This is a genomic window from Agromyces albus (genome assembly GCF_030815405.1).
Taxonomy (GTDB): Bacteria; Actinomycetota; Actinomycetes; order Actinomycetales; family Microbacteriaceae; genus Agromyces; species Agromyces albus_A.
This window is the reverse complement of the sequence record NZ_JAUSWX010000001.1, coordinates 517,338-571,651: the sequence shown is the minus strand read 5'-3', so window position 1 is coordinate 571,651 and position 54,314 is coordinate 517,338. Positions and strand designations below refer to the sequence as shown.

60 protein-coding genes and 1 pseudogene (1 of these 61 only partly in view) are annotated in these 54,314 nt (G+C 68.4%); 24 read left to right on the top strand and 37 right to left on the bottom strand.

Annotated elements, in window-relative coordinates:
* Positions 1–31: 31 nt before the first annotated feature.
* From QFZ29_RS02605 to QFZ29_RS02595, 3 genes are all read right to left on the bottom strand, one after another.
* Positions 32–2,101: a VWA domain-containing protein gene (locus tag QFZ29_RS02605; RefSeq protein ID WP_306892692.1), complete on the bottom strand. Its 2,070-nt coding sequence runs from the start codon at positions 2,099–2,101 to the stop codon at positions 32–34.
* Positions 2,102–2,304: 203 nt separating this feature from the next.
* Entirely contained in the window at positions 2,305–2,688 is a 384-nt protein-coding gene (locus QFZ29_RS02600) for a type II toxin-antitoxin system death-on-curing family toxin (RefSeq protein ID WP_306892690.1), read from the bottom strand.
* On the bottom strand, positions 2,685–2,888 hold the full coding sequence (locus tag QFZ29_RS02595; protein WP_306892689.1) for a ribbon-helix-helix protein, CopG family: 204 nt from the start codon (positions 2,886–2,888) through the stop codon (positions 2,685–2,687). Before QFZ29_RS02595 ends, QFZ29_RS02600 begins: the two co-directional genes overlap by 4 nt.
* Before the next feature lie 365 nt (positions 2,889–3,253).
* Here QFZ29_RS02595 and QFZ29_RS02590 point away from each other — a divergent pair, with 365 nt between their 5' ends.
* Both QFZ29_RS02590 and QFZ29_RS02585 read left to right on the top strand, forming a co-directional pair.
* Positions 3,254–4,495: a serine hydrolase domain-containing protein gene (locus tag QFZ29_RS02590; RefSeq protein ID WP_306892688.1), complete on the top strand. Its 1,242-nt coding sequence runs from the start codon at positions 3,254–3,256 to the stop codon at positions 4,493–4,495.
* Positions 4,496–4,674: 179 nt separating this feature from the next.
* Complete coding sequence (locus tag QFZ29_RS02585) at positions 4,675–6,120, top strand: HNH endonuclease signature motif containing protein (RefSeq protein WP_306892687.1); 1,446 nt, start codon at positions 4,675–4,677, stop codon at positions 6,118–6,120.
* 77 nt (positions 6,121–6,197) lie between these two features.
* Here QFZ29_RS02585 and QFZ29_RS02580 read toward each other — a convergent pair whose 3' ends face one another.
* Positions 6,198–7,103 carry an oxidoreductase gene (locus tag QFZ29_RS02580; RefSeq protein ID WP_306892686.1) on the bottom strand — a complete coding sequence of 302 codons (906 nt, stop codon included), beginning with the start codon at positions 7,101–7,103 and terminating at the stop codon, positions 6,198–6,200.
* Positions 7,100–7,762: a DUF4386 domain-containing protein gene (locus QFZ29_RS02575; RefSeq protein ID WP_306892685.1), complete on the bottom strand. Its 663-nt coding sequence runs from the start codon at positions 7,760–7,762 to the stop codon at positions 7,100–7,102. Before QFZ29_RS02575 ends, QFZ29_RS02580 begins: the two co-directional genes overlap by 4 nt.
* Before the next feature lie 174 nt (positions 7,763–7,936).
* On the opposite strand from QFZ29_RS02575, the gene QFZ29_RS02570 reads away from it, so the two are divergent.
* Entirely contained in the window at positions 7,937–8,590 is a 654-nt protein-coding gene (locus QFZ29_RS02570) for a TetR/AcrR family transcriptional regulator (protein WP_306892684.1), read from the top strand.
* A 98-nt stretch (positions 8,591–8,688) separates the two neighbouring features.
* On the opposite strand, the gene QFZ29_RS02565 is transcribed toward QFZ29_RS02570, so the two are convergent.
* Positions 8,689–9,306, bottom strand: coding sequence for a MarR family winged helix-turn-helix transcriptional regulator (locus QFZ29_RS02565; protein ID WP_306892682.1), 618 nt, complete (start codon positions 9,304–9,306; stop codon positions 8,689–8,691).
* Here QFZ29_RS02565 and QFZ29_RS02560 point away from each other — a divergent pair.
* Positions 9,229–10,086 (top strand): haloalkane dehalogenase, encoded by an 858-nt coding sequence (locus tag QFZ29_RS02560; protein ID WP_306892681.1) that lies wholly within the window; start codon positions 9,229–9,231, stop codon positions 10,084–10,086. The two genes, QFZ29_RS02565 and QFZ29_RS02560, sit on opposite strands and share 78 nt — an antisense overlap.
* A gap of 78 nt (positions 10,087–10,164) precedes the next feature.
* Here the strand turns inward: QFZ29_RS02560 and QFZ29_RS02555 are convergent, their stop codons facing one another.
* The 9 genes from QFZ29_RS02555 to QFZ29_RS02515 all read right to left on the bottom strand — a co-directional run bounded on the left by QFZ29_RS02555 (position 10,165) and on the right by QFZ29_RS02515 (position 19,632).
* A complete protein-coding gene (locus QFZ29_RS02555; protein WP_306892680.1) occupies positions 10,165–11,640 on the bottom strand; it encodes a glycoside hydrolase family 32 protein in 1,476 nt (491 codons plus the stop codon).
* Between the two features lie 8 nt (positions 11,641–11,648).
* On the bottom strand, positions 11,649–12,668 hold the full coding sequence (locus QFZ29_RS02550) for a LacI family DNA-binding transcriptional regulator (RefSeq protein ID WP_306892679.1): 1,020 nt from the start codon (positions 12,666–12,668) through the stop codon (positions 11,649–11,651).
* Complete coding sequence (locus QFZ29_RS02545) at positions 12,665–13,594, bottom strand: carbohydrate ABC transporter permease (RefSeq protein ID WP_373426174.1); 930 nt, start codon at positions 13,592–13,594, stop codon at positions 12,665–12,667. Before QFZ29_RS02545 ends, QFZ29_RS02550 begins: the two co-directional genes overlap by 4 nt.
* A complete protein-coding gene (locus QFZ29_RS02540) occupies positions 13,591–14,472 on the bottom strand; it encodes a carbohydrate ABC transporter permease (RefSeq protein WP_306896577.1) in 882 nt (293 codons plus the stop codon). The genes QFZ29_RS02545 and QFZ29_RS02540 overlap by 4 nt, the downstream gene beginning before the upstream one ends.
* 76 nt (positions 14,473–14,548) lie before the next feature.
* The gene (locus tag QFZ29_RS02535; RefSeq protein WP_306892678.1) at positions 14,549–15,895 is read right to left on the bottom strand and encodes an ABC transporter substrate-binding protein; all 1,347 of its coding nucleotides are present in this window, start codon (positions 15,893–15,895) and stop codon (positions 14,549–14,551) included.
* A 51-nt stretch (positions 15,896–15,946) separates the two neighbouring features.
* Entirely contained in the window at positions 15,947–17,419 is a 1,473-nt protein-coding gene (locus QFZ29_RS02530; RefSeq protein ID WP_306896576.1) for a GH32 C-terminal domain-containing protein, read from the bottom strand.
* A gap of 114 nt (positions 17,420–17,533) precedes the next feature.
* Positions 17,534–17,884: a metallopeptidase family protein gene (locus QFZ29_RS02525; protein WP_306892677.1), complete on the bottom strand. Its 351-nt coding sequence runs from the start codon at positions 17,882–17,884 to the stop codon at positions 17,534–17,536.
* A 49-nt stretch (positions 17,885–17,933) separates the two neighbouring features.
* Entirely contained in the window at positions 17,934–18,728 is a 795-nt protein-coding gene (locus QFZ29_RS02520; RefSeq protein WP_306892675.1) for a bestrophin-like domain, read from the bottom strand.
* A 109-nt stretch (positions 18,729–18,837) separates the two neighbouring features.
* Positions 18,838–19,632 carry an SDR family NAD(P)-dependent oxidoreductase gene (locus QFZ29_RS02515; protein ID WP_306892674.1) on the bottom strand — a complete coding sequence of 265 codons (795 nt, stop codon included), beginning with the start codon at positions 19,630–19,632 and terminating at the stop codon, positions 18,838–18,840.
* A gap of 153 nt (positions 19,633–19,785) precedes the next feature.
* Here QFZ29_RS02515 and QFZ29_RS02510 point away from each other — a divergent pair, with 153 nt between their 5' ends.
* From QFZ29_RS02510 to QFZ29_RS02485, 6 genes are all read left to right on the top strand, one after another.
* A complete protein-coding gene (locus QFZ29_RS02510; RefSeq protein WP_306892673.1) occupies positions 19,786–21,138 on the top strand; it encodes a low temperature requirement protein A in 1,353 nt (450 codons plus the stop codon).
* Positions 21,139–21,284: 146 nt separating this feature from the next.
* On the top strand, positions 21,285–21,890 hold the full coding sequence (locus tag QFZ29_RS02505; RefSeq protein ID WP_306892672.1) for a dihydrofolate reductase family protein: 606 nt from the start codon (positions 21,285–21,287) through the stop codon (positions 21,888–21,890).
* A gap of 50 nt (positions 21,891–21,940) precedes the next feature.
* Positions 21,941–22,270, top strand: a complete 330-nt coding sequence (locus QFZ29_RS02500) for a YciI family protein (RefSeq protein ID WP_306892671.1) — start codon at positions 21,941–21,943, stop codon at positions 22,268–22,270.
* On the top strand, positions 22,267–23,499 hold the full coding sequence (locus QFZ29_RS02495; RefSeq protein ID WP_306892670.1) for an RNA polymerase sigma factor: 1,233 nt from the start codon (positions 22,267–22,269) through the stop codon (positions 23,497–23,499). Before QFZ29_RS02500 ends, QFZ29_RS02495 begins: the two co-directional genes overlap by 4 nt.
* 83 nt (positions 23,500–23,582) lie before the next feature.
* Entirely contained in the window at positions 23,583–23,765 is a 183-nt protein-coding gene (locus QFZ29_RS02490) for a hypothetical protein (protein WP_306892669.1), read from the top strand.
* Positions 23,766–23,824: 59 nt separating this feature from the next.
* Positions 23,825–24,412 carry a hypothetical protein gene (locus QFZ29_RS02485; protein ID WP_306892668.1) on the top strand — a complete coding sequence of 196 codons (588 nt, stop codon included), beginning with the start codon at positions 23,825–23,827 and terminating at the stop codon, positions 24,410–24,412.
* A gap of 45 nt (positions 24,413–24,457) precedes the next feature.
* Here the strand turns inward: QFZ29_RS02485 and QFZ29_RS02480 are convergent, their stop codons facing one another.
* The 5 genes from QFZ29_RS02480 to QFZ29_RS02460 all read right to left on the bottom strand — a co-directional run bounded on the left by QFZ29_RS02480 (position 24,458) and on the right by QFZ29_RS02460 (position 27,073).
* Entirely contained in the window at positions 24,458–24,793 is a 336-nt protein-coding gene (locus QFZ29_RS02480) for a type II toxin-antitoxin system PemK/MazF family toxin (RefSeq protein WP_306892667.1), read from the bottom strand.
* Positions 24,787–25,026, bottom strand: coding sequence for a hypothetical protein (locus tag QFZ29_RS02475; protein WP_306892666.1), 240 nt, complete (start codon positions 25,024–25,026; stop codon positions 24,787–24,789). The genes QFZ29_RS02480 and QFZ29_RS02475 overlap by 7 nt, the downstream gene beginning before the upstream one ends.
* A gap of 70 nt (positions 25,027–25,096) precedes the next feature.
* Entirely contained in the window at positions 25,097–25,636 is a 540-nt protein-coding gene (locus QFZ29_RS02470) for a dihydrofolate reductase family protein (RefSeq protein WP_306892665.1), read from the bottom strand.
* A gap of 54 nt (positions 25,637–25,690) precedes the next feature.
* Positions 25,691–26,560: an alpha/beta fold hydrolase gene (locus QFZ29_RS02465; protein ID WP_306892664.1), complete on the bottom strand. Its 870-nt coding sequence runs from the start codon at positions 26,558–26,560 to the stop codon at positions 25,691–25,693.
* 30 nt (positions 26,561–26,590) lie between these two features.
* On the bottom strand, positions 26,591–27,073 hold the full coding sequence (locus QFZ29_RS02460; RefSeq protein WP_306892663.1) for a recombinase family protein: 483 nt from the start codon (positions 27,071–27,073) through the stop codon (positions 26,591–26,593).
* 101 nt (positions 27,074–27,174) lie between these two features.
* Here QFZ29_RS02460 and QFZ29_RS02455 point away from each other — a divergent pair, with 101 nt between their 5' ends.
* Positions 27,175–27,660, top strand: a complete 486-nt coding sequence (locus tag QFZ29_RS02455; protein ID WP_306892662.1) for an SRPBCC domain-containing protein — start codon at positions 27,175–27,177, stop codon at positions 27,658–27,660.
* A 63-nt stretch (positions 27,661–27,723) separates the two neighbouring features.
* Here QFZ29_RS02455 and QFZ29_RS02450 read toward each other — a convergent pair whose 3' ends face one another.
* Both QFZ29_RS02450 and QFZ29_RS02445 read right to left on the bottom strand, forming a co-directional pair.
* On the bottom strand, positions 27,724–28,203 hold the full coding sequence (locus tag QFZ29_RS02450; RefSeq protein ID WP_306892661.1) for a cupin domain-containing protein: 480 nt from the start codon (positions 28,201–28,203) through the stop codon (positions 27,724–27,726).
* A gap of 93 nt (positions 28,204–28,296) precedes the next feature.
* Positions 28,297–28,944: a LysE family translocator gene (locus QFZ29_RS02445; RefSeq protein WP_306892660.1), complete on the bottom strand. Its 648-nt coding sequence runs from the start codon at positions 28,942–28,944 to the stop codon at positions 28,297–28,299.
* Between the two features lie 109 nt (positions 28,945–29,053).
* On the opposite strand from QFZ29_RS02445, the gene QFZ29_RS02440 reads away from it, so the two are divergent.
* Entirely contained in the window at positions 29,054–29,506 is a 453-nt protein-coding gene (locus tag QFZ29_RS02440) for an Lrp/AsnC family transcriptional regulator (protein WP_306892659.1), read from the top strand.
* Between the two features lie 138 nt (positions 29,507–29,644).
* Positions 29,645–29,947: a hypothetical protein gene (locus QFZ29_RS02435; RefSeq protein ID WP_306892657.1), complete on the top strand. Its 303-nt coding sequence runs from the start codon at positions 29,645–29,647 to the stop codon at positions 29,945–29,947.
* A gap of 86 nt (positions 29,948–30,033) precedes the next feature.
* On the opposite strand, the gene QFZ29_RS02430 is transcribed toward QFZ29_RS02435, so the two are convergent.
* The 5 genes and pseudogenes from QFZ29_RS02430 to QFZ29_RS20350 all read right to left on the bottom strand — a co-directional run.
* On the bottom strand, positions 30,034–30,351 hold the full coding sequence (locus QFZ29_RS02430) for an ArsR/SmtB family transcription factor (RefSeq protein WP_306892655.1): 318 nt from the start codon (positions 30,349–30,351) through the stop codon (positions 30,034–30,036).
* The gene (locus QFZ29_RS02425) at positions 30,348–30,821 is read right to left on the bottom strand and encodes an SRPBCC family protein (RefSeq protein ID WP_306896574.1); all 474 of its coding nucleotides are present in this window, start codon (positions 30,819–30,821) and stop codon (positions 30,348–30,350) included. The genes QFZ29_RS02430 and QFZ29_RS02425 overlap by 4 nt, the downstream gene beginning before the upstream one ends.
* Before the next feature lie 47 nt (positions 30,822–30,868).
* The gene (locus QFZ29_RS02420; protein WP_306892654.1) at positions 30,869–32,071 is read right to left on the bottom strand and encodes an MFS transporter; all 1,203 of its coding nucleotides are present in this window, start codon (positions 32,069–32,071) and stop codon (positions 30,869–30,871) included.
* Between the two features lie 88 nt (positions 32,072–32,159).
* Positions 32,160–32,381: a hypothetical protein gene (locus QFZ29_RS02415; RefSeq protein WP_306892653.1), complete on the bottom strand. Its 222-nt coding sequence runs from the start codon at positions 32,379–32,381 to the stop codon at positions 32,160–32,162.
* 52 nt (positions 32,382–32,433) lie between these two features.
* Positions 32,434–32,946 (bottom strand): annotated as a pseudogene (locus QFZ29_RS20350) (SDR family NAD(P)-dependent oxidoreductase); the annotation flags it as partial.
* A 137-nt stretch (positions 32,947–33,083) separates the two neighbouring features.
* Between QFZ29_RS20350 and QFZ29_RS02405 the strand changes: the two are divergent.
* The 5 genes from QFZ29_RS02405 to QFZ29_RS02385 all read left to right on the top strand — a co-directional run bounded on the left by QFZ29_RS02405 (position 33,084) and on the right by QFZ29_RS02385 (position 37,116).
* The gene (locus QFZ29_RS02405; protein WP_306892651.1) at positions 33,084–34,082 is read left to right on the top strand and encodes a sigma-70 family RNA polymerase sigma factor; all 999 of its coding nucleotides are present in this window, start codon (positions 33,084–33,086) and stop codon (positions 34,080–34,082) included.
* A gap of 131 nt (positions 34,083–34,213) precedes the next feature.
* On the top strand, positions 34,214–35,092 hold the full coding sequence (locus QFZ29_RS02400; RefSeq protein WP_306892649.1) for an RNA polymerase sigma-70 factor: 879 nt from the start codon (positions 34,214–34,216) through the stop codon (positions 35,090–35,092).
* On the top strand, positions 35,082–35,453 hold the full coding sequence (locus QFZ29_RS02395; RefSeq protein WP_306892648.1) for a hypothetical protein: 372 nt from the start codon (positions 35,082–35,084) through the stop codon (positions 35,451–35,453). The genes QFZ29_RS02400 and QFZ29_RS02395 overlap by 11 nt, the downstream gene beginning before the upstream one ends.
* A 100-nt stretch (positions 35,454–35,553) precedes the next feature.
* Positions 35,554–36,306, top strand: a complete 753-nt coding sequence (locus QFZ29_RS02390) for an SDR family oxidoreductase (protein WP_306892647.1) — start codon at positions 35,554–35,556, stop codon at positions 36,304–36,306.
* A gap of 9 nt (positions 36,307–36,315) precedes the next feature.
* Positions 36,316–37,116 (top strand): SDR family oxidoreductase, encoded by an 801-nt coding sequence (locus QFZ29_RS02385; protein WP_306892646.1) that lies wholly within the window; start codon positions 36,316–36,318, stop codon positions 37,114–37,116.
* Positions 37,117–37,175: 59 nt separating this feature from the next.
* Here QFZ29_RS02385 and QFZ29_RS02380 read toward each other — a convergent pair whose 3' ends face one another.
* The 9 genes from QFZ29_RS02380 to QFZ29_RS02340 form a co-directional block, all read right to left on the bottom strand.
* A complete protein-coding gene (locus QFZ29_RS02380) occupies positions 37,176–38,315 on the bottom strand; it encodes an ROK family protein (protein WP_306892645.1) in 1,140 nt (379 codons plus the stop codon).
* A gap of 23 nt (positions 38,316–38,338) precedes the next feature.
* Positions 38,339–40,396 carry an alpha-galactosidase gene (locus tag QFZ29_RS02375; protein WP_444876250.1) on the bottom strand — a complete coding sequence of 686 codons (2,058 nt, stop codon included), beginning with the start codon at positions 40,394–40,396 and terminating at the stop codon, positions 38,339–38,341.
* Between the two features lie 133 nt (positions 40,397–40,529).
* A complete protein-coding gene (locus QFZ29_RS02370) occupies positions 40,530–41,867 on the bottom strand; it encodes an ABC transporter substrate-binding protein (RefSeq protein ID WP_306892643.1) in 1,338 nt (445 codons plus the stop codon).
* Between the two features lie 95 nt (positions 41,868–41,962).
* Positions 41,963–42,985 carry a carbohydrate ABC transporter permease gene (locus QFZ29_RS02365; protein ID WP_306892642.1) on the bottom strand — a complete coding sequence of 341 codons (1,023 nt, stop codon included), beginning with the start codon at positions 42,983–42,985 and terminating at the stop codon, positions 41,963–41,965.
* A 2-nt stretch (positions 42,986–42,987) separates the two neighbouring features.
* The gene (locus tag QFZ29_RS02360) at positions 42,988–43,899 is read right to left on the bottom strand and encodes a carbohydrate ABC transporter permease (RefSeq protein ID WP_373426258.1); all 912 of its coding nucleotides are present in this window, start codon (positions 43,897–43,899) and stop codon (positions 42,988–42,990) included.
* 254 nt (positions 43,900–44,153) lie between these two features.
* On the bottom strand, positions 44,154–44,411 hold the full coding sequence (locus tag QFZ29_RS02355; RefSeq protein ID WP_306892640.1) for a helix-turn-helix domain-containing protein: 258 nt from the start codon (positions 44,409–44,411) through the stop codon (positions 44,154–44,156).
* A complete protein-coding gene (locus QFZ29_RS02350) occupies positions 44,411–44,908 on the bottom strand; it encodes a DUF2975 domain-containing protein (RefSeq protein WP_306892638.1) in 498 nt (165 codons plus the stop codon). Before QFZ29_RS02350 ends, QFZ29_RS02355 begins: the two co-directional genes overlap by 1 nt.
* Before the next feature lie 200 nt (positions 44,909–45,108).
* Positions 45,109–45,639 (bottom strand): hypothetical protein, encoded by a 531-nt coding sequence (locus tag QFZ29_RS02345; protein ID WP_306892637.1) that lies wholly within the window; start codon positions 45,637–45,639, stop codon positions 45,109–45,111.
* Positions 45,640–45,734: 95 nt separating this feature from the next.
* The gene (locus QFZ29_RS02340; protein WP_306892636.1) at positions 45,735–47,444 is read right to left on the bottom strand and encodes an FAD-binding protein; all 1,710 of its coding nucleotides are present in this window, start codon (positions 47,442–47,444) and stop codon (positions 45,735–45,737) included.
* A gap of 137 nt (positions 47,445–47,581) precedes the next feature.
* Between QFZ29_RS02340 and QFZ29_RS02335 the strand changes: the two genes are divergently transcribed.
* Together QFZ29_RS02335 and QFZ29_RS02330 are read left to right on the top strand one after the other, a co-directional pair.
* Positions 47,582–48,712 (top strand): helix-turn-helix transcriptional regulator, encoded by a 1,131-nt coding sequence (locus QFZ29_RS02335; RefSeq protein WP_306892635.1) that lies wholly within the window; start codon positions 47,582–47,584, stop codon positions 48,710–48,712.
* 71 nt (positions 48,713–48,783) lie between these two features.
* Positions 48,784–49,251: a VOC family protein gene (locus QFZ29_RS02330; RefSeq protein ID WP_306892634.1), complete on the top strand. Its 468-nt coding sequence runs from the start codon at positions 48,784–48,786 to the stop codon at positions 49,249–49,251.
* Between the two features lie 28 nt (positions 49,252–49,279).
* Here the strand turns inward: QFZ29_RS02330 and QFZ29_RS02325 are convergent, their stop codons facing one another.
* Positions 49,280–49,642, bottom strand: a complete 363-nt coding sequence (locus QFZ29_RS02325) for a MarR family winged helix-turn-helix transcriptional regulator (RefSeq protein WP_306892633.1) — start codon at positions 49,640–49,642, stop codon at positions 49,280–49,282.
* A 199-nt stretch (positions 49,643–49,841) separates the two neighbouring features.
* On the opposite strand from QFZ29_RS02325, the gene QFZ29_RS02320 reads away from it, so the two are divergent.
* From QFZ29_RS02320 to QFZ29_RS02305, 4 genes are all read left to right on the top strand, one after another.
* Positions 49,842–50,495: an FMN-dependent NADH-azoreductase gene (locus tag QFZ29_RS02320; protein WP_306892632.1), complete on the top strand. Its 654-nt coding sequence runs from the start codon at positions 49,842–49,844 to the stop codon at positions 50,493–50,495.
* 303 nt (positions 50,496–50,798) lie between these two features.
* Complete coding sequence (locus tag QFZ29_RS02315) at positions 50,799–51,902, top strand: glycosyltransferase (protein ID WP_306892631.1); 1,104 nt, start codon at positions 50,799–50,801, stop codon at positions 51,900–51,902.
* Between the two features lie 49 nt (positions 51,903–51,951).
* Positions 51,952–52,851, top strand: coding sequence for an aminoglycoside phosphotransferase family protein (locus QFZ29_RS02310; RefSeq protein WP_306892630.1), 900 nt, complete (start codon positions 51,952–51,954; stop codon positions 52,849–52,851).
* A gap of 89 nt (positions 52,852–52,940) precedes the next feature.
* Positions 52,941–54,314 carry the 5' portion of an acyl-CoA dehydrogenase family protein gene (locus QFZ29_RS02305; protein ID WP_306892629.1) on the top strand. The gene runs 588 nt beyond the window's last position, so 1,374 of the gene's 1,962 nt are visible here — the first part of the coding sequence; its start codon is at positions 52,941–52,943; the stop codon falls past the right edge of the window.

Below are 54,314 nucleotides of genomic sequence, written 5' to 3'. Positions count from 1 at the left end.
CGATCACGACGTTGCGATCACGTCCCGATCATCAGGCAGAGCGGATGTCGCGACGCAGCGACGCCTTCTTCTCCTTCGACCCGCGGCGCTTCGGCTCGCGGTACTCGGGCTCGCGATCGTCCTCCTGCTCGGGCTCGACGATCTTCTCCTCGCCCACCATGACGGTGAGCGTGAAGCGCCGCTCGAACGCCGGAATCGGCGCGGTCGGCTCGGCGTCGCCGGGCTCGCGCTTCTCGCCGGCCTCCGGGTAGAAGACGGACGAGCCGTCGCTCGTCACCGTGACCTGGAATCGGTACGCGCCTTCGGCGTCGTGCGTCTCGTCGAAGACCGCCGAGTAGGTGCCGTCCTTCGCGACCGCGTCACCCGTGAGCGGGTCGCCGTCGTCGCCGAACTGCACGGGTGCGGTCGATCCGTCCGGCAGGATCGCCGCCGCGCTGACCTGCACACCGCCGACCGGCTGGTCGAAGTAGGTCTGCAGGTAGAGCCGGATCGGATCGCCCGGTGCGACTCGCGCATCCGGGGTGAAGAGTCCGCCGTCGATGTGCGTGTTCTGGCTGAACACGTACAGCTGCCCGCGCGAGACCTGCCCGCGCTCGGGCCGCATGCGCACGAGCCATTCTCCCGGGACGGGCTTCTCGACCTGGAAGCCGGTGTATGGCCGGCCGGTGTCGATCGGGCGCGCCTCGGGCGGCACAGCACCCAGGTTGATCACCGTGCCATCCGGCGCCTCGAGTTCGAGGTCGATCGCCCGCGGGTCGCCGTCCCACGTCACGGCGAACGTCGCCAGCTCGCTGCCCTCCTCGATGAGCACGCGCCGCTCGACGACCTTCTCCTCGCCGAGCTTCTCGGGCCGCGTGGTCACGACGCCGCCGTTGTCGCGGGCGACGCCGGAGATCTCCTGCAGTACCGTGCGGATGCGGAACTCCTGGTCTGCCGACGACAGCGACGGGTCGATGCGGTAGAAGGTGCCGCCGGTCGAGCTCGCGATCGACTGCAGCAAGGGGCTGTCGATGGAGGGGCCGACGCCGATGGTGTAAACGCGCACGCCGTTCGCCGAGAGGTCCGGGAGTACCGCGTTCGGGTCCTCGCCACTGTTGTGCAGTCCATCGGTGAGGAGCACGGCGACCTGCGTCGCCGCCCGCTGGCCCGCGGCGAGGATCTCGTCGAGCGCCTGACGGAGACCGTCGCCGATCGCGGTCTGGCCGCCCGCGGCGATCGTGCCGATCGCGTTCTGGACGGAGTCGCGGTCAGGGTCGCCTGAGATCGTCGTCAGCCCGATGTCGGTGCGGGCCGAGTTCGCGAACGACACCACCCCGAGCCGGTCATTCAGCTGGGCATTGTCGGCCCACCAGTCACTGCCGATCCGCGCCTGACGGATCTTGTCGCCCTGCATGCTGCCCGACCGGTCGATGACCAGCACGTACCGCTGCTCGGGTGCCAGGATGACCCAGTTGATCGCTCCTGCGCCGCCGGGCACCGCCGTGGTCGGCGTGCCCGCGGGGATCGTCATGCCCGGGTAGTTCGCGACGATCGTCTGCCAGCACGAGACGCCGTGGATCTCGTCCTGGTACCCGTCGCTGTCGGGATCGTGGTTGCCGGCGACGCAGAACTCGCTCACTCGCCCGGTGACGAGCGTGCCGCCGGTGCCGGAGTTGCCGAAGCGGTCGCCCGAGCCCCAGCCTGCCTCCATGATGCAGGCGTCCGAGGTGGTGCCGCCGATGCACTCGGCGTCGCCGGCCGACCCGGCGTACTCGTCGTACACCCCGTACCCGTAGTGCCCGTACTCGTGCACGACGATGAACGGCTTGAAGCGCTCATCCCCGTAGAGGGTCATGTGCGCGGTCTCGTTGCCGAGCGCGTCGACCGCGGATGAGGACCGACCCTCGGGTTCGAGCAGCCATGCGTCCGCGTTGCGTCCGCCGGTCGAGTTGTTGCACACGTAGATCGTGCCGAACCGGTGCTGTCCGTCGGTGGCGTCCCACAGCAGACGCGACGCCTGCGCGAACGACTCCTCCCATTCGTCGACGCGCGCCTGGGCGGCATTATGCCGGATCGACACGATCAGGTCGAAGTGGTCTCCGACCAGTCTTCCGATGCCCATTTCGCTTCCCCTTCTCTCGTGACGGCGGACCGTCATCGCACCGCGCCGGGGGAAGCAGCACGCGCTGGAAGCGGCGCATCCACATCGTAGGGACCGACACGGATGGCGGGCAGTTCCATTCGGAGCCGAAGGGTCAGGGCGACCACTGACTCGTGACGCCGCGCCGAATGCGCTGCCCGCGCGCCGAGTGCGTGAGGCGGACGTCACGCCAATGGACGGAGGTGACCGGCGATCCATTCCGCGAGCGCGTCGAGCTCGACTTCGCCAGCGGCGACCGCTCGCAGGAAGAGGTCGGTCGCTGCGACATCCGTCACCACCAGGTCATGGCCGTTGAGCTCGAGGAAGGCGACGGTGACGAACCACGCGAGGCGCTTGTTGCCGTCGGCGAGGGCGTGGTTGCGATTCGCCGCCAGGAGGAAGGCGGCGGACTTCTCCTCGATCGACGGATGGACGTCCTCGCCGAAGACGGGCATCGGCGCGGCGAGCGCGGTGAGGAGCAGATTCCGGCCGCGGGTACCGTCCTTGTAGTGGAAGCCCTCCTCATCGAGCAGGGCTTCCACATCGGACGGTTCGAGGTACTCCGTCACCGGGCGAGGCGCTCGAGCAGGCCGGCGTCCCGCTCCCGGACGCGCGCGAACGCCGCGCGCGTGCGAGCCGACTTGTCTTCGCGCCCGGCGAGCTCGTCGAGCGCGATCTCGACCACCTCGGTCTTGGAGCGCCCGAAGCGCTTGGCGAGCGCTTCGAGGAGTTCATCATGCTGCTCGTCGAGGCGCAGGGTCATCGCCATAGCGGACTCCTCTCGTCGAATGCTCTATCCTAGCATCGAGGTATCAAGGTGATACCACAGCCGTACCTGCACGGCGTCCAGATCGACGGTAGTTGACAGTGCGCTGGCGGGCGTCAGCGGCGGTCCGCAGCATGCACACATGGAAGCCGAGCGTTGGCTCGGTGCATCCCCCGGACCGGGGCCACGCGTTTCGACGGACCGGCGCACCGTTTCCGACGGACCGGCGCACGCCGCGGTAGCATCCACCATGCGCCAGCCACACGGCACGCGATGATGACGGTGTCGGGCGCGACGTGACGCCCACCCGTGCAGCGGCTGCAGAACCCGAGGGAGCGCGCCCAGGCGGCAGGAAGCCGATTCGCCGTGTGGTCCTCTGGACGGCGGCCGTCGTCGCCGTCGCGGCGATCGGGGTGATCGCCGCAACGTTCTGGGGCACATCCGGCGGGCCTGCCCCCGGTGGTGCACAGCCCGCGGCATCCGCCATCGAGACGCCCACTCCGAACGGCGGCGCGTTCGACCCCGAATTGGTCGCGCAGCTGGAAGCGGCACTCGACGAGGGGTTCGCGGCATCCGGGATACCGGGAGTCATCGTCGGGGTGTGGATCCCCGGCGAGGGCGAGTGGGTGTCGGAGCGGGGCCTGGCCGATGTCGAGACCGGCGAGCCGATCGGCCGCGACCACCAGCAGAAGATCGGCAGCATCACCAAGACGATCGTCGGCACGGTCATGCTGCAGGTGATCGGCGAGCCCGAATTCGACGTCAGCCTCGACGACACGCTCGACCGGTGGTATCCCGAGTTCCCCGAGGCACCTAACATCACAGTGCGGATGCTGCTGAACCACTCGAGCGGCATCGGTGAATCCGGCCAGCCGCAGGTCGACCGCATCTGCAGCGACCCGTACGCCATCCCAACGCCCGACGAACTCATCGCCACCGGCGCGGCGACCCCGCGCGCGGACTTCGCACCGGGCGAGGGATTCGAGTACGCCAACACGAACTACTTCCTGCTCGGCGGCATCCTCGAGCAGGTCACCGGTGCCGATCTCGCGACGCTCATCCGCGACCGCATCACCGAGCCGTTCGGCATGGACCGCAGCAGGTTCGCCCCCGACGGACAGGTCACCGCACCGTTGACCCACGGGTATTCGCTCTTCTGCCCCGCACTCGGCGAGCCCGTCGACACCGTCGACTGGTCGAACGGCGAGAGCTGGGCGGGCGGCGGCATGGTGTCGACCCTCGACGACCTGCATGCGTGGGGCGAGGCCATCGGCGAGGGCGCAGGCGTGACCCCCGAGCTCCAAGTTGCACGATATGCGGATGTCGCGCCGGTTTCGGGACAGACCGGAGCAGGGTACGGCCTCGGTGCGGGTGTCGAGGTCGACGTCGCAACCGGCTGCGTCACGAGCGTCTCCCACGCCGGCGCCGAACCCGGGTACGGCACGAACGTCGCGTACTACCCGTTGACCGGGGCGGTCTTCGCGATGCTCGGGAACGGCGACGGCGGCACGGGCACTGCAGTATTGGAGATCCCGAAGGCACTGGCGCCGTTGCTCCGCTCGGCGCTCAGCGGGTCGCCCACCGAACCGTGCGCCGCGCCGTGGGGATGACGGAGACCATGCCTGAGCTGTCCAAGCGCGCGAGCTTCTTGGCTTCTGAGAACGGATGCCTCGGGCTGCGACTTGTCCTCCACAGGGCACGACTCCTGCGATTCATCCAGGCATAATTCCTGATCATCGGCGGTTTCTGCGCGCGATCGAATGTCGGTGGGTAGGTGCAGGATCGAAGCATGGAACAGCCCCCGCAATTCGCGCATCCGGCGCAGCCGGCGCAGCCGGCGCAGCCGGCGCCGCGTGCGCTGGCTGCGCTCGAGCGCGATGTGGCAGCGCTTCGTGAGGCGTGGGCGGGTGCGATGCCGGCCTGGGGCGCGGTCGGCGAGACCGCGCAGGCCGAAGTGCAACAGATGAGCGACGCCCGACTCGTGCAGGTCACGGATGCGCTCGCGAAGGTCCGGCGCGATGTCGACGCCGCGCTCGCCATGGTCGCCGCAGAGGTGACGAAACGGTCCGGCCCGGAATTCGGCGAGACCGGGCTCGCGAAGGCGCAGGGATTCCACAATCCGACCCGGCTGATCGCCGCGTCCACCGGAGCATCGCGCGCCGACGCGGTGCGGCTGATCGCCGTCGGCATCGCCACCGCCGAGCGGCAGGCCTTCAGTGGCGAGCGAATGCCCGCGCGGCATCCGCACGTCGCTGCTGCCCTCGAGGCGGCGACGATCGGCATCGAGGCGGCATCAGCGATCACCTCGATGCTCGACCGCGCGTCGGCGAGAGCCGAGACGTCCCGGGTCGACGTCGTCGAAGCAGCCCTCGTCGATCTGGCAGCGCGGGTGCCGCTCGAGATCCTCACGCGCGGAGTGCGGGAGGCGGAGGCGCGCCTCGACCCCGACGGCGTCGAGCCCCGCGAAGAGGAGCTCCGCATGGAGCGGTCGCTGACGATGCGCGAAGACGGCCGCGGCATCGTGCACCTGCACGCGCGCCTCGATCCAGAGAGCGCCGCTCCGCTGAAGGCGGCAATCGAGGCCCTTGTGAGCGACGTGCTACGCCGGCGCGAGCCCGGCGACGGCGATCACGCTCCCGTCGTGGACGACCGACGGTCGATCCCGCAGATCCAGGCCGACGCGCTCGCCGCGCTCGCCCGCCACACGCTCGGCTGCACCCAGACCCTCACCCCGCTCGCGAAGACCACGGTCGTCGTCCGCGTCGACCTCGAGACGCTCGTCAGCGAGCTCGGGCACGCACGCATCGACGGTCTCGACCAGCCCATCTCAGCCGCCACGGCCCGCCGCATGGCCGCCGACGCCGAACTCGTGCCCGCGGTGCTCGGCGGCGACAGCCTCCCGCTCGACCTCGGACGCGCGGCCCGCCTGTTCACGAAAGCGCAACGGCTCGCACTCAGCGAGCGCGACGGCGGCTGCGCCTCATGCGGCCAGAACATCACCTACGTCGAAGCCCACCACATCGCGTGGTGGGAACGAGATACCGGCCCGACCGACCTCTCGAACGGAGTCATGCTCTGCAGCTTCTGCCACCACATGATCCACCGCGACGGCTGGCAGATACACCCGAGTACGAGCGAGGTGTGGTTCATCCCGCCACCGCACATCGACCCGGCACAGGTACCACGACTCGGCGGCCGGGCGCGATTCCAACTGCGCGAAGACCGGGCGGCGTGAGTCCGCTCGGCTGCGTACGCCCAAACGCTGACGGTGGCTGTGGGCGGTCGGCGCGGTCGTGAATGAGTGGTGCCGTGCTACAGGGGATAGCCGATGCCGGTGAGCTCTTCGGATGCGGCCCAGAGTCGTGTGGCGGTCGCGGCATCCGCGGCCTCGTCGGAGCGGCCGACGAGCACCGGCGGCCCGGTCATCTCTCGCCGGCCCCCGGGGCCTGCGTAGCCGGCGCCGGGCATCGGCTCGGTCGCCGCGTAGAGCGTGGGGGCGGCTCCGCTCGTGGCGTCTTGCGCGAACAGGCGCACGGCGATCTTCGCCACCGCGTTCAGTATCAGGTTCTTCTTCGAGCTCGACCCCAGGTTGGTGGCGGCCATGCCGGGATGCGCAGCCGTCGCCAAGACGTGCGACCCCGAGGCATCCAGCCGTCGTTGCAGTTCGAGCGTGAAGAGCAGGTTCGCGAGCTTCGATTGCCCGTAGGCGGCCGAGCCCCAGCCGTATCGCCGGGTCGTGAAGTTCAGGTCGTCGAAGTCGATCGTGCCCGCTCGGTGCTCGCCGCTGGCGACAGTCACGACGCGGCCCGTGATGCGCGGGAGGAGGAGGTTGGTCAGCGCGAAGTGGCCGAGGTGGTTGATGCCGAAGTGCAGCTCGAAGCCGTCGGTCGTGAGGCCGAATGGCGGCATCAGCACGCCCGCATTGTTGACGAGGATGTCGATGTCGCCGGTCCAGTCGGCCGCGAACCGCCGCACCGACGCGAGGTCGGCCAGGTCGAGCCGGCGAACCTCAGTGGATCCCTCGATGGTCGCCGCGGCATCCCGGCCCCGCTGCTCGTCGCGAACGGCGAGCACGACGTGTGCTCCGTGTCGGGCGAAGGCGCGCACGGCCTCGAGGCCGATGCCGCTGTTCGCGCCGGTGACGATGATCGTCGCGCCGTCGAGTCGCGGCATCCGCTCGGCCGTCCAAGCCGGCCCGGTCGCCGTCGTGGCGGTCATGATTGCGTCGCGAACGTGCGGAGGGCGACGGGCGTGATCGGTGCCGTGATCGCCACGGGGTTGAAGCCCTTGACGATGAGCCAGACCGCGAAGAACACCTCGAAGAGCCCGCCGGGGATGGTCGACACGAGGCCGGCGCCGGCCAACCCCAGGAGTTCGAGTACGCAACCGAGCGCGAACGACGCGTAGCCGACGAAGCCCCACACGGCGAGGAAGCGCGGAACGAGGCGCGACCGGAACAGCGCGACGCAGAAGAAGAGGCTGCCGGTGCCGAGCCCGGCCATGGCGATGTTGTAGGCGAGGAAATCGCCCGCGACGGCACCCGCTGACAGCGTGAGCAGGCTGATGACGCCGATGGCGAGCACCACGCCCTCGAAGATGCGGGTGGCGAGGTATCCGACCGCGATGATCGGGGTGCGCGGCCGAAGGATCGGCAGCATGAGCACGCCGATGGCGATGACGGCGGCCGAGTTGAGCAGCATCATCACCGCGCCGGTGGCCAAGAGGGGGTCTCCGCCGGCGGAGTCGGGAGCGGCAGCAACGGCAGCGGCGGCACTCGTCGCGAGCATGCTCCCGATGCCGTAGAGGAGGAAGGCGCTCAACATGAGCACCCCCACCCAGCGTGCTGCGAGCCGTTCCGGGTTTCGCGTGGTGTTCATGCTGTGACCTATCTCAAAAAGTGACGAATCATACACCGTATGGTCATTTGATTGAACGCTACCATACGGTGTATGGTTTCGTCGACGGGATGATCACGGATGGCCGATAGGCCGAAGACCGGAGGCGAAGTGTCAGGCGCGCAAAGTGAAACGGCGGCAGCGACCAGGGAACCCGTGACGCGCGAGCGAGCAGTGCGGCGAGCGGTCGAACTCGCCGATGCGGGCGGAATCGAGTCCGTCAGCATGCGCAAGCTCGCGACCGAGCTGAGCATCACGCCGATGTCGCTGTACTACCACATGAAGGGGAAGAACGACATCCTCGACGGGATGCTCGACGTCGTGTACTCGGAAATGGCCGTGCCCCGGCCCGGCGTCGGATGGAGGACGGCCATGCTCGAGCGCGCCGAGTCGGCGCGCGCGGTGCTGGCGCGGCATCCGTGGGCCATCAACCTCGACGCACGCACGTCGCCCGGCCCGGCGACCCTCGGGCATCTCGACGCGACCATCGGTGTGCTTCGCGCTGCCGGATTCTCGATGCCCCTCGTCGGCCACGCGATGTCGTTGCTCGACAGCTACGTGCAGGGGTTCGCCATGCAGGAGGCGACCCTGCCGCTCGACGCGTCGGGCGACATCGGCGCCGCCACCGAAGACATCATGGCGCAGCAGGAGATGATGTCGAACGCGTTCCCGAACCTGGCGGAGATGGCGGTGACGCTCATTCTCCAGCCCGGCTACGCCTACGGCAACGAGTTCGGGTTCGGGCTCGAGCTGATCCTCGACGGCATCGAGAAGGTGCATCGCCAGGAGGTCAAGGCAGCCGACGCGTGAGCAAGCCAGAGCACGTGACATCCGCTGCCGCCTCGGCTCAGTTTCATGACCCACTCCCGCACCGGAGCCCCGCGGAGCTGGCTCGCCGGCGAGCGCCGTCAATCTGGATCGTACGCCTCTGCCAACACCTCCAGACACTCGAGGAGTCGCTCGCGTTGGGCGTCGCTCAAGGGCGCCAGCAGGGCAGTCTCAGCCCGGTCGATCGCTGAATCCAGGTAGTCGAGGGTGCGAGTGCCGGCTGGGGTGATCGCGATCACCATACGGCGTCGGTCTTCGCTGCTCGGTCGCCGGGTGAGGTCTCCAGCCGCCTCGAGATCGCGAACAGTCTGGGTCACGTCACTCGGATCAAGGCCGGTATGCCGGCCGATCGCCGCCTGATGGAGTTCACCGAAATGGGCGAGCGCAGCGAGCACACGATAGTCGTAGCCGCGCCGGCCGCGCTCTGCGAACGCGCCCGCGAGCAACTGGTGCGAACGCTGCGCGACCGTAGAGAGCCTCCACGTGGCCCTCAGCGCGAAACGAGGAGCGAGTTCTTCGGCCATCGAGCCAGCATACCAATTCATTGACACGGCCAACGTTTTTCGCATACCGTTGGCGTGGCCAACATTACTGATGTAGATAAGCAGAAAGCGACGAGCATGCCCTCCATCCCGATACTCGACTCCACCATGCATTTCGAAGAGCACGGCGAGGGTGCGACATTCGTGTTCCTTCACGGCAACCCCGGATCCTCACACCAGTGGCGCAACGTCATCGATCGCTTCGGAGACGGGCACGTGCTCGCGCCCGACCTCATCGGCATGGGCCGATCCGGCAAGCCCGATCTCGCGTACCTCTTCGCCGACCACGCGCGGTACCTCGACGAATGGTTCGACGCCGTCGGCGTAGGACAGGCCGTGCTCGTGGGCCACGACTGGGGCGGTGCGCTCGGGTTCGACTGGGCCACGCGGCATCCGGACCGTGTACTCGGCGTTGCTTTCTTCGAAAGCATCGTGAAACCGATGGAGTGGAGCGACCTGTCACCGCAGGCGCAAGCCCGCTCCGAGTCGGTGCGCACACCGGGCCTGGGCGAGGAACGCGTGCTCACCACGGACGCATTCATCCGTCAAGCATTCGCCGGCGGCGTGCTGACGCCGGTCGTCGGCGCCGAGCTCGACGCGTACCTTGCGCCGTTCCCCACCCCCGAAAGTCGCGCACCCGTGCTCGCGTGGGCGCGGCAGATGCCGCTCGGCGGCGAACCAGCAGGTCTCGTCGAACGCATCGAGGCCTACGATCGATGGCTTGCGACGAGCGCCTCGGTGCCGAAGCTGCTGCTGAAGTTCTCGGGCTCGCCGACCCTGCTCATCGATGACGCAATGACGGAATGGTGTGCCGCCTCGATCGCCTCGCTCGAGATCACCGACGGCGGACTCGCCGGTCATCACGCGCAGGAGGATCGGCCGGACGCAATCGCCGCCGCAATCGGGCGCTGGGCAGATCGGCACCGGTTGCGCTGAGGTGGTCATTCCTTTCCTGTCTCGCGGGCGCGACGGTGCGCCCGCCGAGGTCGAGCGGCGGTGGTTGGATGCCGGAGATCAGCCGAGTGCGCCGGCGAGTGACGCGAGTGCACGTCCTTCCGCGGCGCGTACGTCGGCGACGGTCACCGAGATCGGACCGTCACGCTCGGTGTCGAGAATCGCCTCGACGGGGCCGGCGCCGAGCACCACGAGGTTCGAAGCCGTCGCTTCGCCGTCGTTGGCGAACACCTCGAGCAGTGGGCCGTCGAGGCTCAGCAGCAGTCGCACCGAGCGGTCACCGTCACCCCCGAGTTCGACGGTGCTCGTCGACGAGAAGTCGGGGTGCACGGCCTCCATGGCACGGCCGCCCCGCGTGATACGCAGCACGTTCGAGAGCGAGTCGTGCTCGAGCTCGACGAGCGCATCGGCGTCGCCCCGCAGCTGCAGCCGAAGCGTTCCGGTGGACTCGGGCTCCCATTCCAGCTCGATCAGCAAGTGGCCGCTCAACGTGAAGTCGAACGGCCGGGCTGCGCCGAAGACGGTCGAGGATGCCGCGGCCGCAAGGTGCTCGTCAACGAAGCTCGGCGGCTGCTGCACGAGGCGGGGTGCTCCCCCGACGGTGCGCAGCGACAACCGCCGCGGCAGCGACATCGCACCCCGCCACGGAGCCGAGGGGAACACCCCGGCATAGCGCCAGTTGCTCAGCCAGCCGAGCATGACCGCTTCGCCGTCGGGCGCACTGTCGAAGGTGACGCCGGCGTAGAAATCGCGTCCGTGATCGAGTCGCACCAGCTCCGCGGCATCCGCTGTGAAGGTGACGCCGTCGAACTGCCCGACGACGTAACTCATCGACGAGCCGTCGGGGTTCGCGTCGTCGCCGACGGGGTTCGCACTGAGCAGCAGCACCCACCGAAGCCGATTCGGGTCACCGTCGATCGCGAGCGAGACGAGGTCGGGGCATTCCCACACGACGCCCGTGTCGCCGAGTGGACCGAACGAGCTCAGATACTCCCAAGTGCGAAGGTCGCGCGACGAGTAGAACAGCACCTGGCGGTCGTCGGCCTCGACGGCGAGCAGGATCCAACGGGAGCCGCCTGTGCCATCGCTGTACCTGATGATCTTCGGGTCGCGGAAGGCGCTCGTGCCGCGGTCGAGCACCGGGTTTCCGGCGTCGGGCTCCCACGTGTAGCCGCCGTCGCGGCTGGTCGCCATCGACTGCGCCTGATGGTCGTCGTCGTAGGCGCTCGTGTAGTACGCGGTCAGCAGCGTCTCGTCGGCGGCCGGCGAGGCGACGATGGAGCCCGAGAAGATCTGCTCGCCATCGCGATACGGCAGCGCCACGGGATGCTCGGTCCAGTGCTGTAGATCGGCGCTGGTCGCGTGGCCCCAGCTCATGTTGCCCCACTCCGCACTCTCGGGGTTGTACTGGAAGTAGAGGTGCCAGAGGCCGCGGTCGTAGACGAGCCCGTTGGGGTCGTTCATCCAGTTGCGCTGCGGCGTGAAGTGGAATGCAGGTCTCGGCACTCGGCCGGTCATGGCGTGCATGTCGTGCATCTCGTGTCCTAGATCGAGTGCCGTCTGATGGGCGGGCAGGCGACCAGCTGCGGACCGGCACTGGGGCCGGGTTCGAGGCCGAGCAGCAGCCGCACGCCCGCGACCCCGAGCTCGTAGTGGGGCAGCGCGACCGTCGAGAGCGGCGGGCGCAAGTGGGCGGCGATGACGTCCTGGTTGTCGAATCCCATCACGGCGATATCGTCGGGAATGCGCAACCCGTGCTCGCGCAGCCCGTCGTAGAGGCCCATCGCCACGCGATCGTTGTGGCAGAACACCGCCGTCGCCTTCGATTCGAGGATGTCGGCGGTCGCCGCGTAGCCACCCTCCTGCTCGGGCGTCGCGGGGAAGACGAGCGACTCGTCGTAGGCGACATCCGCCGCCTCGAGCGCAGCGCGATACCCGGCCAGTCGTCCGCTCTGCGCCGGCGACGGCGTCGTCGTATTGATGAACGCGATCCTGCGATGGCCCGCAGCGAGCAACTCCTCGGTCGCGGTGCGGCCGCCCTGCTCCTCGTCGGGCACGACCGCGGGCAGCCCGCTGCCCTCGGCGAAGCAGTCGACGAGCACCGTGTCGGTCTGGTGCAGCGCCTCGGGCACCTGGATCTCCCGGTGGAACCAGGTCGAGTAGAGGATGCCGTGCACCTGGTGTTCGAGCATCATCGCGATCGCCTCGTTCTCGGCCGCCAGGTTGCCGTCGGTGTTGGCGACGAGCAGTACGTAGCCGTGCTTCCACGCCTCGTCCTGTGCACCATGGATGATCTGGCCGGCGAACGGGGTCGTGGCGATCGCATCCGCGACGAGACCGATGAAGCGCGACGTGCCCTGCGAGAGCGTCTTCGCGAGCGCGTTCGGCCGGTAGCCGAGTTCGATCACCGCCTCTTGCACCCTGCGCCTGGCGTCGTCGCCGATGCGGGCACCCGGCTTGTCGTTCACGACGTGCGAAACCGTGGCCACCGACACACCGGCGACCTTGGCGACGTCGCGCATCGTGACGGCCGGGCCGTGTCTGCCGTGCTCCGAGGTGCTCATCCCTTGGTTGCTCCACTCTCGAGTCCGCTGATCATCGCCTTGTTCAAGACGAGGAAGACCAGGAGCAGCGGCGTCACCGTCACGCAGACGGCTGCGAACGTCGCTGTCCAGTCGGTGTTGCCCATCGCTCCGATGTAGTTTTGCAGGCCGAGCGGGATCGTCTTGAGCCCATCCGAGAGCACGAAGGTGTTCGCGAAGATGAAATCGTTCCAGATGAAGATGCTGTTCACGAGCACGACCGTGATGATCGTATTGGCCGACAGCGGGAATGTGATCTGGCCGAAGATCCGGTACGGGCCGGCACCGTCGATCGACGCGGCCTCGTACATCTCACGCGGGATGTATTCATAGAACGACGAGAACAGGTAGATCGCCATCGGCAGTGCGAACGCGGCGAGCGGAATGATCATCGACAGGTGCGTGTCGAGCAGCCCGATCTGCGAGTAGTCGATGAAGAGCGGCACGAGCGCGATCTGCACCGGCACGATGATGCCGAGCAGGAACAGCGCCTTCACGAGGCCGCTGAACCGGAACCCGAGCACCCGCAACGCGTAGGCGGCCATCATGCCCGCGAGCACGATGAACACGCTCGAGCCGAGCGTGACGACGAGGCTGTTGACGATGTTCAGCCCGAGGTTGCCCGTGTCGAACGCACGCGCGTAGTTGTCGAGCGTCCACTCGGAGGGCAGCGCGAACGGGTTTCCGCCGGCGAAATCGGCTGCCGTGCGGAAGCTCGTGAGGAAGAGCCACGCGAGCGGATACACCTGCACGATCACGATGAGCACGATCGTCACGGTCAGGAGCGAGCGCTGCATGCGGAGTCGGGGCGAGAGCGAAGGCGTCCGGCGCCGGGCTGGCCGAGCCGGGTGAGGTGGCTGCGGCTCCGACTGCCGCGGCGCGGCCGGAGTGAGCACGGGGGCGGTCATGAGTCATCCCTTCGACGAAGGAGCAGGAAGATGAGGCCGACCGCGACGAGACACTCGACCACGATGAAGACGGAGATCGCACTGGCGTAGCCGTAGTCGGTGTGCACGAACGCCGTCTTGTACATGTAGGTCGTGAGCAGCTCAGAGGCCTGCCCTGGCCCGCCATTGGTGAGCAGGTACGGAATGTCGAAGCCGCGCAGGGCGAACGTCGTCGCCATGATCGTGGTCGTGATCCACACCGGCCGGATGTAGGGGAAGCGGATGCGCCAGAACACCTGCCACCACGAAGCACCGTCCAGTCGCGCCGCCTCTTCGAGCTCGCGCGGCACGGCGATGAGGGCGGCATAGATGATGAGCATGTAGAGCCCGGTGAAGCGCCATCCCTCGGGGATCGACACTGCGGTGAGCACGGTCTGCACATCGGAGAGCCACGCGTTCTGCAGGCCTTCCAACCCGACCCACGCGAGGACCTGGTTCAGCAGGCCGACGGGTTCGAGCGAGTAGATCCGCTGGAACAGGATGGCGATCGCGACGGTCGAGATGACGGCCGGGAGCAGGTAGATCGTCTTCACGAGCTCGCGAGCCCTGGGGAGCGCCGTGAGCAGGCTCGCGACGACCAGCGCACCGCCGAGCTGGAGCACGAGGCAGATCGCGAGATAGGCGAGCGCGTTGCCGAACGCCGTCCAGAAGACGTCGTCGCGCGTGAGCATCTTGACGTAGTTGTCGATTCCGACGAAGGCCATGTCGGTGATGCCGTCCCAGCGGAACAGGCTCAGGAACAACGACTGCACGATGGGCAGCAGCACCGCCACGCCGTAGAGCAGCAGCGGAGGAAGGAGGAACACCGCCACCGACAGGCGTGAGCGACGCGGAAGCATCGACGTCGACATCGGCCTCGGCCTCGGCGGCCGGAGCGGGCGCGGCGTCGCCGCACCCACTCCGATTGGTACCGACTCAGCCATGGCTGTTCTCCGCAAGGGCGGCATCCATCGTCTCGATGAACTCGTCGGGCGTGATGTCGCCCTGCACCAGCAGGGTCAGCTCCTGCTGGAGTCGCGTGTTCGTCGCCGGGTCGAGCTGCGTGTCCCACGGCATCGCGATCTTGTCGCCGACCTCGTTCGCCTGCTCGACGGCGCGAGAGTACAGCTCGGTCGCGTTGTCGGGGATGGTGGTCTCGACGTTCGTCGTCGGCGAGAGCGCTCCGGTGGCCGCGTAGACCTCGGGGTAGCGCTCGAGCGCGAATGCGAGGAAGTCGCGCACGAGCGGGTCGTAGGTGCGCGCGTTCACCGCCATGCCGATGCCGGACGGCGTGACGAACTCGTTGTCCTCGGTCACCGCACCGTCGATGGTCGGCAGCGTGAAATAGTCGACCGAGTCGCGCACGCTGGGATCGAGCGCGTCCGTGGCGAGGTTATTGAGCTCCCACGTGCCGATGTTGTAGACGGCGGCGTTGCCCGAGGTGAAGAGCGCCTGGGCATCTGCGTAGCCCGTCGAGGAGAAGCCCTCTTGGAAGCATCTTGCCTGTCCGAGTTCATACAGCCACTCGGCGGCCGCCTTGCCCGCGGGGTCGGCGAATGCGGCGTCACCGTTCTTGAGGTCCTGGACGTACTCGGGCCCGGCCATCCGGAACGGGTAGTACGCCATGTACCGCTCGAGCGGCCACTGATCCTGCCCGTCGAGGGCGATGGGGGTGATGCCCTTGGCGCGGAGTGCCTCGCACATCGCCGGGAAGTCGTCGAGCGTCACCGGGACCTCCACGCCGGCGTCAGCGAAGAGCGCCGAGTTGTACCAGAAGAACTCGAGCTGGAACTCGAACGGCACCATGTACAGCGAACCGTCGTCGAAGCGCTGGTAGTTCAGCGCGGCATCCCGATACTCGTCTGCGAGCCCGAGGTCGTCGAGCAGCACCTCGACATCGACCATGCGATTGTGCCCGGCGAGCTTCTGCGCGAAGGGCGTGGCATCTGTGTCGAAGAGTTCGGGCAGCTTGTTCGCGGCCGCGAGCGTCTCGTACTTCTGGATGTACGACGGCCGGTCGGGCGTGGTGATGAGGTTCAGCGAGAAGCCGGGGTGCTCGTCTGCGTACTCCTCGGCAATCTGCTCCATGGCCGTGATCACTCCACCGTCGGCCGGCCGTGAGAGCAGCCAGGAGATCTCGCGGGGCACGATCTCGCCGTCGGGGTCGACATCGGTCGGGTCGGCGCTGCTCGATGCGCCGGCACAGCCCGTGAGCAGGAGGGCTGCGGCGGCTGCGGTGGCGGCAGCGGCGAGGAACGCTCGTCTGCGCTTCGTGGTGGACATCGGAATCTCCTTTGATTGATCTTCGGGCTGGATTGCGGGTGGAGTGGAGTGCTAGGTCGCGGCGACGAGGTCGTCGGCCGCATCGAGCGGGGTGACCTCGACCTCGTCGCGAGCGAAGACGGAGAACTCCGTGACGGTGACGGTGCCCTCACCGACGAAGACGCCGAGCCGGCCGCTCTGGCGGTCGTAGAGCCGAGTGCTCAAGACGGTCGCGTTGTCGACCGTGGCAACGCACAGATCGCCGTCGACGATGACCTCGAGCTCGTGCTCGCCGGCGTCGAGCCGACAGGGTCGTTCGAGTTCGACGGCGAAGGGCACGTCGCCCGAGATCTGCCATTGCTCGCTGCCCGTCGACTGGCGCGGCCACCGGTCGAAGACCAGACGCCCGCGCTTCGGCTCGAGCCGCAACACGTAGCCCTCATCGCCATCGGCGCTCGCTCGCAGGAGCACCCCGCATTCGCTCGTGCCCTCGTCGATCTCGAGACGGGCGCGGAGCCGGAACGATGACGGGGCATCCTGGAGCGTCAGCACATCGCGGTGTCCGTCGGGGGCGTGCAGCGTGGTGCCGCTCGCGATCGCCTCGCCGGGCCGTGAGAACGTGTCGCGGAGCTCGTCGGCTGGGTGGAAGGCCAAGGTGCCGTCGTGGCGCTGTTCGGCCTCGAGCACGGACATCGTGCCGGCCCACTGCCAGGCGCCGGCGTCGTGAGCGCCCTCGCGCGACGCGATCCATCCGAAGAACAGCCGCCGCCCATCGCGGGCAGCCGACTTCGCCGCGTAGAAGGCGCGTCCGTCGATCGTGTCGTACTCCGGCACGATCCATGGCCCGTGCAGGCTGCGAGACATCCGGTATCGCGTCGTGAAGGCGTCGCTGAACTCGGAGAAGACGAGATACCACCACTCGCCCCACTTGAACACCTCGGGGCATTCGTGCGCGAGGTAGCGACGCGGGTCCCAGAACGGCGGAGCCGGCTCCCAGCGCTTGAGGTCGCGCGAAGTGCACTGCGCGATGACTCCCCTGCGTCGAGCGGGGCCGTCAGCGTGACGCGCCGTGATGAGCATCCGCCAGATCTGCGCGTCTTCGTCCCAGAAGACGAACGGGTCGCGCCAGTCAGCGCTCTCGTAGCCGGCGGTCGCTCCGAAGGTGTACGACGGATGCCGCTGCCAAGAACGCATTCCGTCATCGCTCGTCGCGTGCATGACCACCTGCAGCGGCAGTCCGTCGTCACCGGTCTTCACCGGGTTCTGTCCGGTGTAGAAGGCGTGGTGCGTGCCATCGCCCGCGAGCACGATGCTGCCGGTGTAGACGTTGAAGTCAGCGGCCGACGGCCCTCCCGAAGAGATGGCCTCGCCTGTCTCGCGGAAGTCGACGAGGTTCTCGGTCATGACGCGCCGCCACGGCATCCCATCCTTCGGCATTTGGCGTGTCTCGTGCAGGTAGAAGAGGTGGAACACCCCGTCCTCCTGCCACGGGATCACGTCTCCGACCCACGCGCCGTTCGGCTGGTAAAACCCTCGCTGGTCCATCATCACCTTCATTGGTTAATCGGTTACGCAGACGATATACGCACCTTGAGGGGTTGGTCAAGCGGTTAATCAACTTGCGGTCACTCGCAGTGCCGCGTCGAGGTGGGTCGGCGCCTAAGCCCAGCCGAGCTCGTGGAGCCGAGCATCGTCGAGCCCGAAGTAGTGACCGATCTCGTGCACGAGCGTGATGCGGACCCGCGCACGCAGCGCGTCGAGATCGGCACTGTGCTCCTGCAGGTTGTTCTTGTACAGCGTGATCCGATCGGGAAGCTCCCCGAAGCCGTAGACCCCGCGCGTGGTCAGCGGATGCCCGCGGTACTGCCCGAACAGCCGCGGCCGCTCCCCCAGCGGCTGATTCGCGACCATGATGCCGACATTCTCGACCCCACGGACCATGTCGTCGGGGAGCGCGTCGAACACCTCGGCGACCAGGCGCTCGAAGTCGTCATCGGAGATCTCGACCATGTCCCAATTGTGCCCGCTCGCCGAGCACGCACAGGCACAGGCGGTTGCGCTACTCCCGCGCGTCGATGATCTGTTCGAGCACCCGCTCGTACGCCCCCGGGCCGATCGAGATCTCCCCGGCGTAGGGGTGGTCCATGTCGGCCGTGACGAAGATGACGAGGCCGATGAACAGCGCGAGCAGGCCCGCCATGAGGATGTGCAGGCGCGGGTTCGTCACGTGAATGAACGCGATCAGCACCGCATTGACGGCGGCTCCGACCCAGATGACGAGCCAGAAGAGCGGCGGCAGGGCGAGGGCGGTGGCGTCGATCCTCGCTCGCCGAGATTCGATGAAGTCATCGAATGTGGCGAGCGCCTGCTCGAATTGCGCCTGATCACTACGGGTTTCGGCCTCGACGGTGTGCAGGAGCCGCTCGAACTCGTCGACCTGGGCGTCGCTGGCTCCGGGGAGGATCCCCGACGCCTGGGCGGGGAAGTCGACCTCGATGACCGAGTGCATGTACTCGTCGAGTACCTGCCGCATCCGGTCGCCGAGCTCGTCGGGCAAGCCGGTGGTCGCGCGATAGAGCGCGCCGACCCGACCCGCCTCCTCGATCGTGACCTGGCGTGTGTAGGCGAAGTTCTCGTAGACCGACACCGCGACGAGGGCGAGCAGGATGCCGAAGAACACGCCGAAGGTGCCGATCGCGTGGCCGAGGGCGCGGTCCCACTCCTTCGTATCGGTGACGAGCCGCAGCACGACCCGACGCAGCGCGACCACGATCAGGCAGGAGACCACCACGAACCCGCCCACGAACAACGGCAGCGTGATCAGGATGCTCGTGTCGTAGAACCAGTCCAGCATGGTCGCTCCCCCACCCCGGCGAAGGACGCAGCTTCGTGCCCATGGGTGCGTTCAGCCTACGGATGCCGCCCCGTCGCGCACCATCCCCCAGCTGGGGTCGCCTCGGCGCTCAGTCGACGAGCGCCCCCGCCGAAAGGTTCGCGATCGCCCCGGTCATCGAGCGTGCACGATCGGATGCCGCGAACGCGAGGTACTCCGCGACCTCGTCGAGCACCGGAAGCCGGCCGAGCAGTGTCATGCCCACCAAGCCGGTGAGCCACTCATCCCGGGGGGTCCCGCTGGCGTCGGCGATGCGGCCGAACATCTCGCCCGTGTACGAGGTCGCGAGGGCATCCGACATCGCGTGCGGGCGCACGCAGACCACCCGTACCCCATCGGGCCCGAGCTCGCCGGCGAGCGCTCGCGAGAATCCCTCGAGCGCAGCCGACTGGGCCGCGTTGCCGATGAGCCCGCGACCGGTGAGTCGCGCACCGGGCGTCGAGATCGTGAGGATCACGCCACTCCCCTGCGCGATCATGTGCCGCGACGCGGCCTTCGCGGTCACGAAGTTCGTCTGCAGGTACCCGACCACGGGGTGCAGGTAGTCCTCGAGCGACGTCTCGGCGATCGGCAGGCCCTGCACGTGGTCGAATCCCACCGTGTTCAGGGCGATGTCGATGCGGCCGGCGGCATCCGCCACCTCATCGACGTGCCGGTCGACCGCAGCTTGGTCCATCGCGTCGACGACGGCGATCGAGACATCCGCCCTCTCGGCTCTGGCGACGGATGCCGCAGCCTCGAGCCGCGGCAGGCTCCTCCCCGCGAGGAAGAGCCGTGCCCCTTCGCGGGCGAACACGCGCGCCGCCGCGGCTCCGATCGAACCGCCACCGCCGTGGATCACGGCCACCTTGTTCTCCAGCAGCATCACGCCGCCTCCATTCCCGTCATCGACCAGTGCAATCTTATGGTTGCAGATCGAGGTACCGAGTGCAACCGATAGGTTGCAATTCCTTGCTGCTCTGAGGCGAGAGTCACGGCGGACGCTGACAGCAGGCGATGTGCGGCGCATGATAATCCCATGACGACGACGGACTTGGCATCGCGGTTGAGGGACGACCTCTGGCATCGGCTGCGGCCGATGACTGGCCGGGATCCCGACGAACGCGACCGCGGCGTCACGCCGCTCGAGCTGCTCTACGACCTCGTGTACGTCATCGCGTTCGCGTTTGCGGCCGATGAGCTCGCGCGCGCCATCATCGCGGGCGAGGTAGGCGCGGGGCTGGGTGCGTACACCTTCGCGATCTTCGCCGTCACCTGGGCGTGGCTGAACTTCACATGGTTCTCCTCCGCGTATGGGAACGACGATGCGCTATTCCGCGTCGCGACCGTCGTGCAGATGGTCGGCGTCGTCATCCTCACGTTCGGGTTGCCGGTGAGCTTCGAGGATGCCGCGCACGGGCAGAGCCCCAACAACGGGCTGCTCGTCGTGGGCTACATCATCATGCGCGTGCCGCTCGTGGTGCTGTGGCTTCGGGCCGCACGGGAGGATCCGGGCCGTCGGCGCACCTCGATCGCGTACGCCGTGGTGATCGCGATCGCGCAGGTCGGGTGGGCCCTGTCCGTGCTTCCCGGCCTGTCCTTCGGGGCCACCGTCGCGTTCCTCGTCGTGCTCGCCGCGGCCGAGCTGATCGCGCCCATCGTCATCGAGCGCCGATTCGGGCGCGCCCCGTGGAATGCCGGGCACATCGCCGAGCGGTTCGGCCTGCTCACGCTCATCACCGTGGGCGAAGTGGTCGCCGCGACGGTGGCCGCCGTCGGCGTGCTCGTGAGCGAGCAGGGATGGTCGGTCGGCGCGGTCGTGATCGCCGCGGCCGGGCTCGTCATCGCGGCAGGGCTCTGGTGGGCGTACTACCTCATTCCCACGCGCACGATCCTGACGCAGTGGCCGGAGCGCACCTTCCCGTGGCGCTACGCCCACCTGCCGCTCTTCGGTGCGATCGCTGCGGTCGGCGCCGGCCTCCGCGTCGCCGCAGAAGGGGTCGAGCACCAGGAACTGTCACTACTGCAGATCACGCTCGCGCTCGCCGTGCCGGTCGGATGCGTCGTCATCCTCGTCTTCCTGATCTGGAGCGTGCTGCTCCGCTCCTTCGATCTCACGCACCTCCCCCTTTTCGCGAGCACGCTGGTTCCGCTCGCGGCCGCGATCGTCGTCGCCGTCGTGATCGATCCGAGTACGCCCATCGACCTCGAGGAAGACGCCCACCTCGCCGCACTCGTCACGGTGATCGCGCTCGTGTCGCTCTCGTGCGTCGTCGAAGTGGTGGGGCACGAGATCGTCGGCTACTCGCACACCCTTCGCGCTGTGGAGCGAAACCTGCAGCGCCGCCCGAGCGGCGACGGCGCCGACGGCGCCGACGGCGCCGACATGTGATGTCGAGGGACGTTGTTTCGGTGACACGTCGTCGAGCTGCGGAGATCGAGGGGATTTTTCGCCCGTGCTGTCGGATCGCGGCAACGCCGTTCGTAGCAAGGGTGAGAGGTTGCCCGCGAGGGGCACCCTGAGAAGGGACCACGATCATGAAGCTGATCACCAACACCCAGATCACGGTCGACGGCGTGATGCAGGCGAACGGTGGGAACAATCCGGAGTTCGACCCCGGATTCGACCGAGGCGGGTGGGCGCTGCCGCTCGGCGACGAGGAGTCGACCGGCTACATCGGCGAGTTCTACCAGCGCGCCGACGCGTTCCTGTTCGGGCGGCGCACGTATGAGCTCTTCGCCGGTTACTGGGGCGGGGTGCGCAAAGACGACGTCGACGATCCGTTCGTGAGCTCCCTGAACTCGCGCCCGAAGTTCGTCGCATCGAACACGATCACCGACCCGCAGTGGGCCGACACGACCGTGCTCTCCGGAGACGTCGAGTCGGCCATCCGCGAGCTGAAGGGCAAGCCGGGCGGCGAGCTGCAGGTGCATGGAAGCGGCCAGCTCATCCGCTGGCTGCTCGAACGCGAACTCGTCGACGAGATGACGCTGATCGTCTTCCCCGTAGTCGTCGGCGGGGGCAAGCGGCTGTTCCCCGACGCGGGCAGGGACGTCGCCCTCGAACTGGTGGAATCGCGCACGTTCCCGACGGGCATCACGGTGCAGACCTACCGGCCGGGTGGGCGCCCGCAGTATGCGTAGCAGGCAGCACTCGTGCAGTATGTCCGTGAACCACATCCTGGAGGTGTGAGATGCAGTACCTCGTTTCCGTGATCCACGACAAGTCCAACTCCGGCACCGCGGAAGAGGCGCGGGCGATCGACGAGTTCAACGACCGGCTCCGCGCGGGTGGCCACTGGGTGTTCGCGGCCGGCCTCGCCGACCCCAGCACGTCGACGGTCATCGACAGCCGAGGCGAGGAGCCGGTGTTCACCGACGGGCCCTTCATCGAGTCGAAGGAGCACATGGCCGGCTTCTGGATCATCGACGCTCCCGACCTCGACGTCGCGCTCGAGCTCATGGCCGATGGGTCGAAGGCCTGCAACCGTCGGCTCGAGGTGCGACCGATCCTGGTCAAGTGAGCCCGATCGACGCGCACGCGGCGATCACCCGTGCCCACCATGAGGAGTGGGCCCGGGTGGTCGCCTCACTCGCCAAACGCTTCGGCGACCTCGACATCGCCGAGGAGGCGGCAGCCGAGGCATTCGCGACCGCGGTCGAGCGGTGGCCGGCCGACGGCGTGCCGCCCAACCCCGGCGCGTGGCTCACCACGACCGCCAATCGCAAGGCGATCGACCGGATCCGGCGCGAGAACAAGCGGACTGACAAGCACCGGGAGGCTCTGATGCTGACGGATGACGCCCCGCCCGAGCCGCTCGGCGCCATCGACGACGACCGACTTCGGCTCATCTTCACCTGCTGTCACCCCGCTTTGGCGATGGAGGCACGGATGGCGCTGACGCTGCGCCTCGTCGGAGGCCTGACCGTGCCCGAGATCGCGCGCGGCTTCCTCGTCCAGGAGAGCGCAATCGGGCAGCGGATCACCCGCGCGAAGGGCAAGATCGCGGCCGCCGGCATCCCCTATCGAGTGCCGTCGACGTCGGATCTGCCGGCGCGCATCACGGGCGTGCTCGCCGTGCTGTTCCTCGTCTTCAACGAGGGCTACCTCGCGACCGGCCCCGACACCGATCCCGTGCGTGCCGACCTGACCGCCGAGGCGATCCGGCTGACGCGTCTGATCCGTGAGCTGCTCCCCGACGACGGTGAGGTGGCCGGTCTGCTGGCGCTGATGCTGCTCACCGAGGCGCGTCGCCCGGCCCGCGTCTCAGCGGAGGGCGAGCTCGTCCCCCTCGCCGAGCAGGACCGCGGCGCCTGGGATGCTGCGCTGATCGAGGAGGGGCATCGGCTGGTGCGCGAGCGCCTGGATTCCGGCGCCGCTCCCGGTCGCTACCAGCTGCTTGCCGCGATCAACGCCGTGCACACCGACGCGCGAGACGCCCGCGACACCGACTGGTCGCAGGTCGTCGCCCTCTACGACCAGCTGGTGCGCCTCGACCCCTCGCCGATCGTCGCCCTCAACCGCGCCATCGCGGTCGCAGAACTCGATGGTGCGGATGTCGCGTTGGCGATCATCGATCGCTTCGGTGACGCGCTGCACGGGTATCACGCCTTCCACGCCACTCGCGCCGAGCTGCTGCGCAGGCTGGAGCGCCGCGAGGAGTCGCACGCGGCTTACGACAGGGCCATCGCTCTCGCGGGCAACACCGCCGAGACCGCCTACCTTTCACGCCGTCGCGACGAACTCGGCTGAGCGCCGACCGCAGCGAGGGTTTCGCAGTACCAGTCTGGTCATAGTGCACCCTGAACGTCCCGAGACGGGGATACCGTCGAGGAATGGTCAACTACAACCTCGAACTCGACGGCGTCGTCGTCGAGGTCACCGAAGCCGACCTCGCCTACATTCGGAACGCCGTCGCTACCGCCAGCCCAGGCGGCTGGATCGAGATCGGCAACGGCCTCCGTGTCGGCCCGGGCAATTGGGAGCAGGTCGCGATCACCGAGATCCCCGACGAGTAGCCACAAGCCTCCTCGAGGTCCGCTGCGGAGGAGGTGGCGCCGACTCGTAGGGTGGAACCGTGCCCCGACTTCACGCAGAGCCCGATCGATCCAAGTGGGTGCCCGTTACGGATTCCCTCGGATTCCGCGGTCGCCGCCACCGCAAGGCGGCGATCGGAATGCTGCTGTCGCAGGCGAAGGGCCCCGACGCGGCGCCGTCGAGCGGGCGCGGTTTCGCCGCTTGGGCGTTGAGTCAGGCTGTTCCGCTCCTGATGCGCAAAGCGGCGGGCCGGGTACTCGTCTGGGTCTGGAAGGCGGAGCCTGATCTGCTCACGGTGATGGCCCAGGTGCAGGCCGCGACACCGGAATTGCGGATCGCCCGAGCATCGATGCCGATCGAGTACAACGACAGCGAGGAGTTCCGCGGCACTTACCTCGGCGTCGGTGAGAAGCTCGCCATGCCGCTTCCGCCGGGCGGTCGCCCGCCGTTCGCCACGTACACCTGGGATCTCGGCTCGCACTTCGTGAGTGTGACGGCCGTGTGCAGCGATCGCGAGCGGTTCGGCACCGTCATCGGGGCCGTCGACGCGCTCGCGCGCAGCATCCGCGTCATCGACGACCTCACCGTCGGCGAGTCTGCGACGGTGCTGCGGATCGACCCGGCCTGATTCACGCCATCTCACCTGGTCGCCTGTGGTATCTACGGCCCGCACCTACAACGCGAGCAGGCGACGCAGGATCAACTCCACTTGAATGAGCACCATTGCGTCTGCGGCGCCGAAACGCCGGCCCAGTCGCCGCGGCGAGATCGCTCGGATGTCTTCGCACTTGATGTAGCTCGTCGCTCGAAGCCCCGATGAGCCAGGCTCGATCTCGACGTGGGTCGATCGGCCCCGAAAGGTGCGCGTGATCGGCAGCACGGTCAGTACCGGAGGTTCGGAGTCGAGCCAGGGTTGCGCGCTGACAACGACGACAGGGCGGCTCAGCGCCTGCTCGTGGCCGATCGGGTCGCCGAGATCAGCGAGGAAGATCTCGCCCCGATTCACCACTCGCCGCGCTCGCTCAGCGCATCGTCGCCCGCATCGTCGAGATCGTCACCAAGCGTGCTGCCGCCCACGTATACCTGACGTTCAGACGTCGAGAGCTGCGCGTTCTCGCGGTGCACTCGCGCCCAGAACTCCCGGTCCTCGTTCTCGTCGAGCGCGCGCTCGATCACTTGCGCGAGCGGCACATGCTCGCGTTCCGCGCGGCGGGCCAGCCGATCACGCAGCGCGCGCGGCACCTTGATGGTCGTCGAACCAGACATACCACCGAGTATACCTTCAGGGCTACCCAAGGGGCTACTGCCAGCGTCAGGATGACGTCGGCGCGTACCTGGCGGCGATGGTGCCCGACTCGTAGGTCTGCACGGCGAGCAGTCGCAGGCCGACCGGGAGCGGCGTGCGCAGCCGGTCCTCGGCGTTGCCCACCAGGAACGGATGGATGCCGGCGTGGATCTCGTCGACCAGCCCGGCGTCGACGAGCGTGGCGGCCAGGCCGCCGTAGCCGTGCGAGATGATCGAGTCGTACTGGTCGCGCAGGCGTCTCACCGCCTCGGCGACGTCGCCCTCGATGAGGGTCGCATTCCAGTCGAGCGGGCCAGACAGCGTCGTCGACGCGACGTACTTCGGGAGTGCGTTGTAGTGCGCGGCGAAACCACGGTCATCGGTCTGCGCGGGCCAGTACTCGCGGAAGAACTCGTAGCTCTTCCGGCCGAGCAGCACCGCGTCGGCCCCGAAGACCAGCTCGTCGGAGTGGCGCACCAGCTGCGGATCGTCGACGTCGAACCAGTGCTCCATCTGGTCGAACACCCCGTCGAGCGTCATTTCGAATGAGATCGTCACCTTGCCCATGCGGCCCAGCATGCCCCCTTGAACGCCGGATGTCACGGGCAGCGCTCTGCGCCGTCATGCCGACGAACGCGTGGCCGCCACCGCCTCCACGACCGCACCCCACGCCGCCGGGGGCAGCTCGTGCCCCCCGCCGGGTAACGCCACGAACCGAGCCTCGGGGATGTCGCCCGCGAGCGCCTCCCCGTTCCCGATCGGGAAGACCGGGTCGGCCGTGCCGTGCACCACCGTCGTCGGCACCCGGAGCTCGCCGAGGCGCTCGCGCCAGCGCGGGGCATCCTCCATGACCTCCGGACCGCCCTCGTCGCGGTGCATGCCGGGCGACCGGCGAACCGTGTCGGTCCAGATCGCGCGATCGTGCACCTCATCGAACTCGTAGCCCGCGTAGTCGCGGTCGGTGTCGACGAGGTATTCGATCACGGCGTTCGGGTCGCTCCAGTCGGGCTCGGGCAGCGGGTTCGCCCATGCCTGCTGAATGAGCGCGACCGCACCAGGCAGGTCGGGATCTGCCTCGAACATCGTCGGGCTGGTCGACACCAGGGTGAGCGCGCGAACCCGCTCGGGGTGGTCGAGCGCCGCGAGCTGGGCGACCCATCCTCCCGCCGAGAAGCCCACCCAGTTCGCGTCGCTCGCACCGGCGGCGTCGAGCACCGCGATCGCGTCGTCGACGGCGACCGACAGCCCGTCGAGCCGCGTGCCGGGCGGCCCGAGCGTCGTCTCGCCCATGCCGCGCTGGTCGTAGCGCACCACGCACAGCCTGCGATCCGCGATCAGGTCGCAGAACTCGGGCCGCCACCAGTCCATCGAGGACTCGCCTCCGGCGACGAGCAGGACGAACGGATGCTCCGCCGACCCGATCACCTCGGCAGCGATCACAGCACCGTCGGGACGTGCAACGCGCAACGATCGGACCTCGGCTCGCGACATCCGTGCTCCGCTCATGGGTTCGTGCCGGACTCAGCCGCTTGCATCCTCCAGGTGCGGCGCACCGTGGTTCAGGACCTTCACGACGAGGTTGTGCCGCCGCAGGGTTCGGATCGTGCGCGTGACCTCGTCGCGATCGCGGCCGAGTGCGCGCTCGTTCGCCACCACGAGCACGTCGCCGGCTCGCAGCGTGTCGAACAACCGGCCGAGCCGCTGCTCCCAGGTCTCGGGCGCCTCTGCCGCGGGGTGCTTGAAGTCGAGGATCGCGACGCCGAAGGCCGCCAGGTCGTTCCGCTGCTCGACGACCGACGGCATGTCGTCACGCGCGACGACGAGCCCTACGAGACGCGAGCCCTCGGGGCGCGCCTTCCACCAGTCGCGGTTGCGCTGCAGCTCCTCGAAGCACTCGGGGCAACCGAGGACGTGGTGGCCGGGACCATGCGGTGAGCGCGAGGTACCCGGTGCCGGCGTCGGCCCCGGTGTATCCTTCGTCGAATCTGTCGTCAGCTCACTCATGCTGTGCCCCTTCGCGCGTCGCCTTCCATTCTCACCCCGATCGGGGTGGACCGCGCATCGCACACGGGCTCGCCGCGCACGGTGGACGGTAGGCTGACGCCGTGTCTGCGCCACTTCGAGGTTCCTTCACCCACTCCGTTCGGCTCGACGTCCCCCCGTCGCAGGTCTTTGCCGCGTTCGCGGAACCAGAGATACGCCGCAAGTGGTTCCGTCAGCCAGGCGACCCAGCCCGTCAGACGTACCACCTGGATTTCCGCAACGGCGGGAGCGAGGTCGCGACCGCTGTGTTCGCACCAATTGAAGCCGAAGAGCACATCGAGTACGCCTCGACCTTCTGGGACATCGTGCCCGACGAGCGGATCGTGCTGAGCTACGCCCTCCGGCTCGACGGCGTGGTGCGTTGGGCCGCGCTACGGACGATCATCCTCGCGCCCGATCGGGACGGCACCCGGCTCGAGTGGACGGAGCAATACACCTTCCTCGAGCTCACCGACAACAGCGCCCATGACGTCGCCCACCTCGAAGGCAGCGCTCGACTTCAGTTGAACGGGCTCGCCGCGGTACTCGCCACCGAGGTGGCTGTGTAGTTCGATAGGTCCTGGTTCGACGCTCAGCTCGAGCGCGACGGCGAGGCTGACTGAGCGACCTGATCAGGCGTGCTCGTCTTCGGGCTGGCCGCCCTCGGGCTCGACGCTCCACGGCGGCGGCTCGTCGGCGCCCGACTCCTCGTCTCGCTTCGCCTCATCCGCCGTCTGCTGCACCAGGCCGGGCGCGTGGTGCACCGGCGCGTACACGGCGTAGAGCCGCATCGGCTCATCGCCGGTGTTCTCGACGTCGTGCCACGTACCGGCCGGCACCTGGATGCTCCAGCCGTCGGCGACATCCTGCTGGAAGGTCAACTCGTCTTTCGACGGGCCCATCTTCGCTCGCCCTCGTCCGGCGTCGAGGCGCAGGAACTGGTCGGTCTCGGGATGCACCTCGAGACCGATCGACTCCCCCACCGGGATCGACATGAGCGTCACCTGCAGGTACTTGCCGCTCCACGCGACCGTGCGATAGTTGGCGTTCTCCCTCGTCGCGGTCTCGATGTCGAACACATTCGGCTCGGGTCCGTTGTCGGTGATCTTCATGAGTCGCAGTCCTTTCGGTTCGGCGTCACGATCCTCGAACAACCCGCGCCGTCGTACAAGGGCTTGCGCACGGCGAGCGCGTGGGAGACCTCGTCACGCACTGGCGAAGTGCGAGACCTGTTCGCCGACGAGGGCGACCGCAAGCACGATCATCGCGCCACCCGAGACGCGCGAGATGATGCGCATGGCCGACGGCCGGAATCTGAGCACTGCCCGCGCACTCATGCCCACGACGGAATAGACGAGCGCGCAACTCCCGACGAAGATGAGGCCAAGCACGGCGAGCTGCAACGGAAGCGGCCAGGAGCCGGCGGCATCCGTGAACTGCGGCAGCAGCACGACCAGCACCAGAAGCCCTTTCGGGTTCAGTCCGCTGACGCCGGCGCCTTGTGCGAGTCGCAGCCACGGCCGAGGGGCGGCTGCCACGTCGGACCCGGATGCCGCATCGCCTGCGACGAGAGCCGGCGGTTGCCTGAGCACTCGGATGCCGAGGTACGACAGGTATGCCGCCGCAGCGAACGTCAACACGACGAGCACCCACGGCAGGGCCGCCACCGCGGCACCGACGCCGACCGCAACCGCCGTCACCGCCACGAGATATCCGACGAGGATCCCCGCGAGCGCCGGCGCGATGGTGCGATCCCGAGTGCCCGCGTCGATGATGTAGGCCCAATCAGGGCCGGGAACCAACACCATGAGCGTCATCATGCCCCAGCACGCGAGCAGCAACTCCGTGTTCATCCTGCACCACCTTCAGCCTTCGTTCGATACGACGAACATAGGCAAGAACGGGCAGAATAGGCTTCCAAGTTTCCCCACCAGAGGCCTCTCTCGTGGAATGATTCACCCCATGGACGCCACTGACCGGAAAATCCTTGCCGAGCTGCAGCAAGACGGCCGGCTCAGCCTCACCGAGCTCGCCGCGCGCGTGCAGCTGAGCATGTCGCCGACCCACCGTCGGCTCCATGCGCTCGAGACATCCGGAGCCATCACCGGGTACCGGGCCGTCATCGACCCCGAGGTGGTCGGGCTCGGTTTCGGAGCCCTGGTGTTCGTCACGATGGAGCAGGCGAACCGCGCGACCATCCCCGCCTTCGACGCCGCGGTGGCCGAGATCCCCGAGGTGATCCAGGCGCTGCGACTCTTCGGCGACCCCGACTACCTGCTGCGGGTCGCTGTGCCCGACCTTCCTGCGTATCAACGGCTGTGGGACGAACGCCTCTCTGCGCTGCCCGGCGTTCGCCGCGTCGAGTCGACCCTGGTCATGAAGGCGATCGTCGACGACCGCCCGCTGCCGATCTGAGGCCGGATGCCGCCCGCGGTGTCACGTGCCCGGGGCAACGACTACCCTTAGCCGGAGCGAACCACGAAAGGCAGTGCGGCTTGAGCGGACAACCGACCCTGATCAGGGCGAGTTCGTGCTCGAGCCGTCGAACTCCCGATGCACTCTGACGACGAGGCGGCCCGCCGCATCCAACTGACGCTGCGCAAGCCATGGTTTGCGCTCCATGCCCGAATCAAGCCGACGCTCGTGATCGCCGGGCGAGGTCAGCCGGCCCAGTGGGGAATCGGCACCTGGCAAGTGCCGGCAGACGAGACGGTGGTCGTCGGGGTGTTCCTGTTCAACCGGTTATGGCGCTTCGGCCGTGCCGAGTTCGCCCTCGAACCGCATGATCCGCCGGCGCTCGTGTACCGGGCACCGGCGCTTCCGTTCTTGCGCGGGCGGATGCGCACGAACGCGTGAGCCGCTCGTGGCGTTCCCAACGCTCTTGGGGTACGTCAGTCCGCCACCGTGTGGCCGGCGCGACGGTGCGACGCGGCATCCGCTCGCTAGAGCCCCTCGGCGATCTCCTTGATCGTCGCGAGGCGGCGGTCCCATTCGGCCCCGATGGCCTCGAGCCGACGGGCGGTGTCGCTCAGGTGCGACCCGATCACGCGGTATTGCACCTCGCGCCCGACCCGGATGGGTTCGACGAGGCCCACCTCCTGCAGCACGGCGAGGTGCTTCGCGATCGCCTGGCGGGTGACCGGGAGGCGCCCGGCGAGGGCCGACGCCGACGCGTCGCCCTCGCCGAGTGCAGCCAGGATGCTCCACCGGGTCTCGTCACCGAGTGCGGCGAACACCGGGACCAGCGTTCCCGTGGTCACGCGTCGCCCTCCAGCAGGGCGACGAGCTTGTCGAGTTCGGAGACCCAGCCCTCGCCGTGGCTCGCCATGTTCGCGGCCGGGTCGGTGGTGCGGTCGAACCCGGTCTCCACGACGGTGAGCTGGGTGCCGTCGGGCACCGACTCGAGCGTGAAGGTGAAGACCGTCGAGTGCTCCTCGTCGATCCCGTCGGGCCGCTGATCGGCGGCATCGTCGTTGCCCCAGCGGTACGAGACCATGCGCGGGGCATCCACCGCCTCGACCCGCAGCGGCACGGAGCCGTAGTCGGGGAACGTGATGGTGCCGAGTGCCCCGGCGCCCGTTCCATTGAGCACGGTCTGCCCGAACCACTTGGAGATGTGCGCGGGTTCGGTGACGGCGGTCCACACCTTCTCGATGGGTGCGGCGATGCGGATCGTGCGCCGAACGGTGAACGTGTCGGCGTCGATGACGGAGGCCTGGTTTTCGATCATGGTCACAATGATCTTCCTTTCAATGGATTTTCGATGGATGCCTGCAGCTAATGGGTTGCAACAGGTTCTGGTGCGGCGACTGCCGCGGGCTTCAGGAATCCGGTCGCCCACGCGACGGCGATCGAGATCGCCGCGACGACAGCGCCGGTCAGTACGGCTGCGGTGATGCCGTTGAGGTCGATCGCCACTCCCCCGGCGAACGCGCCGCCGGCGATTCCGGCGTTGACAGCGGATGCCGGCAGCGAGGCTGCGAGCGGTGCGCCCGGCCCGGCGAGGCTCACGACGCGGTGCTGGAGCGACGGCCCGGTTGCCATGCCGAACAGTCCGATGCCGAACACCGCGATGGCGACGACGAGCGGACTGCCGCCGAAACTGAAGAGCACGACGAGCGAGACCGTCACGCCGGATGCGCCGACGACCAGGGCGCGCGTGGCGCTCGCGTCGGCGAAGCGTCCGCCGACGAACGAGCCGACCGTGGTGGCGATGCCGTAGGCCAGCAGGTACGCGCCGACGACCGGCCCGGAGACATCCGTCACCTCGGCGAGGAATGGCACGACATAGGTCAGTGCCGACTGGATGGCCACGAAGATCAGTGCCGCGAGGCCGAGCACGGCGATGACGCGTGGGGCGAAGGCGAACCGCGCCTGGCCGACGGCGCCGCTCTCGGGCGGCGTCGGCACCGAGGGGAGCACTCGCGCGGCGATGATCAGGAGCGCCAGCGCGACCGCGACGACCGCCGTGAACGATCCGCGCCAGCCGACCGCCTGCCCGAGCAACGTGCCCAGCGGCAGGCCCAGCGCACTTGCCGACGCGAAGCCGGTGATGACCACGGCCATCGCGCGGCCGGCACGCTCGGGCGGCACGATCGTGGTCGCCATCACCATCGCGGCCGCGATGAACAGCCCCTGCGCCGCGCCGATGACGACGCGCGCGGCGAGGAAGATCGAATAGTCGGCGCCGAACGCCGGCAGGAGGTTCGCCAGCACGAAGGCGACCATCGTGGCGAGCAGCACGCGTCGCCGATCGAATCGCGTCGTCAGGAACGTCAGCAGCGGGCCGCCCATCGCCAGCCCCAGAGCATTGGCCGTGACGAGCGCACCCGCGGCCGGCACCGAGACCGACAGGTCGGCGGCGATCAGGTCGATCAGGCCCACGACGAGCATCTCGGCGCAGCCCATCACGAACGCGCCGGCGAAGAGCACGGCGAGCACGAGCGTCGGGCGGGACGATGTGCGGCGGATTTCGGTCATGTCTCACTCCCTCGATTGCTGCAACCCCATAGTTGCAGATCATGAGACAGACTGCAACCCCTAGGTTGCACCTGCGCCGCGGGCCCGCTCAGTCGTCGAGATTGCCCATCGTGAGATTGACGATGGTGCCCATCAGCCCGCTGGCCCGGTCGGAGGCGAGGAAGGCCGCCACGCCGGCCATCTCGTCGAGCGTCATGAGTCGCCGCGGGTGCGTCCTGCTGGCGAGCAGCTCCTCCCATTGCTCCCAGGTCAGCCCGGTGGCCGCGGCGCGCGGCTCGAAGGCCTCCCTGATCGTGCTGGACTCGGGCATGGCCTGCGGCCGCATTCCGAGCACGGATGCCTCGGGGCGCAAGCTCCGCCGAGAGCTGCCGGGTGAGCGCCTCCATGGCCGCCATCGCCGCGCCGTAGCCGCCCACGAGCGGGATTCCGGTGCGCGAGTGCAGGGTCGTGACGCGCATGATGACCCCCGATCCGGCCACGACCATGCGTCTCGCAGCGAGGCGCGCCGTGAGGAAGTACGACCGCGTGTACGCCTCGATCGGCAGCAGGAACCGTTCGAGGTCGGCCTCCAGGAGCGGCACGCCGACGACTCCGGCATCCGGGATGCCCACCGCATTGAACGAGACGTCGACCCTGCCCGTTCGTTCGATCACGGACTGCAGGTGCGCATCGATCGCGCGCTCGTCGAGGGCGTCGACCTGCGCGGCATCCGCTGATCCGCCTGCTGCCACGATGTCGGCAGCGACCGCGTCGACGGGCGCCAGCAGGCGCCCGGTGAGGAAGACCTCGGCCCCTTCCTCGGCGAAGGCACGCGCGACGGCGCCGCCGATCGAACCTCCGCCCCCGTAGACGACTGCGACCTTGTTCTCGAGCATCATCATCGGTTTTCCTTTCGTCGAAGATGCAGACACCGCGGATGCCGCGAACTGGGCGCCATCCGACCGCCCATTTCGCTCGTCGCCCGGTGTCCATACAGTGGAGGGGCACGCGGTGCCCGAGGAGGTGACGTGACGTGAGTGCGATTGCCGCCGAACTCGTCTCGCGGGCGCAAGCGGGCGATGGTGACGCCTTCCGAGAGTTGGTCGAGCCGCACCGCCGCGAGTTGCAGGTGCACTGCTACCGGATGCTGGGATCCCTGCACGATGCCGAGGATGCCCTGCAAGACACGCTGCTCGCCGCGTGGCAGGGAATCGCGTCGTTCGAGGGCCGCGCGTCGCTGCGCACCTGGCTCTATCGGATCGCCACCAACCGGTGCCTCAACGCGCGGCGCACCGCCGCTCGTCAGCCGGCGAAGGGGTGGGATGTGCCGAAGGTCGACCCGCCCGAGGCGACGCGACTGGGCGAGGTCGTGTGGCTCGAGCCGATCCCCGACGCCCTCCTCACGCCGACACCACTCGGCCCCGAGGCCCGCTACGAGCAGAGCGAGTCCATCTCGCTCGCGTTTGTGACCGCGCTGCAACTGCTGCCGCCGCGTCAGGTCGCCGTGCTCGTGCTGCGCGACGTGCTCGGTTACCACGCCGACGAGGTGGCCGACATGCTCGACTCGACCGTCGCATCCGTCACGAGCGCGCTCAAGCGTGCGCGCGCGACCCTTCAGGCACGGCTTCCGTCGACCGCCGGCCACGAGGCGCCGCCCGCCCCCGGCTCGCCGGCCGAGGCCGCGCTCGCGGCACGATTCGCCCGCACCTACGAGGCAGCCGACCTCGAAGCTCTGGTGGCCCTGCTCACCGACGACGTCTTCATCTCGATGCCCCCGATGCCCTTCGAGTACGAGGGCCGCGAACCGGCGGCACGGTTCTTCGGGGCGATCTTCGGCGCGGGTCGACGGTTCGACCTCGTGCCGACGCGAGCCAACGGCCAGCCGGCGTTCGGGGCGTACCTGCACGGGCCCGCCGAGGCGCGCCACGGGGTCGGCCTCTTCGTGCTGACCCTCGCCGGCGACCGCATCAGCGCCCTCACCCGATTCGAGAACAGCATGCTGCCCTGGTTCGGGCTGCCGCGGTCGCTGTAGCGCGGCGCTCCTCGACCACCGGGGCATCCGGGTGCAGAATTTCTCCGGATACGGTCACATCTGCACGTTCCATCCGGTCTCAGCTGGAAGGGACGTATGCGGCCCCATCCGCTGACCGACAGGATCACGATATGGATGCGAACCTCGACGACGCGCTCGCCGTCTTCGGAGCCGTGCGCCCGCGGCTCTTCGGCATCGCCTACCGCATGCTCGGCAGCGCCACCGAGGCTGAGGACATCGTGCAGGAGGCCTGGCTCCGCTGGCAGGGCACCGACCGCTCGGTCGTGCAGGATCCGCCGGCCTTCCTCGCCACGGCCACCACGCGCCTCGCGATCAACGCCCTGCAGTCGGCGCGCGCCCGCCGCGAGACCTACATCGGCCCGTGGCTGCCCGAACCCGTCGACACGAGCAACGACCCCACGCTCGGCGCCGAACGCGCCGAGGCGCTCGGGTTCGCCGTGCTGGTCATGCTCGAACGGCTCACGCCGACCGAGCGGGCCGCCTACGTGCTGCGCGAGGCCTTCGCCTACTCGTACGAGCAGATCTCCGAGGTCGTGCAGCTCTCCGAGGCCGCGGCTCGCCAGCTCGTCAGTCGCGCGCGCAAGCACCTCGTCGGCGAGCGCCGGCGTGAGGTGACGCATCAGGAGCAGCGCCGGCTGCTCACCGCGTTCCTGAGCGCCGCGAAGACGGGCAACCTCGAGGTGCTCGAGCGCCTGCTCGCCGAAGACGTCGTGTCGTACTCCGACGGTGGTGGCATGGTGCGGGCCTCGAAGTTCCCCGTGGTCGGCCGCATGAGGGTCGCGAAGTACCTGCGCGCATTCCACACGCACTTCTGGATCGGTGTCGAGACGACCGAAGCCGACGTGAACGGCCAGCCCTCGATTCTCCTCTCGAAGGAGGGGACGACGTTCGCGGTGCTCGGGCTCGTCGCCTCAACAAGCGGCATCGAGCAGGTGCTCTGGATGATGAACCCGAACAAACTCGCCGGCGTGGCATCCAGTGGAGCGTGACGACGTCGCCTCCCGACTTGTTGCCGCGCTCGAACGGGGCGACGAGCTCGCGCTGGCGAGCCTGCTGAATCCCGAAGTGCGCCTGCTCGTCGACACCGGCGACGAGACCGGTGGCGAGCAGCGTGGCCGCGCACGCGTCATCCGCACCCTCACTACACGGCTGGCGAGGCATCCGGATGCCGCACTCCTGACCGTGCGCACGAACGGCGGCCCAGGTCTCGCGCTGCGCCGGCGCGACGGCGAGGTCGTCGGCGTGCTCGGCATCGGCACCGGGCTCGATGGGTCGATCGTCGAGCTCTGGCTCTCGACCGCGACCCGCAAGCTCGCCCACTGGAATCGCCGACGGCCGGATGCGGGCTGAATTCGACGGATTGCGTCACACATTGCGCGGCAGCCCGGTCAGAGCTGAGTGACGGCAGCGGAACCACCGCCGCCACGACGGAAAGGCACCAGGCACAGTCATGAAGATCGTCGTCATCGGAGGCACCGGCCTCATCGGATCCAAGGTCGTCGAGCACCTCACCGAGCACGGTCACGAGGCCATCGCCGCCTCGCCCAACTCGGGCGTGAACACCATCACCGGCGAGGGCCTCGCCGACGTGCTCGTGGGCGCGAACGTCGTGGTGGACGTCTCGAACTCGCCGTCGTTCGCCGACGCCGACGTGCTCGAGTTCTTCACCATCTCGACCACGAACCTGCTCGCCGCCGAGCGCAAGGCCGGCGTGACGCACCACGTCGCGCTCTCCGTCGTCGGCGCCGACCGCCTGCCCTCGAGCGGATACCTGCGCGCGAAGGTCGCACAGGAGCAGCTCATCGAGGACTCGGGCCTGCCCTACTCGATCGTGCGGGCAACGCAGTTCTACGAGTTCGTCGGACGCATCGCGGATGCCGCGACCGTCGACGGCACGGCACGCGTCAGCACGGGGCTCATGCAGCCGATCGCCGCGGCGGATGTCTCGGCCGTCGTCGCCCGCGTCGCAGCCAGTGACCCGATCAACGGCACGCTCGAGATCGGCGGGCCGGAGCGCATCGCCATGGACCAGCTCATCCGCACGGGCCTCGCGGCGAAGGGCGACGACCGCACCGTCGTCTCCGACCCCGAGGCGCAGTACTTCGGCGCGCAGCTCTCGGGCGACGAGCTCGTGACCGGCCCCGGCGCGCAGCTGTCGACGACCACGTACGGGGACTGGCTGGCCGTCCAGTCAGCCGCGTAAACTCGAGCCATGAAGGTCGCGGTCATCGGCGGCACGGGGCTCATCGGCACGCGAATCGTGGCGGCACTCAACGCCGACGGCCACGAGGTCGTCTCCGCGTCGCGCGCGACCGGGGTCAACTCCTACACCGGCGAGGGGCTCGCGGAGGCCCTCGCCGGGGTCGAGATCCTCATCGACGTGTCGAATTCGGGTTACCTCGACGAGCGGGGCGCGAACGACTTCTTCTACGGCTCCACCCTCAACCTGCTCACCCACGGCGCTGCCGCGGGCGTGCGGCATCACGTCGCACTCTCGGTCGTCGGCACCGACCGGCTCGCGCGCACCGAGGGCGGCTACTTCGCCGCGAAGGCGGCGCAGGAGCGACTTATCCGGGGGTCAGGTCGCCCGTACTCGATCGTGCACTCGACCCAGTTCTTCGAGTTCATCGCGAGCATCGCGGATGCTGCGACGAGCCAGCACATCGCCCGGCTCGCGCATGCGCTCATCCAGCCGATCGCAGCGCAGGATGTCGCGGCCGCGATCGAGGCGGTCGCGTTCGGCACGCCCGTGAACGGCGTGGTCGAGTTCGCCGGGCCCGACCAGTTCCGGCTCGGGAAGCTCGTGCGAGAAGACTTCCGCATTCGCGACGACCCTCGAGAGCTGGTCGCCGACCCGCTCGCACGGTACTTCGGTACCGACCTCGACGAGCGCGAGCTGCTGCCCGGCCCCGACGCGACGATCACTCCGACTCGGTTGAGCGAATGGATCACGGGTGACACGGGCCCGGCCGACGTGCGGCCGGATCGTTCGATCTCGCCGATCGGCGGCTGAGCGGGGGTCTCGATACGCCTCGCCTCGCGGCGCTGCTCGACCTCCGGGCCTCCTCGGGGTCAGATGAGCCGGTGCACCGACGACTGGATGGCGACGGCCGCGGCCCCCCGGGCCCACCCGACGAAGTCAGCGGCGTCGAGCCGAAGGTCGATCGGATCGGCCTCGACATCGCGATCGCCGTGCAGCGCCTCGAGCACGATGGGCTCGGTCACCTCGTACAGCGGCAGCCCCTCGCCGGCGAGCACGATCGTGTTCACCATGCCGAGATTGGCCGCCAACGCGAGCAGTCGGCCGAGGGCTCGTCCCGCCGGTTCGGTGATGGCCAGGGCCACGGGATCTCCCTCGGCGGCCAGGGCGATCAGCTCGTCGAACTCGACGCCACGCCCGAACGCGACGGATGCCTGTGCGCAGAGGCTGGGAATGGTCAGCATGGCCGTGGCGCACCCGCGATGGCCCTCTGGGCAGACCGCGCCGAGAGGATCGAGCCGGATGTGCCCGGCGAGGCCGATGCCCTTGTCGGAGCGCACGACGCGATCGTCGCAGACATAGCCGTGGCCGACGCCCGCGCCGATCGTGATCACCGCGAAGTCGGTGAGCCCGCGGCCCTCACCGAACCAATGCTGGGCCTCCGTCAGGGCGACGATGTCGTTCTCGACCACCGTCGGCACCCCGAGCCTGCGCTCGAGCTCGGGCCCCAGGTCCACGTCACGCCAGCCGAGGAACGGCGCTCGGATGACGAAGCGGCGATCCGTGACCGTGCCGCCGAGGCTCACTCCGACGGCATCGAAACCAGCCCCGGCCGAGAGCTCGTCGTGGGCCCGAACCACCACATCGCAGACCGCGTCGACGGACTGCTCGGAAAAGAGATACTCGCGCCGATCGAGCTCGGTGGCCCGCAGGTCGGTCGAAACCGCGACGACGGAGGTTCCGGTGAGCTTGACTCCCAGGTAGCGCCGGCTGTCCCAGCGCACATCGAGGAATTTCGGAGGTCGGCCGACAGCGCCGCCGGGCTCGGCGTCTTCGACGAAGACCCCTCCAGCGGTGAGCTCGCGCGCGAGGCGAGTGAGCGTCGGCGGCGACATGTCGAGCAGTCGCATCACGTCGGTGCGCGAGATCGGGCCGTGGATCAGCACGGTACGCGCGAGTTCCAGCGTCGGGCCGGAAATCGCACTCTCAGCGCGCAGTGCCGCGTCGGACAACAGACAACCCCCCTGGGTCTGTCCTATACAAGGACTATCTCGATGAGAATAGCTTGCTCGGGATGCAGGATCGGCGGGCGCAGCCCGATCGTGGCCAGCGCCGCCCCGGTGGTGATCACCCCGTCCACCCACATCGGATCGGCGTGCTGCATCGCGGGGGCGCGTCCTGCCGGCTCGATGCGACGCACGCGGTAGCGGGACTCGGGGTCGAGACCCGGAATGAGTGCGGACGAGGGCAGCACACCGCCCGCCGCCGCCATTTGCGCGTAGCAGAAGATCGCCGCGGAACGGTCCTGTGCCACCACGCCGTGCACAAGTGCTGCGTCGTCGCTGTGGTCGACTCGCACCACGCGACCGGAGTGCAGGAGTTCACGATTCGCCTTGTAATAGGCCGCCCATTCCGCGAGGAGCGACCGCTCCGCGTTCGTCGTCTCGGTGATGTCCCACTCGATGCCCGCGTGGCCGAAGAGCGCCGTTGCGGCCCGGAACGAGAGCGAGTGCGAGCGGCTCGACGAGTGGGAGGTCGACGGCCCGATGTGCGTGCCGAGCATCTCGGGCGGGATGGCGATCATCGAGTAGCGCTGGATCCCCTGCCGCTCGAGTGCATCGTTCGAGTCCGAGGTCCAGAATCGATCCGCGTGCATCGCCATGCCGAGGTCGACACGGCCTCCTCCCGAGGCGCACGATTCGATCTCGAGGCCCGGATGCCGCGACTTCAGCTCGTCGAAGAGCCGATAGATCGCCAGGGTCTGGTTGTGCACGGCGGGGCGTCCGAGATGCGCCGGGTCGACGAGCGGGCGATTGTGGTCCCACTTGATATAGGAGATCGGATGCTTCGACAACAGGGCGTCGACCTGCCCGAACACGTGCTCGTAGGCTCCGTCGTGCGTCAGGTCGAGCACCTGCTGGTTGCGACCCGTGGGCGGGGTGCGACCGGGAACGTGCAGGATCCACTCGGGATGCGCCCGATACAGGTCGGAGTCGGGGTTGACCATCTCGCCCTCGAACCACAGCCCGAACTCCATTCCCGCGGCCGTGACGCGATCGATCAGCGGACCGAGGCCATCAGGCCAGACGTCGTCGGAGACGACCCAGTCGCCGAGGCCCGCACGGTCGTCGCGGCGAGCGCCGAACCATCCGTCGTCCAGCACGAAACGTTCGACGCCGACCTCGGCCGCCACGTCGACGAGGGCACTGAGCCGTTCGAGGTCGTGATCGAAGTACACCGCTTCCCACACGTTGAGGGTCACCGGACGCGGCCGAACCCGCGTGGGGTGATCGGGCCGGGCACGCAACCACTCGTGGAACCGGGAGCTGAGCCCGTCGAGGCCTTCATCGGAGTAGGCCGCCGCCACTGTCGGGGCCTCGTAGCGACCGCCGGGTTCCAGCACCATCTCCCCCGACTGCAAGAGCTCGCCCGCGCCCATGGCCGTGCGACCGTCGGTTCCCCGTTCGATGAGGTGCCGGTGCTCGCCGCTCCAGAGCAGCCCGAGCGCCCAGACCTCTCCGTTGAGGAACCCGGCGCCGCTCGTCATGGCGCATTGCACGACGGATGCCCCGTGGCCCGTGCGGCCCTCGCGGGACTCGAGCACCCAACTGCCCACCGCGATCGGCCGGCGCTGCGGCTGTCGCTCTTTCAGCCAGCGGCCCGTGAAGTCGAGCGATTCCGCCGCGCGTTCGGGCAGGGGCATCCAGGTGGTCAGTTCCTCGAGCCGGTAGGGCTCCGAGCCGTCGTTGGCGGCCGCGAGGTCGACGAGCACGATTCCGCTGGGCTCGATTCGGTACCGCAGGTCGATCGTGAGGGATGCCTCGGCATCGTGGAGCCGGATGCTCGTCTCGGTCTCCGACGCGTGATGCTCGACGATCTGGAACAGGGGCGCCCAGTCGAGGCCGTTCCGGTTCCCGCTCAGCGCGGGACGCCCGTGGAAGGCCCTGCCCCGCTCACGCATGACGCCCGGATCCTGCGGCACATCGATCGCGCTGTGCGGGATCGGCGGCGTCGTCATCCGGCGAATCGCATCGCTCTCGACGTCGCCCAGGGGCGAACCCCAGTGGCGCACCACCGGTGCACCCGATGACAAGTCGAGGACGAGCTGGACGCCGTGGGCGGACAGGACGATTTGATCGCGATGCGAAACCACGTGAAGATCACTCCGAATACGGTGGTCGGCGTCAGCGGCACGTTGCCCCTGACGCCGACCGGGTTGATGAGACCTACTTGAAGAGGCCGTTGACCTGATCGTTGGCGCCGACGAGTGCATCCGTCCCCGACTTGCCCGACATGATCGACTCCATGACCGGGGTCATCGTGGCGTTCACATCGGACTTGTGGTCGGTGATCGGGTAGAGCACCGTCGTGCCGTCAGTCACGTGGTCGGCGAATGCCGCAACATCCACGCCCTTGGCCTCGAAGGCGGCAACAGCCTTCTCCGTCGAGGTCTTGATAGCGGGGAACACGACGGCAGAGTCGGCGACGACGTCCTGGCAGTCAGCGGAGCCCAGGTACTTCACCCATTCCCAAGCTTCGTCAGGGTGCTTCGTCGTGGCGGCGATGTTGTCGGCAAGGCCGTTGAACATCGACCAGCTCTTGCCATCCGGGCCCTCGGGGGTGGAGGCGAGCGCCGGCGTGAACGTGTCGCTTGCGGCGCCGAAGACGTGACCGGTCATCCATGATCCGTTCGGCACGAGGGCCGCCTTCCCCGCGATGAGCTGGTCGGCCCAGGCGATGCCGGTCTGCGCCTCGAGCGAAGGCATGTAGCCCTTCTCGACGAGCGAGTACCACCACGAAATGGTGTCGGCGAACTCCGGCGCGTCGTAGTTGTACGAGTCGGCCCACGGCTCGTCGGTCTGGCTCCAGCCGAGCGACGCGGTCAGGAACGACCACTGGGTCTGTCCGTCGGCACCGCCGGACGCCTCCATCCAGAGCCCGTAGGTCGCGACGTTGTTCTTGTCGAAGCCGGGCTCGTCGCCTCGCACGCCATTGGCGTCGACGGTGAGGTGTGCGATGACGTCCTCGTAGGTGCCTCCGTCTTCGGGGTTCCAAGTCAGCGAAGCGAGGTCGTCAGCGGTATACCCCGCGGCGTCGGTGAACTGGGAGTTGTAGAACAGCGCGATGGTGTCGAAGTCCTTGGGCAAGCCGTACTGCACGCCATCGGGGTCCTGCCAGAGCTCGACGAGGCCGTCTTGGTAGATGCTCGTGTCGAGCTTGTCTGCTGCGATGTAGTCGTCGAGGGGCAGCACCTGCCCGCTGGCCTGGAACTCGGGGTAGAACGCGACGTGGCTCGTGAACACGTCGAAGTTCTCACCCGACACGAACCCGGTCGTGATCTTGTTCCAGTACTCGTCCCAGCCGACCTGCTCGACCTTGACCTTGATGTCGTCCTGCGTCTTCTCGAAGTCGGCGGCGCACTGCTCGTAGGCAGGCAGCTGGTTGGCGTCCCAGAGGCCGTAGCTGAGGGTCACCTTGCCGTCGCTCGGGGCTCCGGCTGAACACCCTGCGAGCAGTGCAACTATCCCGACAGCGGCTGTGCTGGCGATGGTGATTCGCTTCATGGTCCTGCTTCTTTCCTTGGTGGGGGTGGAGAAGGGTTGGTGGAGGTGGGAAGGGCGATGGTGCCCCGTCGGGAGTCGCCGCAGCGAGCAGCGCGCTACTTGACCCCGGACGACTGGATGGAGCCGACGATTCGGCGACCGAAGATGACGACGAGAATGAAGATCGGCACGGCCGCCAGCAGTGCACCGGCCATGAGACCGGCCCAGTCGGGGCTGCCCTGCGGGGTCTGCGACTTGAAGATGCCGAGACCGACGGTGAGGAGTTTGGTGTCTTCGGACTGGCCCACCAGGAGGGGCCAGAGGTAGTCGTTCCAGTAGAAGATGAACTGCAGGATCGCGATCGTGACGATCTGCGGCGCGACCAGTGGCGCGGCGATCCGGTAGAAGATCCGCCAGGTTCCCGCGCCGTCGATGACGGCGGCCTCGAGGATGCTCCGGTTCACCCCGAGGAAGAACTGCCGAAGGAAGAACACGACGAACGGCGACATGAAGATCGAGGGCAGTGCGATACCGATGAAGGTGTTCAGCAGGCCCAGTTCCTTGACGAGGATGAAGTTCGGAAGCAGGGTGAAGATTCCCGGTACGAGCAGGGCGACGAGGAAGATCGCGAACACCGTGTCACGGCCTCGCCAGCGCAGCACTCCGAATGCATAGGCCGCTGCCGACGAGAACGCCACCTGCCCGACCGTGATGAGCACACAGACGATCACCGAGTTGAGCAGGTAGAGGCCGAAATTGATATCGGCGCCCGATCCGCCCTCGGCGAGCGCATCGCTCGTGCTGGCGATTCCGAGTACCCGTTCGAATGCTCCGAGGGTGAACTCGACCGGCAGCAGGCTCAGCGGATCGGAGAACATCGCGTTGTTCGTGCTGAAGGCGGTGCGAATCATCCACCAGAACGGAAAGAGCGTGCCGACCACGACGACGCCGAGGGCGATGCCGCCGAAGATCCGTGAGCGGCGCGACGAGGTGCGGAATCCCTCATCGGAGGCGGCGGCCCGAGCGGCGGCGCGAGAGCCGCGCGACGTCGAGCGGGGTCCCTCATCGGTGACGAGAGGGAGATCCTCGGCGCTGGAGCTATCCGTGTCTTCGGGGCGAAGGCGAGTGAGGTTCGACATGATCACCGTTCCAGGTCTGAGTCGTTGGCACGAAGCACGCGGAGCTGAATGAGGGCCACAGCACCGAGGATGATCATGAGGATGACCGACATCGCCGAGGCGTACCCGAAGTCGAACCGGCCGAACGCCCGTTCGTAGATGTAGTAGGTGATCGCTCGAGTGGCGTCGACGGGCCCTCCCCCGGTGGTCACCGCGATCGTGTCGAAGATCTGGAACGCACCCACGAGCGTGATGACGAGCACGAAGGCGAGCACCGGCCGGAGCAGCGGCAGCGTGATCCCGAAGAACGTGCGAGCCTCGCCGGCGCCGTCCACTTCGGCAGCCTCGTAGACGTCGCGCGGGATGGCCTGCAGCCCGGCGAAGATGAGGAGCGTCGTGTACCCGAGGTGACGCCACACGTTGATCAGGGCGATCGTCGGCATCGCGAGCGCCTCGTTGCCGAAGAAGCCGACGCGATCGAAGCCCACGGCATCGAGCGTGGAGTTGATCAGACCGAGGTTGTAGTCGGCCAGCCAGAACCAGACGAGTGCGACCACGACGTTCGCGATCAGGTACGGCAGCAACACCACTCCGCGCACGACCATCGATCGGGTGAATCGCTGGAGGAGAACCGCGAGCACGAGTGCTGCGACCGTCTGCACCCCGATGTTGATGAGCACGTACTCGGAGGTCACGACGAGCGAGTTCCAGAAGACGGGGTCACCGGCGATCGCCACGTAATTGTCGAGGCCGATCCACTCTGGAGGCTGCAGGAGGTTGAACTCGGTGAAGCTGAGGTACACGCCACGCACCGTGGGCCACGCGAAGAACGCGAGGAACCCGATGAGGGCGGGTATGAGGAAGAGCATCGCCGATCTGAAATCACTGCGCCGTGCTGGCTTCGTTGACGTGAAGTCGCTGCGCCGGGCTGGCATCGCCGACCTGAGGTCACTGCGCCGTGCTGGCTTCGTTGCCACCATTGGGTCCTCCGATTAACTTCCTTGTTGGAAGAAACGTAGTGACAATGGCTCGACTTCACAAGAGTCAGTCCCCCATTTTGCTTGACAACGCAGGAAAGCTGCTGGCTTCTAAACTTCCACGCTGAAAATAATGGCTCGGTCGAGTCGTTCGCGCTCCAGAACGGCGTCCGCTTTCGGTCTCGCGCGTGGGCCGCGATGACCGGGCAACGTCAGGCGTGGGCCCGATCGCCCTGGTCGCCCTGATCGGCCGGGTCGGGATCGGCCTCCTCGACCCACTCGAGGAGATCACCCGGCTGGCACTCGAGGACCCGGCACATGGCGTCGAGCGTGCTGAATCGCACCGCCTTCGCACGGCCGTTCTTCAAGACCGCCACGTTGGCCGGCGTGAGTCCGATGCGCTCGGCGAAGTCCCCCACACTCATCTTGCGCTTGGCGAGCTCGACGTCGATCCGCACGACGATCGGCATCAGATCACTTCCTCCAGATCGGTCTTCAGCACGGTCGCCTGCCGCAGCAGCGCGCGCAGCACGAACATCGTCAGCACCACGACTCCGCTGATCAGCACCATGCCGAACAGGAAGATCGGCAGCCCCGGATCACGGAGTTCGGGCGTGACGTAGATGAACCCGACGAGGTATGCGGACACACCCGCAATGAGCACCCATCCGGTGGCCATCGCCCACAGGATCGCGTCGACCCAGACGAAGGCCTCCTCGCTGAAGATGCGATCCGCCCCGACCAGAGTGAGCAGCCTCCACGTGCACACGATCACGATCTGAACGCACAGCAACTCGAGGATCCAGAAGGCCAGCAGCAGCCACGGGATGAACCCCAAGCGGGGAGATTCCTCGGCCATGTGCGAGAACTGTCCGGGCAAGCTGAAGAGCTGCGCCAGCAGCAAGCCGGCGAAGACCACGACGAGGAGGACCCTGAGCGGGATGACGAGCCAACGGATGTGCTTCATATATCGAAGATCGCGCTATTTCTATCGTTTGTCAATCGGTCGTTGGTCTCGTCGTGGTGTATTCCTGCTGCCGGCGTGCTTCCCTGCCGATCCGGGACGGAGCGGCGTCCACGCTCCGTACACGCAAGCCGCGCCGACCGGAGCCGCAGCCGCGAGGCTGCAGCACCGGCCGGCGCGGCATGGGGCAGCAGGTCAGCAGGTCAGCAGGAGACGCTCGGGTTGAACGGCGTGTAGATGCCGGCAGGGTTGTGCTTGCCGATCCAGACATGCAGGTCGTAGTGCACCGGCATGTCGGCGTCGTGTCCGGGCATCGGTCCGTCGAATGCCTGCTCACCGAGCACCGGCCGGGGCTGGCCGACGTCGGGCTCGAAGAACTCCACGCCCCAGAGCTCGAGACCGCCCGAGGGCGACGGGCCGTACATCAGAACCGACGGCTTGGTCGGGTCGACCGGGGCACCCGGTGCGATCAGGGCCGGATTGATGAAGTGGATGCCCATGCCGCCGGCGGGGCTGCTCGCGCACTCGTGGGTGCTCTGATAGCCCTCGGCGATCGCAACCTCCACGTCGTGGAAGCGAGCGGTGGCGGCGCGGACCTCGGCGAGGAGGGCCGATTGCGCGGCGCGCCCCGGCCGGGCCTGTTCGTCGGGCGCCGCAGCGGCCGGCAGTGCGGTGCCGCCGATCGCGAGCGCGGCCAGCAGGCCGGCGGCGACGATGGTGCGTCGGGTGTTCATATGGTGCTCCTTTTTTCGGGTGGTTGGGGTGTCTCGGGTGTTGAGGTGTTTCGGGTGGTTTGAGGCGGTTCAGGCGGATCGTGTCGATCGGCGAATCACGCTGCGCCGACCGGGTGGGCAGCCGTCCAGACGCCGTCTGGGTCGACCGACCGACGCACGCGCCCGAGCCTCGCCCACGACTCGGGGTCGAAGGCGGTCGCGACGTCGATCGTGTGCTCGGCGAAATTGAGGAAGGTCCGCGGAGAGGCCCATGCACCGAGCGCCGCGACCACGGCATCGACAGCCTCGGTGCCGGCCGCCACCAGTTCGGGAGTCGGCGCCGGCGCCACGGCGAACAGCGCGTATGCCGCGTCGAGGCGGTCGAGCGCGCCGTCGTGCGGCACGGCCAGGGCACCGCCGAGATGGCGCAGCTCGGCGAACATGAGCGGAATCTGCACCCCGGGCCCGGCGACCGCCAGGAACGCGTCGATCGCGGCATCCGGGAGCTCGGCCATCAGGGCGTGGTTGGCCACGGCAGCAGTCGGACCGGGCGGGTCCATGTGCACTGCGAGCAGCCCCGGCGCGGCGATGCGGGCGAACGTGTCGACCTCGGGGCGGAGCGCGCGGAGCGGGGCGAGCAGCTCGGCGGCCCGCGCGTCGTCTTCGAGCACGGCTCCGTCGATGACGACGAGGCTGCGGCCGCTCAGGAACGGCGGCAGCTCGGGAATCGGCGGGAAGCGCATGAGGCGGAGCGAGGTGGTGACCGAGTCGGGGAGGCCCGCCGTCCAGGCGCTCCAGGCTCGGGTCACCTCGTCGGCGCGGGAGAGGTCCCACAGCAGCATGCCGGCGAACACGTCGGCATACGGGAGCAGGTCGATCTCGAGCGCGACGACGGCGCCGAAGCTGCCGCTGCCGCCCCGGAGCGCCCAGAACAGGTCGGGGTGCTCGTCGGCGCTCGCGCGGATGAGCGTGCCATCGGCGGTCACGAGCTCGACCGCACGCAAGTGGGAGCACGCGAGTCCGTGCCGGCGGCCGTAGAACGAGAGCCCGCCGCCGAGGAGGTAGCCCACGACCGCGACATCGCCCGTGCTGCCGTGCAGGGCGGTGAGCCCGTGCGGCGCCGTGGCGGCGATGACGTCGCGCCAGAGCGTGCCGCCGAGCACCCGGGCGATCCGCCGCTCAGGATCGACCGAGACGCCGGTCAGCTCGTGGAGCCGGAGCAGCAGCACGTCGTCGAGGGGCTGGGCGCCGAGCGGCGCGGCACCGTGCCCGCTGCTCTGCGGCGCGATGCGCAGGCCGAGCCCGACCGCGGCGGTCACGACGCGGACGACCTCCTCGATCGACTGCGGGACTGCGACCGCGGCGGGAAGCTGGGTCACGGCGAGGTTCCATGGGGTGCGGGCGTCATCGTAGCCAGGGTCGCCGGGCAGGAATACCGTGCCGGCAGCGCGGAGCGCCGGTGTCTCGGTGAGCGACGGATGCATGTGAGAGTCCTTCTTCCAATGAGTGGTTCGGGTATGGACCGCCACGTCGGCGGAGATCGCGACGAGCATGCCGTCGACGCCGAGTCGCTCGACTTCGATGCAACTGATCGCCGGTGCCGTCGAGCCGTCGAGCCGCTCGGCTACGACGTCGACGAGCTCGGCCGCGTCGGCCCCGTCGAGCACGAGCACGCGGAGCCGGGAGACGGCCGACAAGCCGAGCCCCCGTTCATCGAGCTCGGTCTCGAGGTGAACGAGGGCGAGGCACAGTTGTGCCGTGGCGTCTTCGGCGTGCACGAGGTATCCGCGTTCGTCGATGGGCTCGCTGTCGATCGTGATGGTCACGTCGGACAGACTGCGGGCCGGTCACCCCTCGGCGGTATCCCGAGCGGCTGCAGTGTTCAGACTCCCGGTGATCTGGCCTTGCACTTCCCAGTGATCTGGGATAGAGGCGATGGGCAGGTCGAGAGCATACTGATGCTGTGAAACTCCGTCTGACCGAGGCCCGCGTGCAGGGCGACGTCGACGTGCTGTCGCGCGGCGGACTCACCCTCGATGACTTCCTGGCCGAGGCGACGGCCTCGGTGCAGCGCGCCGTGCCGTGGGTGGGTGCGTGCGTCAGCACGCACGACCCGGCCAGCATGATGCTCACGAGCGCCCGCAAGTACGGCGCACTCGAGTCGGTCAACGATCACGATCAGCTCTTCGGCATCATCGAGTACGGATCGGATGAGCCGACGTCGTACCGTTCGCTCGCGGCCACGGAGCTTCGCGCGATCGGGATGCACGAGACGACGTCGGGAGAGATCGAGCGATCTGAACGGATGACCCGGCTCATGCTGCCGTTCTACGGCTTCGCCGACGAGGCCAGGTTGATGTTCCGCGACGGCTCGCGCGTGTGGGGAGGACTCGCGCTCTTCCGCGGCGGCGACGACCCGAGCTTCGCCGCCGATGAGGTCGAGTTCCTCGGCACGCTGTCGGAGTCGTTCGCCCGGGGCGTGCGCTCGGGCATGCTCGCGCGGCTCGCGATCGGCCACCCTGCCGATCCCGATGTCGCCGGCCCGGCCGTCGTCATCGTCGACGCGCATGACCGGATCTCGCAGATCAGCGTCGGAGCCGACGAGCGGCTCGCCGAACTGCAGGGCGACGCCCACGGCAGCGATCCGCTGACCCTCGTGACGTCCCTCGTGGGTGCCGCACGTCGCACGCTGACCATGCCCGGTGCCGGGCTGCCGCGGGCGCGGGTGCGCACGGGATCCGGCATCTGGCTGCTGTTGCACGCCTCGCCGCTGCGTGGTGCCGACGGTTCCGTCGGCGACGTCGTGGTGACGATCGAGGAGGCCCGGCCGCCGGAGATCGTCGCCCTCGTGGTCGCGGCGTTCGGGCTGACGCCGCGCGAGCGCGACGTCACCTGTCTGGTGCTGCAGGGGGTCGACACGAAGGACATCGCCGCGACGCTGCACGTCTCTGCCTACACCGTGCAGGACCACCTCAAGTCCGTCTTCGACAAAGCGGGCGTGCGCAGTCGGCGCGAGCTCATCTCACGGGTGTACTTCGAACAGTACGTGCCTCGGATGGGCGCGGTGGTCGGACCGACGGGCTGGTTCGCCTGATTGGAGCCTCGCCGCCGACGGCGCATCCGCGTAGCGTAGGCGGCGAAGAACGGGCCGAACAAGGAGGTTCCATGGCCGAGCTCTCACCCATCCAGCCGTGCCTGTGGTTCGACGACCAGGCGCGCGAGGCGATGGAGTACTACGTCGACGTCTTCCCGAACTCCCGCATCAATCGAATCGACGAGTATCCCGACGAATCGCTCGACGAGCACTTCGCCGGGATGTCGGGCAAGGTGATCAACGGCCAGTTCACGCTGAACGGGGTCGACTTCGTCTGCCTCGACGGCGGGCCGCTCTTCACGTTCAGCGAGGCGATCTCATTCATCGTGTCATGCGAAGACCAGGACGAGATCGACCGGTACTGGGCGGCGCTCTCGCACGTGCCCGAGTCGGAACAGTGTGGCTGGTGCAAGGACCGGTTCGGGGTCAGCTGGCAGGTGATCCCCGCGAACATGGGTGAGCTGACCCGCCGGCCCGAACAGATCCAGGTGATGATGGGCCAGAAGAAGATCGTGATCGCCGAGCTCGAGAACGCCTGACGACTGACGGTCGACGTAGCCGTCGGGGTCAGCGCCGACGGCTGCCGGAGGACGGGTCGTCCGTCACGATTTCGAGCAACGCCTCGAGCCCATCGGCGACGTCGGCGAGGCGCCCGGCATCGACCTTCGCGAACTCCCGATCGATGGCCGGCAGGTAGACCCGAGCAGCGGCGAGGAACCTGCGCCGCCCGTCGGCCGTCAACACGGCGAATGCCGAGCGGCGGTCGTCGGGATTCGGCTCTCGGGCCACGAAGCCCGCGTCGACGAGCTCATCGACGAGCCGGCTCACGCGCGTGCGACTGAGCACCACCCGCTCGGAGAGCTGCCCCATGGTGAGTCGGCCACCTGCGTCGCGCAGTTCGAGCAGCACGTCGTACCAGCTCAGCGGCATCCCTCTCTTCTCGGGCGACGACGCGATCGAGTCGCGGAAGCAGCGCGGCGTGCAGGCGCAGCATCGCCTCCCACGTGCGTTCGGCATCACTCGGCGTCGACATGTTGCCAGCCTAGCCCATTTGTGTGCGTGCGCACGTACATGGTACCGTCCAGTCTCATCAATTTATGTGCGTCCGCACACAAGAAAGGCTGGACTCATGACCACCCTGCTGCACATCTCCGCGTCACCTCGTGGCGAGGCATCCGAATCACGTGCGATCGCCCACGAGTTCGTCGCGGCATTCCGGGAAGCGCACCCAGAGGCATCCGTCAACGAATGGAACCTGTGGGACGGCTCGCTTCCCGACTTCGGCCCCGACGGCGCCGGCGCGAAGATGCAGGTCTTCGCCGGTGAGCAGCCGGCCGGGCTGCAGGAGACCGCCTGGCATCGCGCCCGACTCGCCTTCGAGCGCTTCGCGGCGGCGGACCTCTACCTGTTCAGCCTGCCGATGTGGAACCACGGCATCCCGTACATCGCCAAGCAGTTCATCGACGTCGTCAGCCAACCCGGCATGGTGTTCGACTTCGATCCTGAGACCGGATACGCCGGCCTGCTCGGCGGCCGCCGCGCGACGGTCGTGTACACGAGCGCGGTGTACGGCGACGGCCGGCCCGCCGCGTTCGGGAGCGACTTCCAGCAGCCCTACTTCGAGGACTGGCTGCGCTGGACCGGAATCACGGATGTCTCGTCGATCGGCTTCCGTCCGAATCTCGCCACCGCCGATGCCGAGGTTGGCCGCAGGTCGGCGCTCGATGCCGCGCGCCGCGCCGGTGCCGACCTCGGACGCACGACGAGGCGCCGCGCCTCCTGATCCGGCCGACCGGCGTCGCGTGCGAGCGGAATGCATGTATCCTTCCCGCGAAGCACGCCGCTGCCGTACTCTCAATCATGAGCCGGATTCAGGTTGGACGGGCTCCGTCCGTCATGAGCGAGATCGTCGACTCGATCCGCTTCGCCGACTGAGGCCGGAGAAGGTCATCGTGAGCACGACCAGCACCCCTCGCACCTACCTGTTCGCGCTCACCGACGCCGGCGGCACCGTTCCCCCAGAGCTCGGAGTCGTCCGCCGAGTCGTCGACCGGGGCCACCCGTCACGGTCCTCGCCGACGAGTCGATGGCCGACCAGGTGCGCCGCACCGGGGCGGTGTTCCTACCCTGGACGGCGAGCGCCGGCGAGTTCCGCGATTGGGAGCTGCGCACCCCGACGAGCCTCGCGCGTGGCATGGTCGATCACATGATGGTCGGACCGGCTCCGGGCCAGACGGATGACACGACCGCGGCAATCGACGCGACGCAGCCCGACCTCGTGGTGACCTCCGGCTTCGCCATCGGCGCCATGATCGCGGCCGAGGCGCGCGGGCTCCCGTTCGACATCCTGATCCCGAACATCTACACGCTGCCCGCGCAGGGCATGCCGCCGATCGGCGCCGGGATGTCGCCCGCGCGCGGGCCGCTCGGGCGATTGCGCGATCGGATCGTGACGACCGCGAGCACTCGGCTGATCGACCGGTACGCGCTCGCACGGATCAACGCCCTCCGCGCCGAGCACCACCTCGACCCGGTCCCGACGACGTGGAGCCAGATGCAGCACGCGAGTCGCCAGCTCGTGCTGACTTCCGCGGGCTTCGATTTCCCGGCCGAACTGCCGGAGAACGCCCGCTACGTGGGGCCGATCCTCGATGATCCGGCATGGGCGGCCGACGAGGCCTGGACCCCGCCCGCTGGTGAAGGGCCGCTCGTGCTGGTCGCGATGACCTCGACGTTCCAGAACCACGTGGCGTGCCTGCAGCGGATCGCCGACGCGCTCGGGAGCCTGCCCGTGCGAGGCCTCGTGACCACGGGGCCCGCAGTCGACCCCGACGCGATCCGGGCAACTGCGAACGTCTCGGTGGTCGCGTCCGCGCCGCATCACGAGGTGATGCGCCACGCCGGCCTCGTCGTCACGCACGGCGGCCACGGCACCGTGATCAAGGCCCTCGCGGCGGGACTCCCGCTCGTCGTCCTCCATCACGGCCGCGACCAGGCCGACAACGCCGCTCGGGTCACGGCCCGAGGAGTCGGCGTCGCGGTGTCACGCCGCGCATCGGCTCGAAGGGTCGCCCGGGCCGTCACCGAGGTGCTCGGCACCGGCACCTATCGCCAGGCCGCGGCGCGACTCGGCCAAGCGGTGGCGCGCGACGCTGCCGGCAACGCGCTGCTCGTCGAGCTCGAGCGCTGAGCCCAACGGCGGTTTGCCATCCCGCGCGCAGATGCCGAAGGATGGGCGGATGGATGCCGCCGCGACCATCGATGTGGAACTGGTCACCGCGCTCGTCGCCGACCAGTTCCCCCAGTGGAGCCACCTCCCCATCACCCAGGTGCTGCCCGGCGGATGGGACAACCGCACGTTCCGGCTCGGCGACGAGTTGAGCGTGCGTCTGCCGAGCACTGAGGGCTATGTGCTCCAAGTCGAGAAGGAGCAGCGCTGGTTGCCCATCCTGGCGCCGCAGCTGCGCGTGCCGGTGCCGGAGCCGGTCGGCATCGGGCAGGCGTCCGAGCGTTTCCCGTTCCCGTGGTCGGTGTACCGGTGGTTGCCCGGCCACGCGGCATCCGCCGACCTCATCGCCCACGACGCGACGTTCGCCGCCGATCTCGGCGACTTCCTCGACGAACTGCAGCGAGCGGATGCCTCAGGCGGCCCGCTCCCGGGCGCTCACAACTTCTCTCGCGGCGACTCACCGGCCGTCTACGACGCGCAGACCCGCCAGGCGATCGAGGCCCTCGGCGACACGATCGATGCCGCCCTCGTGGGCGAAGTCTGGGACGCCGCGCTCTCGACCCGATGGCAGGCGGAGCCCGTGTGGTTCCACGGTGACGTCAGCGAGGGCAATCTCCTCGTCGACGGCCGACGGCTCGCCGCCGTCATCGACTTCGGAACGTCGGGCATCGGCGACCCTGCGTGCGACCTCGTCATCGGACTCACGACGTTCCGTGGCGAAGCCCGCGAGGCGTTCCGGGAGCATCGAAGGCTCGACGCCGACACGTGGGCGCGGGCGCGTGGCTGGGCGATCTGGAAGGCGCTCATCGTGGCCGCCGGCATGGCCGGCTCGCACTCCCCCGAAACCGAGGCGCGCAAGGCCCGGCGAACGATCGATGCGGTGATCGAGGATCATCTGGCGTCGCGGTGAAGTGCTGAGAGCGGCATCGCGACATCCCCCGCAACCCCGATCGCCAGAACGTCACCTGGGCGTAGATTGGCCTCAACGAGGAGGTTCGCGTGAGCAGCATCCGTGAGTCCACCATCCCGCCTGTCGAGCACGTCGACGAGCAGCAGTCGCGCGCCGTCGCCGAGGCCGCGCGCGAAACGGAGTGGCGAAAGCCGAGCTTCGCCAAGGGCCTCTACCTGGGGCAGTTCGACCTGTCGCTGATCCACCCGCACCCCCGACCTGCACCCGAGCGCCGCGAGGGCGGCGAGCGATTCCTCGCCGCCCTCGAGTCGTTCCTGCGAACCGTCGACAGCGCGCGAATCGAGCGCGAGGCGCGCATCCCCGACGAGGTCTTCGAGGGACTCGCCGAGATCGGTGCCTTCGGGATGAAGATCCCGGTCGAGCACGGCGGCCTCGGGCTGGGACAGCACTACTACAACCGCGCGCTCGTGATGATCGGGTCGGTGAACGCCAGTATCGGTGCGCTGCTCTCTGCGCATCAGTCCGTCGGCCTGCCTGAACCGCTCATGCTCGCCGGCACCGACGAGCAGAAGCGGCAGTACCTGCCGCGCTGCGCGAAGGGCGCCATCAGCGCCTTCCTGCTGACCGAGCCGGAGGTCGGTTCCGACCCGGCCCGGCTGCGAGCCACCGCCGTGCCGACCGAGGATGGCACCGCGTATGTGCTCGACGGCACCAAGCTGTGGACTACGAATGGGGTGGTCGCCGAACTGCTCGTCGTGATGGCGCGCGTGCCGAAGTCCGACGGGCACCGCGGCGGGATCAGCGCGTTCGTCGTCGAGGCCGACTCCCCCGGCATCACCGTGCATCGTCGCAACGCCTTCATGGGGTTGCGCGGAATCGAGAACGGACTGACCTCGCTGCGGAACGTGCGCGTGCCGAGTGAGAACCTGATCGGCCGCGAGGGTGAGGGTCTCAAGATCGCACTCACCACCCTCAACGCCGGCCGGCTGGCGATCCCGGCCCTCTGCGCCGGCGTCGGCAAGTGGAGCCTGAAGATCGCACGCGAGTGGTCGAAGGCACGCGTTCAGTGGGGCCGACCCGTCGGCGAGCACGCCGCGGTCGCGCACAAGGTCGCGTTCATCGCGGCGACGACCTTCGCGCTCGAGGCGGTCGTCGACCTGTCGGGCATCCTCGCCGACGAGGACCGCAAGGACATCCGCATCGAGGCCGCGCTCACCAAGATGTGGGCCTCCGAGATGGGATGGCGCATCGCCGACGAGCTCGTGCAGATCCGCGGCGGACGCGGGTTCGAGACGGCGGCGTCGCTCGCTGCCCGCGGCGAACGTGCGGTCGGCGCCGAGCAGGTGCTGCGCGACATGCGCATCAACCGGATCTTCGAGGGCTCGACGGAGATCATGCGCCTGCTGATCGCGCGCGAGGCCGTCGACGCGCACCTCAAGGCCGCGGGCGACGTGATCGACCCG

What these genes read in the sequence shown, in the direction of transcription:
- QFZ29_RS02515 (WP_306892674.1), bottom strand. Translation starts at nt 19,632, where the DNA reads ATGCTGCTGGAGAACAAGGTGGCCGTGATCCACGGCGGTGGCGGTTCG.
- QFZ29_RS02390 (WP_306892647.1), top strand. Translation starts at nt 35,554, where the DNA reads ATGAAGATCGTCGTCATCGGAGGCACCGGCCTCATCGGATCCAAGGTC.
- QFZ29_RS02425 (WP_306896574.1), bottom strand. Translation starts at nt 30,821, where the DNA reads ATGATCGAAAACCAGGCCTCCGTCATCGACGCCGACACGTTCACCGTT.
- QFZ29_RS02540 (WP_306896577.1), bottom strand. Translation starts at nt 14,472, where the DNA reads ATGCTTCCGCGTCGCTCACGCCTGTCGGTGGCGGTGTTCCTCCTTCCT.
- QFZ29_RS02360 (WP_373426258.1), bottom strand. Translation starts at nt 43,899, where the DNA reads ATGCCAGCCCGGCGCAGCGACTTCACGTCAACGAAGCCAGCACGGCGC.
- QFZ29_RS02470 (WP_306892665.1), bottom strand. Translation starts at nt 25,636, where the DNA reads ATGGGCAAGGTGACGATCTCATTCGAAATGACGCTCGACGGGGTGTTC.
- QFZ29_RS02325 (WP_306892633.1), bottom strand. Translation starts at nt 49,642, where the DNA reads ATGCCGCTGAGCTGGTACGACGTGCTGCTCGAACTGCGCGACGCAGGT.
- QFZ29_RS02530 (WP_306896576.1), bottom strand. Translation starts at nt 17,419, where the DNA reads ATGGACCAGCGAGGGTTTTACCAGCCGAACGGCGCGTGGGTCGGAGAC.
- QFZ29_RS02385 (WP_306892646.1), top strand. Translation starts at nt 36,316, where the DNA reads ATGAAGGTCGCGGTCATCGGCGGCACGGGGCTCATCGGCACGCGAATC.
- QFZ29_RS02605 (WP_306892692.1), bottom strand. Translation starts at nt 2,101, where the DNA reads ATGGGCATCGGAAGACTGGTCGGAGACCACTTCGACCTGATCGTGTCG.
- QFZ29_RS02450 (WP_306892661.1), bottom strand. Translation starts at nt 28,203, where the DNA reads ATGAAGATCACCGACAACGGACCCGAGCCGAATGTGTTCGACATCGAG.
- QFZ29_RS02415 (WP_306892653.1), bottom strand. Translation starts at nt 32,381, where the DNA reads ATGCCCGAGTCCAGCACGATCAGGGAGGCCTTCGAGCCGCGCGCCGCG.
- QFZ29_RS02555 (WP_306892680.1), bottom strand. Translation starts at nt 11,640, where the DNA reads ATGCACGACATGCACGCCATGACCGGCCGAGTGCCGAGACCTGCATTC.
- QFZ29_RS02580 (WP_306892686.1), bottom strand. Translation starts at nt 7,103, where the DNA reads ATGACCGCCACGACGGCGACCGGGCCGGCTTGGACGGCCGAGCGGATG.
- QFZ29_RS02370 (WP_306892643.1), bottom strand. Translation starts at nt 41,867, where the DNA reads ATGAAGCGAATCACCATCGCCAGCACAGCCGCTGTCGGGATAGTTGCA.
- QFZ29_RS02420 (WP_306892654.1), bottom strand. Translation starts at nt 32,071, where the DNA reads ATGACCGAAATCCGCCGCACATCGTCCCGCCCGACGCTCGTGCTCGCC.
- QFZ29_RS02500 (WP_306892671.1), top strand. Translation starts at nt 21,941, where the DNA reads ATGCAGTACCTCGTTTCCGTGATCCACGACAAGTCCAACTCCGGCACC.
- QFZ29_RS02465 (WP_306892664.1), bottom strand. Translation starts at nt 26,560, where the DNA reads ATGTCGCGAGCCGAGGTCCGATCGTTGCGCGTTGCACGTCCCGACGGT.
- QFZ29_RS02445 (WP_306892660.1), bottom strand. Translation starts at nt 28,944, where the DNA reads ATGAACACGGAGTTGCTGCTCGCGTGCTGGGGCATGATGACGCTCATG.
- QFZ29_RS02490 (WP_306892669.1), top strand. Translation starts at nt 23,583, where the DNA reads ATGGTCAACTACAACCTCGAACTCGACGGCGTCGTCGTCGAGGTCACC.
- QFZ29_RS02510 (WP_306892673.1), top strand. Translation starts at nt 19,786, where the DNA reads ATGACGACGACGGACTTGGCATCGCGGTTGAGGGACGACCTCTGGCAT.
- QFZ29_RS02440 (WP_306892659.1), top strand. Translation starts at nt 29,054, where the DNA reads ATGGACGCCACTGACCGGAAAATCCTTGCCGAGCTGCAGCAAGACGGC.
- QFZ29_RS02350 (WP_306892638.1), bottom strand. Translation starts at nt 44,908, where the DNA reads ATGAAGCACATCCGTTGGCTCGTCATCCCGCTCAGGGTCCTCCTCGTC.
- QFZ29_RS02585 (WP_306892687.1), top strand. Translation starts at nt 4,675, where the DNA reads ATGGAACAGCCCCCGCAATTCGCGCATCCGGCGCAGCCGGCGCAGCCG.
- QFZ29_RS02460 (WP_306892663.1), bottom strand. Translation starts at nt 27,073, where the DNA reads ATGAGTGAGCTGACGACAGATTCGACGAAGGATACACCGGGGCCGACG.
- QFZ29_RS02505 (WP_306892672.1), top strand. Translation starts at nt 21,285, where the DNA reads ATGAAGCTGATCACCAACACCCAGATCACGGTCGACGGCGTGATGCAG.
- QFZ29_RS02435 (WP_306892657.1), top strand. Translation starts at nt 29,645, where the DNA reads ATGCACTCTGACGACGAGGCGGCCCGCCGCATCCAACTGACGCTGCGC.
- QFZ29_RS02330 (WP_306892634.1), top strand. Translation starts at nt 48,784, where the DNA reads ATGGCCGAGCTCTCACCCATCCAGCCGTGCCTGTGGTTCGACGACCAG.
- QFZ29_RS02320 (WP_306892632.1), top strand. Translation starts at nt 49,842, where the DNA reads ATGACCACCCTGCTGCACATCTCCGCGTCACCTCGTGGCGAGGCATCC.
- QFZ29_RS02345 (WP_306892637.1), bottom strand. Translation starts at nt 45,639, where the DNA reads ATGAACACCCGACGCACCATCGTCGCCGCCGGCCTGCTGGCCGCGCTC.
- QFZ29_RS02575 (WP_306892685.1), bottom strand. Translation starts at nt 7,762, where the DNA reads ATGAACACCACGCGAAACCCGGAACGGCTCGCAGCACGCTGGGTGGGG.
- QFZ29_RS02400 (WP_306892649.1), top strand. Translation starts at nt 34,214, where the DNA reads ATGGATGCGAACCTCGACGACGCGCTCGCCGTCTTCGGAGCCGTGCGC.
- QFZ29_RS02365 (WP_306892642.1), bottom strand. Translation starts at nt 42,985, where the DNA reads ATGTCGAACCTCACTCGCCTTCGCCCCGAAGACACGGATAGCTCCAGC.
- QFZ29_RS02535 (WP_306892678.1), bottom strand. Translation starts at nt 15,895, where the DNA reads ATGTCCACCACGAAGCGCAGACGAGCGTTCCTCGCCGCTGCCGCCACC.
- QFZ29_RS02315 (WP_306892631.1), top strand. Translation starts at nt 50,799, where the DNA reads ATGGCCGACCAGGTGCGCCGCACCGGGGCGGTGTTCCTACCCTGGACG.
- QFZ29_RS02550 (WP_306892679.1), bottom strand. Translation starts at nt 12,668, where the DNA reads ATGAGCACCTCGGAGCACGGCAGACACGGCCCGGCCGTCACGATGCGC.
- QFZ29_RS02310 (WP_306892630.1), top strand. Translation starts at nt 51,952, where the DNA reads ATGGATGCCGCCGCGACCATCGATGTGGAACTGGTCACCGCGCTCGTC.
- QFZ29_RS02595 (WP_306892689.1), bottom strand. Translation starts at nt 2,888, where the DNA reads ATGGCGATGACCCTGCGCCTCGACGAGCAGCATGATGAACTCCTCGAA.
- QFZ29_RS02560 (WP_306892681.1), top strand. Translation starts at nt 9,229, where the DNA reads ATGCCCTCCATCCCGATACTCGACTCCACCATGCATTTCGAAGAGCAC.
- QFZ29_RS02520 (WP_306892675.1), bottom strand. Translation starts at nt 18,728, where the DNA reads ATGCTGGACTGGTTCTACGACACGAGCATCCTGATCACGCTGCCGTTG.
- QFZ29_RS02545 (WP_373426174.1), bottom strand. Translation starts at nt 13,594, where the DNA reads ATGACCGCCCCCGTGCTCACTCCGGCCGCGCCGCGGCAGTCGGAGCCG.
- QFZ29_RS02525 (WP_306892677.1), bottom strand. Translation starts at nt 17,884, where the DNA reads ATGGTCGAGATCTCCGATGACGACTTCGAGCGCCTGGTCGCCGAGGTG.
- QFZ29_RS02355 (WP_306892640.1), bottom strand. Translation starts at nt 44,411, where the DNA reads ATGCCGATCGTCGTGCGGATCGACGTCGAGCTCGCCAAGCGCAAGATG.